This is a genomic window from Vibrio sp. Sgm 5 (assembly GCF_026241575.1).
Classification (GTDB): domain Bacteria; phylum Pseudomonadota; class Gammaproteobacteria; order Enterobacterales; family Vibrionaceae; genus Vibrio; species Vibrio jasicida.
Genome location: NZ_JAPHPY010000035.1, coordinates 1 through 57671, shown reverse-complemented (window position 1 = coordinate 57671; position 57671 = coordinate 1). Strand labels below are relative to the sequence as shown.

At 47.0% G+C, this 57671-nt stretch carries 53 protein-coding genes and 2 pseudogenes (1 of these 55 running past the window's edge); 37 read left to right on the top strand and 18 right to left on the bottom strand.

Annotated elements, in window-relative coordinates; translation table 11 throughout:
- Window positions 1-753 carry the 5' portion of an SGNH/GDSL hydrolase family protein gene (locus OQJ86_RS18060; RefSeq protein ID WP_323054541.1) on the bottom strand. 504 nt of this gene lie to the left of the window's left edge, so only the first 753 of its 1257 coding nucleotides appear in the window; it begins with the start codon at window positions 751-753; its stop codon lies beyond the left edge, outside the window.
- A gap of 437 nt (window positions 754-1190) precedes the next feature.
- Between OQJ86_RS18060 and OQJ86_RS18055 the strand changes: the two genes are divergently transcribed.
- On the top strand, window positions 1191-3566 hold the full coding sequence (locus tag OQJ86_RS18055; RefSeq protein ID WP_265988895.1) for a S8 family serine peptidase: 2376 nt from the start codon (window positions 1191-1193) through the stop codon (window positions 3564-3566).
- Between the two features lie 9 nt (window positions 3567-3575).
- On the top strand, window positions 3576-3938 hold the full coding sequence (locus OQJ86_RS18050; RefSeq protein ID WP_050938334.1) for a hypothetical protein: 363 nt from the start codon (window positions 3576-3578) through the stop codon (window positions 3936-3938).
- Window positions 3939-4023: 85 nt separating this feature from the next.
- Here the strand turns inward: OQJ86_RS18050 and phnX are convergent, their stop codons facing one another.
- From phnX to phnW, 3 genes are all read right to left on the bottom strand, one after another.
- Window positions 4024-4839: a phosphonoacetaldehyde hydrolase gene (gene phnX / locus OQJ86_RS18045; RefSeq protein ID WP_265988890.1), complete on the bottom strand. Its 816-nt coding sequence runs from the start codon at window positions 4837-4839 to the stop codon at window positions 4024-4026.
- A 90-nt stretch (window positions 4840-4929) separates the two neighbouring features.
- Window positions 4930-6309, bottom strand: coding sequence for an aspartate aminotransferase family protein (locus OQJ86_RS18040; RefSeq protein ID WP_265988888.1), 1380 nt, complete (start codon window positions 6307-6309; stop codon window positions 4930-4932).
- A 26-nt stretch (window positions 6310-6335) separates the two neighbouring features.
- Window positions 6336-7439, bottom strand: a complete 1104-nt coding sequence (phnW, locus tag OQJ86_RS18035) for a 2-aminoethylphosphonate--pyruvate transaminase (RefSeq protein WP_213866862.1) — start codon at window positions 7437-7439, stop codon at window positions 6336-6338.
- 266 nt (window positions 7440-7705) lie between these two features.
- Between phnW and OQJ86_RS18030 the strand changes: the two genes are divergently transcribed.
- From OQJ86_RS18030 to OQJ86_RS18010, 5 genes are all read left to right on the top strand, one after another.
- Window positions 7706-8716, top strand: coding sequence for a putative 2-aminoethylphosphonate ABC transporter substrate-binding protein (locus tag OQJ86_RS18030; protein WP_265988883.1), 1011 nt, complete (start codon window positions 7706-7708; stop codon window positions 8714-8716).
- Between the two features lie 487 nt (window positions 8717-9203).
- The gene (locus OQJ86_RS18025; protein ID WP_265988881.1) at window positions 9204-10310 is read left to right on the top strand and encodes a putative 2-aminoethylphosphonate ABC transporter ATP-binding protein; all 1107 of its coding nucleotides are present in this window, start codon (window positions 9204-9206) and stop codon (window positions 10308-10310) included.
- 8 nt (window positions 10311-10318) lie between these two features.
- Complete coding sequence (locus OQJ86_RS18020; RefSeq protein WP_265988879.1) at window positions 10319-12043, top strand: putative 2-aminoethylphosphonate ABC transporter permease subunit; 1725 nt, start codon at window positions 10319-10321, stop codon at window positions 12041-12043.
- Window positions 12044-12052: 9 nt separating this feature from the next.
- A complete protein-coding gene (gene phnR, locus OQJ86_RS18015) occupies window positions 12053-12757 on the top strand; it encodes a phosphonate utilization transcriptional regulator PhnR (RefSeq protein ID WP_265988877.1) in 705 nt (234 codons plus the stop codon).
- A gap of 66 nt (window positions 12758-12823) precedes the next feature.
- Window positions 12824-13729, top strand: a complete 906-nt coding sequence (locus tag OQJ86_RS18010) for an EamA family transporter (RefSeq protein ID WP_265988875.1) — start codon at window positions 12824-12826, stop codon at window positions 13727-13729.
- A 67-nt stretch (window positions 13730-13796) separates the two neighbouring features.
- On the opposite strand, the gene OQJ86_RS18005 is transcribed toward OQJ86_RS18010, so the two are convergent.
- Both OQJ86_RS18005 and OQJ86_RS18000 read right to left on the bottom strand, forming a co-directional pair.
- Window positions 13797-14348, bottom strand: coding sequence for an outer membrane beta-barrel protein (locus tag OQJ86_RS18005; RefSeq protein WP_265988873.1), 552 nt, complete (start codon window positions 14346-14348; stop codon window positions 13797-13799).
- A 60-nt stretch (window positions 14349-14408) separates the two neighbouring features.
- Complete coding sequence (locus tag OQJ86_RS18000) at window positions 14409-15314, bottom strand: VirK/YbjX family protein (RefSeq protein ID WP_265988871.1); 906 nt, start codon at window positions 15312-15314, stop codon at window positions 14409-14411.
- A 483-nt stretch (window positions 15315-15797) separates the two neighbouring features.
- Between OQJ86_RS18000 and OQJ86_RS17995 the strand changes: the two genes are divergently transcribed.
- The 6 genes from OQJ86_RS17995 (at window position 15798) to OQJ86_RS17970 (ending at window position 22525) form a co-directional block, all read left to right on the top strand.
- Window positions 15798-16157: a DUF3316 domain-containing protein gene (locus tag OQJ86_RS17995; RefSeq protein WP_038868241.1), complete on the top strand. Its 360-nt coding sequence runs from the start codon at window positions 15798-15800 to the stop codon at window positions 16155-16157.
- A 257-nt stretch (window positions 16158-16414) separates the two neighbouring features.
- A complete protein-coding gene (locus OQJ86_RS17990) occupies window positions 16415-17815 on the top strand; it encodes an FAD-dependent oxidoreductase (protein WP_265988868.1) in 1401 nt (466 codons plus the stop codon).
- Window positions 17816-17928: 113 nt separating this feature from the next.
- Entirely contained in the window at window positions 17929-19053 is a 1125-nt protein-coding gene (locus tag OQJ86_RS17985; protein ID WP_265988866.1) for a M14-type cytosolic carboxypeptidase, read from the top strand.
- Between the two features lie 612 nt (window positions 19054-19665).
- Window positions 19666-20631, top strand: a complete 966-nt coding sequence (locus OQJ86_RS17980; protein ID WP_038868247.1) for an outer membrane beta-barrel protein — start codon at window positions 19666-19668, stop codon at window positions 20629-20631.
- A 119-nt stretch (window positions 20632-20750) separates the two neighbouring features.
- A complete protein-coding gene (locus OQJ86_RS17975; protein WP_038868249.1) occupies window positions 20751-21620 on the top strand; it encodes a LysR substrate-binding domain-containing protein in 870 nt (289 codons plus the stop codon).
- Between the two features lie 119 nt (window positions 21621-21739).
- The gene (locus OQJ86_RS17970; RefSeq protein ID WP_265988863.1) at window positions 21740-22525 is read left to right on the top strand and encodes a phosphotransferase enzyme family protein; all 786 of its coding nucleotides are present in this window, start codon (window positions 21740-21742) and stop codon (window positions 22523-22525) included.
- On the opposite strand, the gene OQJ86_RS17965 is transcribed toward OQJ86_RS17970, so the two are convergent.
- Complete coding sequence (locus tag OQJ86_RS17965; RefSeq protein ID WP_265988861.1) at window positions 22522-23412, bottom strand: LysR family transcriptional regulator; 891 nt, start codon at window positions 23410-23412, stop codon at window positions 22522-22524. The two genes, OQJ86_RS17970 and OQJ86_RS17965, sit on opposite strands and share 4 nt — an antisense overlap.
- Before the next feature lie 209 nt (window positions 23413-23621).
- On the opposite strand from OQJ86_RS17965, the gene OQJ86_RS17960 reads away from it, so the two are divergent.
- Window positions 23622-23861 carry a hypothetical protein gene (locus OQJ86_RS17960; protein WP_265988859.1) on the top strand — a complete coding sequence of 80 codons (240 nt, stop codon included), beginning with the start codon at window positions 23622-23624 and terminating at the stop codon, window positions 23859-23861.
- A gap of 224 nt (window positions 23862-24085) precedes the next feature.
- Window positions 24086-25357: an Nramp family divalent metal transporter gene (locus OQJ86_RS17955; protein ID WP_265988857.1), complete on the top strand. Its 1272-nt coding sequence runs from the start codon at window positions 24086-24088 to the stop codon at window positions 25355-25357.
- Window positions 25358-25438: 81 nt separating this feature from the next.
- On the opposite strand, the gene OQJ86_RS17950 is transcribed toward OQJ86_RS17955, so the two are convergent.
- Entirely contained in the window at window positions 25439-26914 is a 1476-nt protein-coding gene (locus OQJ86_RS17950) for a peptide MFS transporter (RefSeq protein WP_038876517.1), read from the bottom strand.
- A gap of 373 nt (window positions 26915-27287) precedes the next feature.
- On the bottom strand, window positions 27288-28658 hold the full coding sequence (locus OQJ86_RS17945) for an L-serine ammonia-lyase (protein ID WP_265988854.1): 1371 nt from the start codon (window positions 28656-28658) through the stop codon (window positions 27288-27290).
- A gap of 144 nt (window positions 28659-28802) precedes the next feature.
- On the opposite strand from OQJ86_RS17945, the gene OQJ86_RS17940 reads away from it, so the two are divergent.
- Window positions 28803-29639 (top strand): YdcF family protein, encoded by an 837-nt coding sequence (locus tag OQJ86_RS17940; protein ID WP_265988852.1) that lies wholly within the window; start codon window positions 28803-28805, stop codon window positions 29637-29639.
- A gap of 15 nt (window positions 29640-29654) precedes the next feature.
- Here OQJ86_RS17940 and OQJ86_RS17935 read toward each other — a convergent pair whose 3' ends face one another.
- Together OQJ86_RS17935 and OQJ86_RS17930 are read right to left on the bottom strand one after the other, a co-directional pair.
- Complete coding sequence (locus tag OQJ86_RS17935) at window positions 29655-30314, bottom strand: hypothetical protein (RefSeq protein ID WP_038868264.1); 660 nt, start codon at window positions 30312-30314, stop codon at window positions 29655-29657.
- A 261-nt stretch (window positions 30315-30575) separates the two neighbouring features.
- Complete coding sequence (locus OQJ86_RS17930; RefSeq protein WP_038876511.1) at window positions 30576-30836, bottom strand: DUF333 domain-containing protein; 261 nt, start codon at window positions 30834-30836, stop codon at window positions 30576-30578.
- 228 nt (window positions 30837-31064) lie between these two features.
- Between OQJ86_RS17930 and OQJ86_RS17925 the strand changes: the two genes are divergently transcribed.
- Window positions 31065-31583 carry an NUDIX hydrolase gene (locus OQJ86_RS17925; RefSeq protein WP_102388651.1) on the top strand — a complete coding sequence of 173 codons (519 nt, stop codon included), beginning with the start codon at window positions 31065-31067 and terminating at the stop codon, window positions 31581-31583.
- Window positions 31584-31987: 404 nt separating this feature from the next.
- Here OQJ86_RS17925 and OQJ86_RS17920 read toward each other — a convergent pair whose 3' ends face one another.
- The 4 genes from OQJ86_RS17920 to flgA all read right to left on the bottom strand — a co-directional run bounded on the left by OQJ86_RS17920 (window position 31988) and on the right by flgA (window position 34389).
- Entirely contained in the window at window positions 31988-32665 is a 678-nt protein-coding gene (locus OQJ86_RS17920; protein WP_105068078.1) for a lytic transglycosylase domain-containing protein, read from the bottom strand.
- Window positions 32666-32711: 46 nt separating this feature from the next.
- Window positions 32712-33149 (bottom strand): flagellar export chaperone FlgN, encoded by a 438-nt coding sequence (gene flgN / locus OQJ86_RS17915; RefSeq protein WP_009705036.1) that lies wholly within the window; start codon window positions 33147-33149, stop codon window positions 32712-32714.
- Window positions 33150-33171: 22 nt separating this feature from the next.
- The gene (flgM, locus tag OQJ86_RS17910) at window positions 33172-33453 is read right to left on the bottom strand and encodes a flagellar biosynthesis anti-sigma factor FlgM (RefSeq protein WP_042599991.1); all 282 of its coding nucleotides are present in this window, start codon (window positions 33451-33453) and stop codon (window positions 33172-33174) included.
- Between the two features lie 138 nt (window positions 33454-33591).
- Window positions 33592-34389: a flagellar basal body P-ring formation chaperone FlgA gene (flgA, locus tag OQJ86_RS17905; protein ID WP_265988846.1), complete on the bottom strand. Its 798-nt coding sequence runs from the start codon at window positions 34387-34389 to the stop codon at window positions 33592-33594.
- A gap of 78 nt (window positions 34390-34467) precedes the next feature.
- On the opposite strand from flgA, the gene flgB reads away from it, so the two are divergent.
- The 12 genes from flgB to OQJ86_RS17845 are packed head-to-tail and all read left to right on the top strand — an operon-like array spanning window position 34468 to window position 44470.
- A complete protein-coding gene (gene flgB / locus OQJ86_RS17900; RefSeq protein WP_005432433.1) occupies window positions 34468-34830 on the top strand; it encodes a flagellar basal body rod protein FlgB in 363 nt (120 codons plus the stop codon).
- A 2-nt stretch (window positions 34831-34832) separates the two neighbouring features.
- Window positions 34833-35267 carry a flagellar basal body rod protein FlgC gene (flgC, locus tag OQJ86_RS17895; protein WP_005432431.1) on the top strand — a complete coding sequence of 145 codons (435 nt, stop codon included), beginning with the start codon at window positions 34833-34835 and terminating at the stop codon, window positions 35265-35267.
- The gene (gene flgD / locus OQJ86_RS17890) at window positions 35267-35953 is read left to right on the top strand and encodes a flagellar hook assembly protein FlgD (protein WP_265988843.1); all 687 of its coding nucleotides are present in this window, start codon (window positions 35267-35269) and stop codon (window positions 35951-35953) included. Before flgC ends, flgD begins: the two co-directional genes overlap by 1 nt.
- Window positions 35954-35979: 26 nt before the next feature.
- Complete coding sequence (gene flgE / locus OQJ86_RS17885; RefSeq protein WP_005432427.1) at window positions 35980-37179, top strand: flagellar hook protein FlgE; 1200 nt, start codon at window positions 35980-35982, stop codon at window positions 37177-37179.
- A gap of 12 nt (window positions 37180-37191) precedes the next feature.
- The gene (flgF, locus tag OQJ86_RS17880) at window positions 37192-37923 is read left to right on the top strand and encodes a flagellar basal-body rod protein FlgF (RefSeq protein ID WP_005432425.1); all 732 of its coding nucleotides are present in this window, start codon (window positions 37192-37194) and stop codon (window positions 37921-37923) included.
- Window positions 37924-37962: 39 nt separating this feature from the next.
- Window positions 37963-38748 carry a flagellar basal-body rod protein FlgG gene (flgG, locus tag OQJ86_RS17875; RefSeq protein WP_005432423.1) on the top strand — a complete coding sequence of 262 codons (786 nt, stop codon included), beginning with the start codon at window positions 37963-37965 and terminating at the stop codon, window positions 38746-38748.
- A 32-nt stretch (window positions 38749-38780) separates the two neighbouring features.
- Window positions 38781-39452, top strand: a complete 672-nt coding sequence (flgH, locus tag OQJ86_RS17870; protein WP_038868279.1) for a flagellar basal body L-ring protein FlgH — start codon at window positions 38781-38783, stop codon at window positions 39450-39452.
- Entirely contained in the window at window positions 39452-40573 is a 1122-nt protein-coding gene (locus OQJ86_RS17865; protein WP_265988828.1) for a flagellar basal body P-ring protein FlgI, read from the top strand. Before flgH ends, OQJ86_RS17865 begins: the two co-directional genes overlap by 1 nt.
- Window positions 40574-40583: 10 nt before the next feature.
- A complete protein-coding gene (locus OQJ86_RS17860) occupies window positions 40584-41132 on the top strand; it encodes a rod-binding protein (RefSeq protein WP_265988826.1) in 549 nt (182 codons plus the stop codon).
- A complete protein-coding gene (gene flgK / locus OQJ86_RS17855) occupies window positions 41133-42506 on the top strand; it encodes a flagellar hook-associated protein FlgK (RefSeq protein ID WP_265988824.1) in 1374 nt (457 codons plus the stop codon).
- Window positions 42507-42518: 12 nt separating this feature from the next.
- Window positions 42519-43418: a flagellar hook-associated protein FlgL gene (flgL, locus tag OQJ86_RS17850; protein WP_038895883.1), complete on the top strand. Its 900-nt coding sequence runs from the start codon at window positions 42519-42521 to the stop codon at window positions 43416-43418.
- An 11-nt stretch (window positions 43419-43429) separates the two neighbouring features.
- A complete protein-coding gene (locus OQJ86_RS17845; RefSeq protein WP_265988821.1) occupies window positions 43430-44470 on the top strand; it encodes a flagellin in 1041 nt (346 codons plus the stop codon).
- Between the two features lie 92 nt (window positions 44471-44562).
- Here the strand turns inward: OQJ86_RS17845 and OQJ86_RS17840 are convergent, their stop codons facing one another.
- A complete protein-coding gene (locus OQJ86_RS17840) occupies window positions 44563-47286 on the bottom strand; it encodes a DUF2339 domain-containing protein (RefSeq protein ID WP_265988819.1) in 2724 nt (907 codons plus the stop codon).
- A 234-nt stretch (window positions 47287-47520) separates the two neighbouring features.
- Here OQJ86_RS17840 and OQJ86_RS17835 point away from each other — a divergent pair, with 234 nt between their 5' ends.
- Window positions 47521-49314, top strand: coding sequence for a cation:proton antiporter (locus tag OQJ86_RS17835; protein WP_265988817.1), 1794 nt, complete (start codon window positions 47521-47523; stop codon window positions 49312-49314).
- Window positions 49315-49563: 249 nt separating this feature from the next.
- Window positions 49564-50583 carry a type 2 isopentenyl-diphosphate Delta-isomerase gene (gene fni, locus OQJ86_RS17830; protein WP_265988815.1) on the top strand — a complete coding sequence of 340 codons (1020 nt, stop codon included), beginning with the start codon at window positions 49564-49566 and terminating at the stop codon, window positions 50581-50583.
- Between the two features lie 71 nt (window positions 50584-50654).
- Here fni and OQJ86_RS17825 read toward each other — a convergent pair whose 3' ends face one another.
- Window positions 50655-51542, bottom strand: coding sequence for a LysR family transcriptional regulator (locus OQJ86_RS17825; protein WP_265988813.1), 888 nt, complete (start codon window positions 51540-51542; stop codon window positions 50655-50657).
- A gap of 151 nt (window positions 51543-51693) precedes the next feature.
- Between OQJ86_RS17825 and OQJ86_RS17820 the strand changes: the two are divergent.
- The 3 genes and pseudogenes from OQJ86_RS17820 to OQJ86_RS17810 all read left to right on the top strand — a co-directional run bounded on the left by OQJ86_RS17820 (window position 51694) and on the right by OQJ86_RS17810 (window position 53961).
- A pseudogene (locus OQJ86_RS17820) lies at window positions 51694-52130 on the top strand (PACE efflux transporter).
- Between the two features lie 117 nt (window positions 52131-52247).
- Window positions 52248-52511 carry a DUF3012 domain-containing protein gene (locus OQJ86_RS17815; protein ID WP_265988811.1) on the top strand — a complete coding sequence of 88 codons (264 nt, stop codon included), beginning with the start codon at window positions 52248-52250 and terminating at the stop codon, window positions 52509-52511.
- 268 nt (window positions 52512-52779) lie between these two features.
- Window positions 52780-53961: a diaminopropionate ammonia-lyase gene (locus OQJ86_RS17810; RefSeq protein WP_038868303.1), complete on the top strand. Its 1182-nt coding sequence runs from the start codon at window positions 52780-52782 to the stop codon at window positions 53959-53961.
- A gap of 106 nt (window positions 53962-54067) precedes the next feature.
- On the opposite strand, the gene OQJ86_RS17805 is transcribed toward OQJ86_RS17810, so the two are convergent.
- The gene (locus tag OQJ86_RS17805; protein ID WP_038868305.1) at window positions 54068-54553 is read right to left on the bottom strand and encodes an Lrp/AsnC family transcriptional regulator; all 486 of its coding nucleotides are present in this window, start codon (window positions 54551-54553) and stop codon (window positions 54068-54070) included.
- Window positions 54554-54863: 310 nt separating this feature from the next.
- Between OQJ86_RS17805 and OQJ86_RS17800 the strand changes: the two genes are divergently transcribed.
- From OQJ86_RS17800 to dctP, 3 genes and pseudogenes are all read left to right on the top strand, one after another.
- Window positions 54864-55631 carry an aspartate/glutamate racemase family protein gene (locus OQJ86_RS17800; RefSeq protein WP_038868307.1) on the top strand — a complete coding sequence of 256 codons (768 nt, stop codon included), beginning with the start codon at window positions 54864-54866 and terminating at the stop codon, window positions 55629-55631.
- Between the two features lie 39 nt (window positions 55632-55670).
- Window positions 55671-56864 carry a M20 aminoacylase family protein gene (locus OQJ86_RS17795; protein WP_265988807.1) on the top strand — a complete coding sequence of 398 codons (1194 nt, stop codon included), beginning with the start codon at window positions 55671-55673 and terminating at the stop codon, window positions 56862-56864.
- Window positions 56865-56977: 113 nt separating this feature from the next.
- Window positions 56978-57598 (top strand): annotated as a pseudogene (gene dctP / locus OQJ86_RS17790) (TRAP transporter substrate-binding protein DctP); the annotation flags it as partial.
- Window positions 57599-57671 lie beyond the last annotated feature (73 nt).

Below are 57671 nucleotides of genomic sequence, written 5' to 3'. Positions count from 1 at the left end.
CATAAAATCATTCAAACCGAATTCAAGGGTAAATAAGGTATTGGCTGGTTGGTAGTTTTTTGCCAATTTCGCATACGCCAAGTAAGAGGAAACTTGCTCACCCACTCCTGTCAGAGCGATGTATTGGTTTTCACCCGCAGCGCCACCTACAGCCCAGTTGTAGAGCGGTAGGTTCTTCGCTTGAGCGATGTACTCTGTCCATACAAACCCGTTAGAGAAATGCCCTAAGAACCAGCTATTTGGATTCGGGAAGCGCCATTGTGATGCGTTAAAGATGTTGCCCGTGTCCGACAAGCTATCGCCCAACGCGACCACTTTGTTGATCTGAACTGGCTGCATTACAGGATCGTTACTCCAGATCGAATGATTGTATGACCAACGATTATCAGCGGCAAAGAAAGTGATATCGGCGTTTTCATTCGCTAGATCGAGCGTTTCTTCACAACGTTGTTTGATAACATTTTGTGGCGTATCGGTATAGAACATGTTTTTGAATGAGAGTGCGTTCCACCAATAACCGTTAATAGTGAAGTAGCTGCCATCTGGGTTTTCTGCCCATTCCCAATCAGTTGCTGGGTCATCGTGTGAATAACTAGTTCGATACCAGCAGCGAACGTATGTGTAAGTTTGCTTGTCTTGTGTGCTTCTTACTTGTGAAGCACTGATCATCTCCGGAGACAGTGTTGATTCGGCAGCGTGAGCAAGATTGAGTGGTAGTAATAATGCACTAAGTAACGTAATGGTTTTGTTCATGATTCACTCTCTATAATGATTATCGTCATGATTTAGATGAGAAGTTATCTCATCAACTCTCCTCATTCTGGGTAAATACGCTATTCAGTCAAATATCTAATTATTCAAATTGTCAATTTTGGTACCGCAATCGTATTTCAATAGATTTGGTAAATAGAATAATTTTATAAAATCTAGAATAATTACTCACTAACATTAATTTAACATGCACTTTTCTTGTTAATAAGTAATTGCTTTATAAGTAAATTGGTTGATTTTGAATGTTCACTATTTCTGTTTATTAAATGATCTTTTATTAACAATTATGTATTCATAAAATGAATTATTTGGATTTTTTAACAAATAACCTATAGCTGAATAACTCATGTTAATGAGGTTTGAATGACTTTTCATGAGTAAAAAGTGAATAAAAATCAGCTCAACAAGGAATAGAGCAAATGCATCACACAACAACTAAATTAAATGGCTTGTTTTCATTGTCTGCCGTTGCAGTAGCAATGACATTTTCGATGTCAGCGCATGCGGCTCCTCTAACGGGGTTCGACGAATCTAACTTGCCGACCAAATACATCGTCAAATTTAAAGAAGATACGTCCAGTCCCTCAGCATTGGGTGGGAACTCATTCTGGGGGCCACGCATCGCGCAAGAGTCGGTATTAGATCAGCTCAAAGCGCGTAAAGTGGAAAAGCTAGGAAATCGCGCGATTTACAGCGTGGAGATGGAAGACTCGGAATTGGGGCAATTGCGTAACCGCAGCGATGTGGAATACGTTGAAATTGACCCACCGCGTTATCTGTTAAGTGAGACTATCCCTTGGGGCTATGAGGCGGTGAACGCTCAGCTTCTGGATGACTCGAATGCAGGGAATCGCACCGTGTGTATCATCGACTCGGGTTACGATCTGGCGCACAACGATTTGAGTGGTAACCGAGTGTCGGGTACAAACGACAGCGGTACCGGCTCTTGGAGTGTTCCGGGGAACAACAACGCTCACGGTACACACGTAGCAGGTACGATTGCCGCGATTGCCAACACGGAAGGCATCAAAGGCGTTATGCCAAACCAAAACGTGAATTTGCACATCGTTAAGGTGTTCAATGAAGCGGGGTGGGGCTACTCATCCAGCTTGGTGAAAGCGGTACAAACTTGTGCTGACAACGGCGCGGACGTGGTCAACATGAGCCTTGGTGGTGGCCAATCAAGTGTTACGGAGAAAAACGCGTTGCAAACCATTTATGATCAAGGCGTGCTGCTGATTGCCGCTGCGGGTAACGATGGTAATACTGCGCACAGCTACCCAGCATCTTACGATTCAGTAATGTCGGTTGCGGCAGTGGATGATAAGCGTGATCACGCGGCGTTCTCTCAAGCGACAGACCAAGTTGAAATCGCAGGTCCGGGCGTAGCAATTCTGTCTACGGTGACTGTGGGCGAGGGTAAGCTTTCAGACATTCGCTTGAATGGCGTTAGCCAGTTCGATCGTGGCATCGTTCCTCACAACCGCTTGATCCAATCGGGCGGCAGTTACGGTCCTGATCCAGTAGCCGGTTCTATCACGGCGACACTGGCAAGCTGTGATGTATCTGGTAGCAGTTTCAGCTGCGGTGATATGTCTGGCAAGATCTGTTTGACCGAGCGTGTGGGCAGCCAATCATCAGGCAACTACCCAGAAATCGATGCAGTTCAAGCGTGTTACAACGCAGGCGCAAGTGCGGCGATTGTGTACAGTAACTCTGAGCTACCGGGTTTGCAGAATCCTTTCCTTGTCGATCAAAACAACGCGGCGCGTATTGTGTCAGTAACCGTTGATCGTGCCTTCGGTCAGGAGCTGTTGGGCTACGTTGGTCAAGACATTACGGTATCGACCACCAAGGGTGAAGACTACGAGTACTACAACGGTACTTCGATGGCGACGCCGCACGTAACGGGTGTTGCGGGATTGGTGTGGAGTTACCATCCAACCTGTACCGCAGCACAAGTACGTAACGCACTGATCAAGACAGCTACGGACATCGACGTAATGGGTCGTGATAACCGCACTGGTCATGGTCTTGTGAATGCTGAAGCTGCGAAACAATACCTAGACGCTGGCTGTAATGGTCCGGATGGCGGTGGCTCTGGCAACGACAACGTTCTAGAAAACGGTGTGGCGAAAACGCAGCTTTCTGGTGGCAGCAAATCAAGCACTGTATTTGTGTTTGACGTCCCTGCGGATGCAACGCAAGCGACATTCAACATGAGTGGCGGCTCTGGTGATGCTGACCTTTACGTGCGTTTTAATGGCACACCAAGCACCAGCACTTACGACTGTCGTTCATGGGCGGGCGGTAATGGCGAAAGCTGTAGCTTGAACGTATCTGGTGCAGGGCAATATGAAGTATTGGTTTACGGCTACAGCGCGTACTCTGGTGTTTCTCTTGTTGCAGCGCATAACGGCTCGGGCGATTCATCAGGTGGCGGTTCTGCACCTTCTAGCTACACCAACTCGAATGCAGTAGCGATTCCTGACAACAGCTCTGCGGGTATCGTAAGCCCATTAGATGTGGCTCGCACTGGCGATGCAGGTTCAGTGACTATCGACTTGGATATCACTCACACCTACATTGGCGATCTTCGTGTCACGCTAACGTCACCTGACGGTGGTCAAGTAGTACTGCACGACAATGCGGGTGGTGGTGCAAACGACATTAAAACCAGTTTCCAAGCGGATTTCTCTGGTTTTGAATCACAAGGCACATGGGAACTTAAAGCGGTGGACAATGCCAGAAGAGACACAGGCACCATCAACAGTTGGACTCTGACCTTTCAATAAGGAGTGACTATGAAGAAGTTGACCTTACTTTCTTTGTCTGCGGTAGGTGCTACCGCACTATTGGCAATCGGACTGAGCTCAAGCAGCTTGGCAAACAATCAAGGATTTCCTCTCGTGGATGAACGCCAAGATCAAGCCGAGCAGCAACCTGCACGTTACTTTGTTAAGTATCATGAAGGAAAAGAGAGCGAAGTGAGAGCGCTTCTTCGTCAGCACAACATTGAAGTGGTCGACGCTCTGGTGAAACAACACGTGTTGATTGTGGTGGGTGAACAGGCGGAAGTCGATAAGCTCGCGGATCACGATGCGGTTGAATACACCGAGCAAGAGCCAACAAGAAAGCTGCTATCTAACGGAACTACGCTTCAATAAGCCAAACTTCCTTGAAATAGTGCCAAAAAGAAAAACGCCCCTCACGTGAGGGGCGTTTGTCTCATTTATTAGTGGAAGATGAAGACTAAGGACGCTCACCTTCCGCTAGGCGACGTTCGATATCTGCAACCACTTCTGGGAAGTTAGCAATGGTGTCGATGAGGTAATGCGGCGAGCTCTTGAGCAGTTTTGCACGTGCCTTTTCACGAGCGGCATTAAGCGTTGCTTCATCCGCAGTTTGGTACTCTTTAAACGTCAGACCGGCTTCGTTACCAGAAAGCAGCAGACCAACGGTCCACATACCGGCGTTGTGACCTTCATCAATGCCCGGTGCGGCGTCATCCACTTTGATACACGCGTTAACGTCGGTTACATTCAGCTCAATCACGTTCTTCAGTGCCATAAATGGTGCAGGGCGACCACCTTGAGGCAGGTCATCCGTTGCTACTACGTAATCTGGTTTGTAGCCGTAATCCGCTGCCACTGGAATCAGTACGTCCATCACTTCGCGAGGGTAACCAGAACAAGAGCCGATCTTGATGCCTTTGTCTTTCAGACCGTTCACAACTTCAATTGCATTGAGAATTGGCTCTGCGTGGTCAGCCACTTTTGCTTTTTGCAGAGGCATAAATGCTGCGTAGATAGCGTCGATGTCTTCGCTGGTCATTGAGCGACCGAACTTCTCATTCCAACGCTTATCAACGGCAGGAATACGACCCACAGCTTGGATGTGATCCCACTTACCAAGGCCCATTGGTTCGCGCGCTTCTTCTAGGTCGATTTCAAAGTCAAAGCCTTGTTTGAATGCTTCCACAAAGATGCTAGTTGGCGCAAAAGAGCCGAAATCGACGATAGTGCCAGCCCAGTCAAAGATCACTGCTTGAATTGGTGAGTTGCTCATGTTCAATCCTTTTTCTTGCTTGCTAGAGCGCTTGCCTACACGTTGGAACCGCGCTCTGGATAAATGGGTTTTTGTTGAGGTCTATTGACCCTAAACGTAGTTAAAGTCTTTACACACTTTGGCGATGGCTTCTTCGAAGATCGCCAACGCTTCAGTCAGTTGTTCGCGAGTGATGATCAGCGGTGGGCTGAGTTGAATCACATTGCCTTGCGACACCTTGAAGCTCACGCCATTGTTGAGGCATTGGTACAGCACTGCTTCCGCTTCGTCATACGCGCGTGCTTTGCTCTCGTGGTCGGTGACCAGTTCAATACCCCACAACATGCCGATGCCACGTACATCACCAATCACTGGGTACTTGGCTTTCATCTCTAGCAGCTTTTCACGCATGAACTGGCTGTCGGCTTTGGCTTTATCTAGCAAGCCGTCTTGCTCAATGGCTTCCATGGTTGCCAGTGCTGCAGCACAACCGATAGGACTTTTCTCATGAGTGTAATGACCCATGGAGATTTGCTCGGCGGTGTTGTATTTGTCTTTGGTTACCATGGCTGCTATGGGCACTAACCCTCCGCCCAAACCTTTACCGATGCAGAGCATATCTGGCTCGATGTCATAGGCTTGGTAGGTAAACCATTCACCACTGCGACCCATGCCGTTAGGGATGTCGTCGATGATCAGCATGACATTGTGTTTGTCACAGATTTCGCGGATGCGTTTCCAATAGGCTTTACTCGGCACTTGTACGTCGGTATTACGAACCGCTTCTGCGATAAACGCGCCCACGCCACCTTCTTTCTCAATCACGTACTCAAGGTAGTCGGCATAATGCACATCGCTACCGTCGGCAACTGGGAAAGCACCGCGGTAAGACACCGCTGGTGGAATGCGCTCAACACCTGCCATTAATGGTCCCATGCCTTGACGGAAACACGCTTCACCGCCCACTGAGATGGCATCCAACGATGCGCCGTGGAAGGAATCCCACAAAGACACCACCTTGTAGTTGCCCGTGATGTGGCGCGCTAGTTTAAGTGCCATGCCAACCGCAGATGTGCCACCCGGAGCAAACAGCACGCGATTCAATTCGCCGCCACAGATTTGGGTGAGTTTTTCGGCACATTCAATCGCGGTCTCGTTGGTAAAACGACGCGGTGAAAACGGCAGTTTGGCAATTTGCTCTTGCACACGTTTGATCACATGCGGATGACCGTAGCCCAACTGGTGAACGTTATTGCCATGGAAATCCATGTACTTTTTGCCGGTAGCATCTTGGATATAGATGCCTTCTGCTGCTTCCAATGTATCTAAGCAAGGCGTCGACATGGCTTGATGAAGAAAGACCTTCGAATCACGCTTTAGTAATGCTTGCGTGCGTTCGTCGTCCATCGATGCATTCCAAGCTTGGCGCGCTGGAGTCGTGTTGACATCACCTTCGCTGCGGAAATGGGTCGGTTTGATATTCTGAGTCATAACGCTTTCTCAATCAGAAGGCTGCTTTAAGCAACTTGCCAGTACATTGCTTTTTCAATTGCACCGATTAAGCGCTCGATATCTGCTGGGTAAACTTCGCCAATGTTGCCGATACGGAAGCAATCTGCGTTTGATACTTTACCCGGATAAATCACAAAACCTTGCTCTTTCAAACGCGTGTAGAACGCTTTGAATTGGTAATCACTGTGCGTCGGAGAGTAGAAAGAAGTGATGATTGGCGAGTGCAGATCATCACTCAGTAGCGGTTCGAAACCCAGAGAACGCATACCTGCAACCAGTGTTTTCTGGTTAGTTTGGTAACGGTTATGACGAGCCTCAATGCCGCCTTCTTGTTCCAGCTCTAACAATGCTTGGTAGAAAGCGCGAACCGTGTGCGTTGGAGACGTGAAACGCCATTTGCCGTGGTTCACTTCCATGCATTGCCACTGGTCGTAAAGATCAAGGCTCAAAGAACGTGCCTGACCTTGGCACTTTTCTAGCTCAGTTTGTTTCGCAATCACAAAGCCAAAGCCCGGTACGCCTTGAATACATTTGTTTGCAGAGCTGATCATAAAATCGATGCCTAGCTCTGCGATATCGATAGGAATGCCACCAAAGCTCGACATGGCATCGAGAATCACGACTTTACCGTGTGCTTTTGCCGCAGAAGCAAATGCCTCAATTGGGTTAAGCATGCCAGTGGTTGTCTCACAGTGAACAATCGCCACGTGTGTGATCGCAGGATCCGATGCCAATGCAGTTTCCACCTCGTTCAAGTGTGGCTGTGATGTTTCGCCTGGGGAAACTACATGGCATGGAATATTTAGGTAATCAGCGATCTGAGCGATACGCGCACCGTAAGCACCGTTGTCGACAACCAACAACTTTCCATCTTTGCCAATGGCACTGCCAATCGTTGCTTCTACTGATGCGGTGCCGCTACCTTGCATTAGTACGCTGGTGTAGCCGTCTTGTTGAGTCGCCAGTTTTACAAGCTTAGTGCGGATCACTTCTACGATGTCTTTATTGTATTCATCATCCCAAGTACACCAGTCTTTTAGCATGGCTTCACGTACCGTTTCAGAAGTAGATAGAGGACCTGGAGTCAGTAGTAGGTATTCGTTTTTCATCTCGATTTCCATCAGAATAGGCTAATTGGTCTACACCAAATTTCGAGTTCACTCTAGCGAGGAAGAAAAGGGCAGTAAATAGGCGAATACCCAATTTCATAAAACTTTAATATCCAGAAAATGGCGGATCAATTGAACGATTATTCATCGCAAATTTTCGTAAAACTGCCATTTAATGGTCATGATTTCGTCACAAAGGCTCAGTAGGGTGGTTATCGTCAACTGGTACAGACCAAATAAAAACTTAGCCAAATTAACTGGAGAAAATGATGAAAAACCGTTTGATGAAAGGATCGCTGGCTGCACTTGTCTCTCTGCTAGCTACGAATGCAATGGCAGCACAGGAAGTCACGGTTTACACCGCTTTCGAAACTGACATTCTTGCTAAATACAAGTCTGCGTTTGAGAAAGATAACCCAGATATCAAGATTAAGTGGGTTCGCGATTCCACCGGTATCATGACGGCGAAATTGCTGGCAGAAAAGAACAACCCTCAAGCGGAAGTGGTTTGGGGTCTTGCTGGCTCGTCAATGGCACTGCTTAAAGATGAAGGTCTTCTTAAGCCTTACAGACCAAAAGGTTTGGAAGAGCTGCACGCGAATCTAAACGACCCTCAATCAAACCAAGCTTGGTTCGGTAACGATGCGTTCTTTAACGCAGTTTGTTTCAACGAAGCGGTAGCGAAACAACTTAACCTACCGAAACCAACGTCTTGGGAAGACCTAACGAAGCCGGTTTACAAAGGTCACATTGCAATGCCGAACCCAGCGTCTTCAGGCACTGGCTACATGCAGGTTTCTGCTTGGCTACAAAACATGGGTGAAGATCAGGCATGGAAATACATGCGTGACTTAGACAAGAATATTGCACACTACACGCACTCTGGTTCTAAGCCATGTGTTCAAGCGGGTATGGGTGAAGTGGCTATCGGTATTTCGATGGCGAGCCGCGGCGCGAAGCTGAAAACACAAGGTGCACCACTAGCGGTTATCACACCAAAAGGCATCGGCTGGGAATCAGAAGCTGTTGGTCTAGTAAAAGAGTCTGATGCAGCGAAACGTGTTGTCGACTGGTCAATCTCTAAAGCAGCAAACGAGCTTTACGTAGAAATGTACCCAGAGGTTGCACATAAAGAAGTGAAAGCGACCGTGTCTAACTTCCCGAACGTTCAAGAGAACATGGCGAAGATGGACTTCGCGCAAATGGGCAGCAAGCGTGCAGAGATTCTAGCGGCATGGTCTGAGAAGTTCGACGCGAAATCAGAGCCAAAGTCTTAATCGAATTTGCTTTGAGTGGAATGCTGAAATCCACCTCGGTTGAGGTGGATTTTTTGTTTTTGGAAGAGGCGAGAGTCAAAAGCCTTAAAGCAGCAACCCCACCTAACCTCCCCTTGGCTTTAACTTCGGGGGACCACAGCAGTCATGCTAGTAAAGGGGAGGGACTGGTTCTGCATTCACAGATAATTTAATTCACAATGCAACATCCAACGGGCTTCAAGTAGATTCTGAATACTCGCCCAGGCTCTTTCAGAATGACGTTGGGAAAGCACGGAGCTCACCGCAGCAAAGAACAGCTCTCCCCCTTGATAACCACATTCAAATGCTTGGCAAACCATGCTGATAAAAGGGGGAGTTGGAGGGGGTTGCAAGCGCAGAAACAAACCTCATCGCTCTTCATCTATTTGTCATCTTCTGGCTATAAATTTGTCATTGGAACGTAACACTCCAAAACTAAAGTTGGTATATACCATTTGGAGCGTGTGTTATGTCAACTAACCAACATTACCTAAATATCGCAAATGTAGTGAAGCAATTCGGACAGTTCACTGCATTAAAGAAAATCTCGCTAGCGATTGAAAAGGGCGAGTTTGTTTGTTTTCTTGGTCCTTCTGGCTGCGGTAAAACCACTCTGCTACGTGCCATTGCAGGTTTAGACTTGCCAACGTCTGGTGCGATTTTTCAAAACGGTCAAGAGACCACATTCCTACCACCAGAGAAGCGCGATTTCGGCATCGTATTCCAATCTTACGCGCTGTTTCCGAACCTAACTGTGCAAGAGAACATTGCGGTGGGTTTGAAGAACCAAGGTATGTCGACCAAAGAAGCGTTAGAGAAGGTGGATTACTGGCTAGAAACCATTGGTCTTCCTACCTCTGGTGAGAAATTCCCTAACCAACTTTCTGGTGGTCAGCAGCAGCGTGTTGCTTTGGCTCGTGCATTGGCGTTGTCACCGGGTCTACTGTTACTTGACGAGCCGCTGTCAGCGCTGGATGCAAAAGTGCGTGTTCACTTACGTGACGAGATTTGTAAGCTGCAACGCAAGCTAGGCATCACCACCATCATGGTTACGCACGATCAGGACGAAGCGTTGTCGATGGCGGATCGTATCGTGGTAATGAACCATGGTGTGATTGAGCAAGTCGGCACTCCTCAAGAGATCTATCAACAACCAGCCACGCGCTTTGTTGCTGAGTTTGTCGGTAGCATGAACTTTATTGAAACCTCAGTCGCGACGGACTCCCAAGTGCGCATTGCTGAAACCCTGATGCCAGCGCCAAGCTTGACCAATCGTAAGATCCAACGTGGTGACCGCTTCGACCTTGCGGTGCGTCCTGAAAGCATCAAGTTCGTTGAAAACTACAACAACTCTTTACCTGTGCGAGTTACGGCAACCGAGTTTTTGGGGGCGTTTTTCCGCATTGATTGCGTATTGCAAAACGACAGCTCAACGAAAACCATCGTAGTGGATGTGCCTGTGGAAACGGTTCAAAAACTCAATATCAAAGCGGGCGATGTACGTTACATCCAGTTTGCTGAAGAAGGGCTGCATGGTTACGCCGTGCCCTCGGTTGATAAAGCGCTAGCGGCGTAGGTGTAAACATGGATGCGAAGACAATGACGATGAATAGCCTGACCACACAAGACAAAGCAAAATCCTTACTCGGACGTGTTAGCCGCGACAACCTTGTGTTGTTTGGTTTGCTTGCTGGCTTGTCGACCATGATGGTGCTGTTCATCTTAATGCCGCTTTGGGCAATGTTGACCAAGAGTGTGCAAAATGCCAATGGCGAATTTGTCGGATTGGCAAACTTTGCGACATACTTTTCCTCTTCAAGCTTGTGGGTGTTGGTGGGCAACACTTTTACTTTGGGCGTGATAGTGACCTCGGTAGTGGGTGTGCTTGCGTTTGGTTATGCCTATGCGCTGACTCGTTCATGCATGCCGTTTAAAGGTTTGTTTCAAATCCTAGGTACCGCGCCGATCCTCGCGCCTTCGTTACTGCCAGCGATCAGTTTGATCTTCCTTTTCGGTAATCAAGGCATTGCCAAAGAGATGCTGTTAGGAAACTCGATTTACGGCGTGATTGGTATCTCGATGGGTTTGATTTTCTGGACCTTCCCTCATGCATTGATGATTTTGACCACTTCGCTGCGTACTTCAGATGCCCGCTTGTATGAAGCAGCCCGCGCACTGAAAACTTCACCCATCAAAACCTTCTTTATGGTGACGTTACCTGCGGCGAAATACGGTTTGATCAGTACGCTTATCGTCGTCTTTACGCTGGTTATCACGGACTTTGGTGTGCCGAAAGTGATTGGTGGCAGCTATAACGTTCTGGCGACTGACATCTTCAAGCAAGTTGTGGGACAGCAAAACTTTGCCATGGGTGCAGTGACCAGCATCATGTTGTTATTCCCTGCGGTAATGGCGTTTGGCGCAGACCGCTGGGTTCAGAAAAAGCAAAAGAGCTTATTCGACACACGCTCGGTGCCTTATCAGCCAGAACCTAACAAAGCGCGCGACAGCATTTGTTTGGTTTACTGCAGTATCATTTCTATTGCAGTGTTGGCAGTGCTTGGTATGGCGGTGTATGGCTCGTTAGTTACGTTCTGGCCTTGGAACAAAGCTCTAACGTTAAACAATTACAACTTTGCTGAAATGAGCACTTACGGTTGGAGTCCATTCTTCAACTCGCTAACGCTGGCAGGTTGGACGGCAGTTATTGGTACAGCCATCATCTTTGTCGGTGCTTACTGCATTGAGAAAGGGCGTGCGTTTGGTCCAATTCGTCAGGTGATGCAAATGCTCAGCGTGGTGCCGATGGCGGTTCCCGGTATGGTGCTCGGCTTGGGTTACATCTTTTACTTCAACGATGCGAACAATCCTCTGAACGTGCTTTATGGCACCATGGCATTCTTGGTGATTAACACGGTAGTGCATTACTACACCGTGGGTCACATGACAGCACTGACTGCACTAAAGCAGTTGCCATCGGAGGTTGAAGCCACGGCGGCATCAGTGAAGCTTCCTCAATACAAGTTGTTCTTTAAAGTGACATTACCTGTGTGTTTACCTGCGATTTTGGACATTGCGACTTACTTGTTTGTTAATGCATTGACCACCACTTCTGCGGTAGTATTCCTTTACTCAACCGATACGATTCCGGCTTCGGTCTCGATTCTGAATATGGACGATGCAGGTCAAACTGGCGCTGCAGCAGCGATGGCTGTGATGATCATGATGGCTGCCGCAATTGCGAAGATTGTTCAGATGACTTCGGGTAAATTGTTAGAGAATCGCACACAAGCTTGGCGCAAAAGATAAGGACACTTCGTGCAATACGTAAAAATTAAAGATTCGATTGTTGAACAGATTGAAGCGGGCATGCTATCGCCGCGTCAAAAACTGCCAGCAGAGCGTAAGTTGGCGGAGTCGTTCGATACTACACGCGTCACTCTACGTGAAGCTTTATCATTGCTAGAAGCGGAAGGTCGAATCTATCGCGAAGATCGCCGAGGTTGGTTTATCTCACCTGAGCCATTGCGTTACGACCCAACCCAAACGCTGAACTTCCCGAACATGGCGAAAGCGCAAAATCGTGTGCCAAAAACGGAGTTGGTCGCAGCAAAAGAGACGTTGGCAAACAAACAAGCCGCGCGCTTGCTGGACTTGCAACCTTTCTCGGACGTGTATCGAGTCGACCGTGTGCGATACCTTGAAGACAGACCTGTGTTATTCGTAACAAACTACATTCGCCCAGAGCTGTTTCCGAACCTGCTGGACTACGATTTATCAAATTCATTGACGGACATTTATCGCGATCATTATGGCGTTACATATCAAAAGATTCGCTACCGCATTTCAACCAGCACTTTGTTGGGGGAAATGGCCCAAGCATTGCGCGCGACAGCCGGCACGCCAGCGATGGTGGTGGAGCGCATCAACTATAACCAACACGGTGAGTTAATTGATTGCGATATCGAGTATTGGCGACACGATGCCATCAGCATTGAATCTCTGGCGGAACTCAATCGTTAAGTGGACTTTCTCATTATCTAAGGCTCCATCTCGGGGCCTTTATTTTATTCAGACAGGAACATTGAAATGGATTTGTTGGCGATTGGTCTCGTCGTTTTTTCTGCTGTTCTCCATGCGGGTTGGAATATCCTTGGTAAAAGCAACTCAGGCTCAGGGCTCGCGTTTACCATGGCCGCCAGCTTTTCTGCATGTTTCATCCTTACCCCTTATTTGATTTGGTATTTGGTAACCATTGGCTGGGCATCATTACCGAGTGAATTTTGGGGATTGCTGTTCATTAGCGGCATTTCACAAATGGTTTATCTGGTCGGTTTGATTGTCGCTTATAAGCACGCAGATGTGGGTGTGGTTTATCCGATTGCTCGGGCGCTGCCTGTGATGATGGTCGGCGCAATCAGTGTGGCATTGGGGCATGAGTTATCCAGTCAGCAGTGGCTTGGATTCTTGCTGATAACCCTTGGTTGTATGCTGGTACCACTGACGAATTTTCGTCAGATGACATTGGGCTCTTATTTGAACGTTGGTGTGTTCTGGGCATTGATTGCCGCAATAGGCACAACGGGTTACTCGGTGGTCGACAAAGAAGCGCTGAGTTTACTCACAGGACAAGCATCAGAGATCTTGAATGATCAGTACAGTGCAATCTTCTACTTGGGCGTGCAGTTTTGGGCAATTGGTATTCCTGCTCTTGTGTGGTGCTTGGTTACGGGCAAGCCAGATGAGATTAAGACAGCTTGGCAGATCCGCAAAACCGCCAGCATGGCAGGGGTAATGATGGCTTCCACCTACGGCTTGGTGTTGTTTGCGATGACCATGACAGACAACGTCAGTTTGGTCGTGGCATTGCGTCAGGTCAGTATCGTGTTTGGCTTGTTTATGGGAATTTGGTTTCTGTCTGAGAAATGGTATCTCACCCGAGGCCTTGGCGTTACTTCTATCGTGGCGGGGATCATTCTCGCACTTACGCATTGACCTATATTGAAGAAAGAAAAAGGCAGCGACTCAGGCAATCGCTGCCTTTTTGTTTATTTGGGTGGTGTTAGAAGCGAACTTGAGCGCTAAACATCACGCCGCCAGAATCAAAATCGCGGTTTTTGGAATACGCGTATTCCGCATTTAAACCAAGGTGTTTGTAACTCCAGCCAATACCAGCCGCGGCTTCTCCGCCGATGCTCGACTCTTCGATATTTCGACTCTGCCCGTTTACTTTATAGGTGTACTCCAGTGTGTAGGCGGTGACGCCAGCTTTGCCGTACAACTCAAACCCTGCCCCAAGTGGATAGCTCGCATAGCCACTTAGCCTAGGCCCAGAAAAGCTGGTATCCGTGACCTCAGAAATTGGGCTGACAAGTATCGAGCCGATACCGTCAAAAGCGCCTTTAAAGCCCGCTTCGATACCAATGTTTTGCGTTAGCATGTATCGGTAGTAAACCTCACCGAGGAACATATCGCCGGACTCTTCGCTTGTTGGAGCATCGTAATTGACAACGCCGTAACCTAAATTTGTACCAACAATGTGTTTATTGGTTGTTGCGTGCGCTGACAAAGAAAGAGTCGACAACACCAAAGCCGTCACGAGTGAATAACGCATGTGACTTTCTCCTTAGTTCTTTGGCTTTTTAGCCTTTTAGCTTTTTAGCTTTTTAGCCTTTTAGCTTTTTAGTACTTGTTCGAATGTGGCTTTGGTGTTGTCTAGCCATTCATAACGACGACGATACATCGAGCGTTTTGAGCGAGACATATCTTCGATATCACGTCTTGGGGCATTCACCGCAAGGGAGTAGAAGTTCCGGTCGAACTCTATCCCGCCCAACTCTTGCCAGAGTGCGTCATAGTCGGTTTTGATTCGTCCTTTGCTGTAGCGTCGCGCGGCGTAAGTGTGGGAGTCGGTTTTGACCGCCAAAATTGTTTCTACCCCCCAGATTTGCGCCAGAATACTCAGTAAACTCACCATCAGGCTTTTTGGACGTTGACCGTAAAGTTTACGTGTTAGCTTTTTGATTTTTGCGCTGCTGGTTTCATTACTGCGTGGACCTTGTAAGCCGCCAATCATGATGCAACGAGCGCCATTCTCGTGCCCGAGCGTAAAAGAGATAGTGTAAAAGTTTCCGTCTTCTTCGCTGTGTAATACCAAGCTCATCTCACCTTCTTTTTGGTAGCGAGCTTCATAAACAAGTCGAACCGTATAGAGGATCTCATCAATCTCAAATGTCATCAGAGTTTGGCCTTTAGCATCGGTATAGATTTGTTCAATCAGCTCTGAAGAGAGCAGCTTCGACACCGTATTGTAGTGATCAACGACAAGTTCAGAGCGATCGATTGCTGGGCTATTTTTGATGATGTAAGGACGAAACGGCTTTTCTAAGAAACGATGCGTACGAGAACAAAGCATCTCTAGAAGTGACGCCTCAATATTGTCCGCCAGATAGTTGAATGACTTGCGATAGAACAGTGCACGCGCGATAAACTTAGCGCGGTATGTCCAAATAGGGTGATAGATCTCAGCGTACTCGTCTGAGTAAATGGTTTTGCTGTGATGAAGGATAGATTTATTCATGTCATTTCACTCCAGACTGGCTTTTCGGCGAGCCTAAGTTCGTTATCTGTGCAGTGCCTTGTTGGTCATGGTCGAAAAACACCAAAAGATAAAGAGGACGCCGAGGCATCAAAAGGTGGTGTTCTGGTGTCAGACGCAGTGCCATTACGATCGTTTTGAACGGTGTTCGTTTGTGCAGGATTCTAAGAGAAAAGGGGCAAGAGGTATTGTATGGCTTGGTAAGGGAGTGTCATGGCTGAGTGGCAAAGTAGCCATAAAGGTTTCTTTATAAGACAATAAAAGCTATTTAGTGACTGCTTTTTAAGATATTTTTATTATGAATAATAAATGGCAGTTTTATGCCTTACGTTTAATTAAAAATAACTTGAAAAATAATTGAATGTTTTTTGAAATTAATTTGACGAGCTAAAGGTCTCTATACGTAACCTACATTCATCGAGTATTTGGAACTCGATATTTTAAAAGGTAAGTAAGGAGCATATTATGAAACGTTTAATCTCTCTAGTCAGTCTTATCGTATTAACTGCCACTCCTGTCGCGGCATTCGCTGGTGGTTACCAATGGACGAATAACAGCAAAACGATCCAAGGTAATGTTGTGGATAGTAAGCAAGCTGCCTACGACATGGGCTTTGAAATGATTAAAAACTACCAAAGCAAGTCTTCTAAAGAGCTACGAGATGAGTTTAAGAGTGCATTTGATATGGTAGACCGTCAGTCGTTTTCCATTACTAATGCAAAAGTTACCGTTGATGAGTTTCTTCAAGATAACGGTCAGATTGCCTATCAACCAATATTGAATGTGAAATATGAATACCGCATGCGTGAGCCAGGTAATCGTTAATACATCTACTCGCTAGCAAAATATTTTGTTTTCAATATTATCGTTGCCATATATTTATTCTTATTGAGTTTGGGGAGTTTTGCTCCCCTTTTTTATTATTTAAATATACATAATTATGGTGAATGAAATAAATAACTAATTTAGGTTTAATATTTTCTAACGCTCAGCGTCAGTTTTTCTAGCTCGTTGATGATTTGGATCGTTTGTAAAGTGGCAACAAAGCAACATTGTATGCGCACACTTACAAAGGATACGTAATGACTCACCCTTCATATTGGTTTAAGCAAGCGCTTGAAGCCGAGCAACCAGAAACCGCCAAACCACTTCAACAAAATATCCAAGCTGATGTCGCCATTGTTGGTGGTGGATACACTGGGCTCTGGACGGCAATCATGATCAAGCAACAATCGCCGGAGAAACACATAATAGTGGTTGAAAAAGGCTTGTGCGGTAGCGGTGCTTCCGGGGCTAATGGCGGTTGCATGCTGACATGGTCGACTAAGTTCCCTACATTAAAGCGTTTATTTGGTGAAGAACACGCAGCGTGGTTGGTGAAGGAATCGGAGCAAGCGGTATTGGAGATTGACGAATTCTGTCAGCAGTACAATATCGATGCGCAATTGTCGTTAAAAGGCGTCTACTACACGGCAACCAATCAGTCTCAGACGGGGGGAATGCAGCCAGTGGTAGACGAGTTAAAGCGTCTAGATGTGAACAGCTGGCGCCGCTGTCAATCTGAGGAATTGCGTGCCAATGCAGGATCGCCGCGCAATATAGAAGGCTTTCACTCTCCGGTTGCAGCCAGTGTTCAGCCTGCTTTGTTGGCGAGAGGATTAAGACGCGTCGCAATGGAGTTGGGTGTTGAGATCTATGAGAACACGCCGATGACGCGTTTAGATTATGGAAAACCTGCTACTGTTTCTACGCCTAAAGGGAGTATTCAAGCTAAGCAAGTCGTGCTGGCATTAAACGCTTGGATGGTGGAGCAGTTTAAGCAATTCAAAAGCAGTATCGTGGTGGTTTCTTCCGACATGGTGATCACCAAACCGCTTGGTGACGCGCTGACTCAATCTGGTTGGCAGTCAGGTTCTAGCGTGTTGGATTCACGTATCTTCGTCCACTATTACCGAGATACGCCAGATGGCCGTTTGATGTTGGGGAAAGGCGGCAATCAGTTCTCTTTCAACAACCAAGTCAACGCGATGTTCAACAAGCCAACACGCTATCAAGAGCTACTGCGTAAGTCGTTCGATAAGCTGTTCCCGCGTTTGAAAGGATTAGAGTTCGCTTATTCATGGACGGGTGGTTCAGACCGCTCTGCTACTGGCTTTCCATTCTTCGGTGAGTTAGATAACCAAAGCAATATCTTTTATGGCTTTGGTTATTCGGGTAACGGGGTAGCGCAGACTCGAATGGGCGGAAAGATCTTATCTTCATTGGTATTGGGAATCGAGAATGAATGGACGAAAAGCGGTTTAGCCAAAGGGCCGTTGGGGCACTTCCCGCCAGAGCCATTCCGATGGACGGGAGCAATGATGGTACGCAACGCGGTACGTCGAAAAGAGGAAGCAGAAGATAACGAGCGGACGCCATTCATCTGGGATAAGTGGCTAGCAAAACTCGCGGGACCAGCAGGCAAAGCGGATAAGCTCGACTAAACTGAATATTTTGATCGCAAACGGATAGGGAAGAAGTGAAAGTGTTAGAGGCACCTCTTCCCTTTGTGTTAGCCTCAGTCTTTCAAGCTCAGATGCAAAAGGTGAGTAATAAAATGAAAGTATTCAGCAACTTTGACAGCGGCAGCATTCACGTAGTGAAAGCGGACGACAAAAACGACATCCAACTCAAAATTCCTAACGACAACATGTCGGAATTCTACCAGTGGTTCCACTTCCGTCTAGAGACAGAAGCCGAGCAATCACACACCATCAAACTTCTCGATCTTGCGAAATCGGCTTACCCAGAAGGCTGGCAGGGTTACGACGTGGTTGCGTCTTACGATCGTGAAGAGTGGTTCCGAGTACCGGCAGAGTTCGATGGCGACACGCTGACTTTCACTGTTATCCCTGAGCGCAGCTCAATTTACTTCGCGTACTTTGCACCTTACACGTACGACCGTCACCTAGACCTGTTACACATGGCACAAAGCGCGCATCACTGCCAACTTGAGACGCTGGGCCACACATTAGACGGCAATGATATGAGCTTGCTAACGTTTGGTGAGCCAGAAGAAGGCAAAAAGAAAATCTGGATGATTGCGCGCCAGCACCCAGGTGAGACGATGGCAGAATGGTTCATGGAAGGCATGATCCAACGTTTGCTCGATGAGAACGATACGGTTGCGCGTGCACTACTTGAAAAAGCAGTACTCTACGTTGTACCAAACATGAACCCAGACGGCGGTGTGCGTGGTCACCTACGTACTAACGCGGTTGGCGTAAACCTAAACCGTGAGTGGCAAACGCCATCAATGAAAAAGAGTCCTGAAGTGTTCTTGGTTCGTGAGCGCATGCTAGAAACTGGCGTGGATATGTTCCTAGATATTCATGGTGATGAAGCTATCCCTTACAACTTTGTGGCGGGCTCTGAAGGTATTCCTTCTTATGACGAAGGCATGGCTGAATTGGAAAGTGCGTTTAAACAAGCACTTCTGACAATTACACCAGAGTTCCAAGACGAGATTGGTTACGATAAAGATGAGCCGGGCAAAGCGAACCTAACCGTTGGTTCTAACTGGGTTGCTGAGCAATTTAAGTGCTTGTCTTACACCATCGAGATGCCATTCAAAGACAATAATAACCATCCCGACCCACTTTACGGCTGGTCTCCGGAACGTAGTGTGCTGTTTGGCCAAGATGTATTGGCGGCAACGTTGGCGGTTTCCGACAAGATTTAAAGCAATTAGTTCACAGCCTGCTTTTTGTAGGCTGTGTTTTTCGTGCGTTTTTTCCTACCTCAATGTCTGGTGACTGTAAATTTTTTCGCCAATAAAAACAAAAAACCTTCAGTTTCTGGTGCTTATGTGGCTATCGATAAAAAAAACTAATCGTCACGATAAGAAATCTAATTTATGAAAGCGAAGGTTGTTCTGTTAAAGTCTGTTTTGAGATTTATGTCACAAAAGTTATCTCATCTCAATCATTTAGCAATCTTATGCTTTAGCGCCCTTTGTAGGCACAGTAGCTAAAAATAAAATATAGCTGCTATGTACTATTGCGCCTAGCTTAGGATAATTCGCATTTTGGTGTTCTGTTTTTGGAACGATTTGTCCGTTTTGTTGTGCTCTGAATCATTCGGAATGCGCCAAACAATCGGAGGTTCGTTTCGGATCTGAGCTCTGAGAAAAATGCTTGAAGATAAGTGCTCATTCCAGATGTCTGATGACGTTTTGATTGAGACCAATGGCATAGTTTTTAATCACTCGAAACAGTGTAGGTTCTGACTTGCGTGATGGCAGCTGTATAGTTGTGGATAGTAGTCGGGTCGCCTTCGCATTAAAGGTAAAATAATGAAAAAAATCGCTCTTGCAGTGGCTACCATTCTAGCTGGTGGCGTAATGTCGAATGTTGCTCTTGCTGATACTTACGTTGGCGGTAAACTAGGTTACAACGCACTAAACGACGCTTGTCACCTTGACGCTCCATGTGATGACGATAGCTTCGCAGCTGGCATGCACATCGGTTACAACTTCAACGAATACGTTGCTGCTGAATACGGCGTTGATTACCTAGGTAACTTCACAGCTAACTTCAACAAAGCTGGTCTAAACACAGTAGATGGCGACCTATGGGCAATCACTCTTGCTCCTAAGTTCAACCTACCACTAACAGATTCTTGGAACCTATTTGCTAAAGTAGGTGCTGCATACATGATGGCTGGTGACGAGAAAGATTTCGTACCAACTGGCTCTCTAGGTGCTGAATACCAAATCAACTACAACTGGAGCCTACGTGCTGAGTACCAACGTTACCAAGATATGTCTGACGACATCATCAACGATATGGACGCAGACTTCTTCGGTATTGGCTTCAACTACAAGTTCGGTTCTGAGCCAGTAGTTCAAGAAGAAGTAGTTGAAACTCGTCCAGCGACTCGCATCGTTGAAAACGAGTACCCAGCTCAAACTACAACTCTACAGTTCGGCCTAGAAAGTGCAGAAGTACAAGATGCATCTTCTCTAAACGGCACTGTTGAGCTAATGAACACTTACCCACAAGCTCAAGTTGAAATCACTGGTTACAGTGACACAACAGGTTCTGAAGCTTACAACCAAGAGCTAACTGAGAAGCGTGCACAAGCAGTTGCTGACCAGTTCCAAGCTGAAGGTATCGCAGCAGACCGTATGACTGTTAAAGGTATGGGTGAAGCGAACCCAGTAGAAAGCAATGAAACTCGTCAAGGTCGTGAAGCGAACCGTCGTGTAGAAGTTGTTGTTCCTGCGTTCCAATACCAAACTGAAGAAGCTGCTCAATAATTCTTTATTGAATTAGCTACTTTGAAAGCCAGCGTCTAACGCTGGCTTTTTTGTATCCTTTCATTTATCTGTCACAGCCCCGTCATAGTATTTTCTTACTTGTTCGCGTGGAGCCTGACATGCAAAACTTACCACCTTTAAATTCCCTTAAAGCGTTCGAAGCCACAGCACGCTTGCAAAGCTTTACCAAAGCGGCAGAAGAACTCAATGTCACACGTGCTGCCGTCAGTCAGCAAGTGAAATCCTTGGAAGTTTATCTCGATGCGACCTTGTTTGAGCGCAATGGAGCTAAGCTACTTTTGACACAAGCCGCACACGATTATTTGCCTGTCGTTAGTCATGTATTTCAAAGTCTTTCTGTGGCGACTCTGCACTTGTTCTCACGTCAAAGGCACACTCAATTAACCTTACATGTTGCACACAGTTTTTGTGTCCAGTGGTTGATACCTCGCCTAGCCGATTTTCATCGTCAGTACCCTGACATTCGGTTTAAGATTTCGACGACGGCCAATGCTGTACCGAGTAGCAGCGATATTGCTGATGTCGAAATTATCAACGGGTATGGGAACTGGCAATCAAAACAAGCTGTAAAGTTGACGGATGAAAACTGGATTGTGGTAGCCAGTCCTGGCTTCTTACATCTCAACCCGATGTCGAATTTGTCTGAATTGGCACATACTGCCAAGCTGGCGACGGGTGGGTATCAGGAAACATGGCAATCTTGGTTTGCTTATCATGGTTATCAAGGGAGACTGGCTCCAATGGTCGCAGAATTCGAGCACTCTTTATTATCGATTGAAGCGGCGGTGAATCAGTTAGGGGTATTATTGGTGAGAGACTTCTTGGTTGACGAACATCTGCGACAAGGAAGCTTGGTTCGCATAGGAGAGTGGTCCATGCCGAGCCGTGGTGCGCATTATATGATGGTCAAACACGGAGAAAAACCACATGTTGACGCGTTTACCAAATGGTTATTGAACAGTTTATGATATGGGTTAACTCATTGACCTAAGCCGCTCGAGGTTACTTGGGTATAATGGTATAAAGCGAATACGTTTCAAGTCGTCGTTACTCATGAGCGGTTTGCTCGACTTTTCAAGGAGGGGTCATGGAAACGTTACAAGGTGGCCGAGAAGGGGCTATTTATCGTAAAGGAGACTTGGTCAGTCGACCTGCAAGTCTTTGGACCATAACCATTCATCAATTACTTCATCATCTTCATGCCAACGGTTTTCATGCTTGTCCTAAAGCGGTGTCAATTGAAGGTGGAAAAGAGTTGCTGACCTTCGTCGATGGAGAAAGCTATAACTATCCTTTGCAGGGAGAGATTGCTTCGCTCTCGGATCTTACTTCCGCAGCAAAACTGCTCCGACAACTGCATGATGCTTCTCAAGACTTCCTTTCCAGACATCAAGATGAAGTTTGCCACTGGATGCTGCCAACTCGCTTGCCACACGAAGTCATCTGCCATGGCGACTTTATGCCCTATAACGTTGCGTTAAAGGATGGCGCTGTCGTGGGCATTTTTGATTTTGATACGGCACACCCAGCTCCAAGAATTTGGGATGTGGCTTTTTCAGTCTATGGTTGGGCGCCATTTAAGACCGATGAAAATGACAAAATGGGCACGCTTGAAGAGCAGATTAAACGAGCAAAGCGTTTCTGTGACGCCTATGGTTGTTCAAGGTTAGAGCGAGAAGAACTGGTGGATACGATGACGCTGCGTTTGACTGCACTGGTAGACTTTATGCGTACGTCTGCTGCTACTGGCGATGCGCAATTTCAAGCGAACATGGATGATTGCCACCATACGGCTTATTTACAAGACATTGAGTATCTTAAGAAACATCACCAAGCGATCACACTCGGTGTGTTAGGTGAAGCACCGTTTTAATCGGGTTTTGAATGCTTCGCGATGATCGTTTGGATGACATTGAATAGCCATTGATTTTGCGGGTCATGCTGCTGAGAGCGACGGCAACTCATAACAAAGCTAACACCCAACTCCAACCCGTTTGGTAAATCTATACTACGGCAACGTTCTGGAACATTACCGCTCATGGTGATCCCAAAATGATCGGTTTGCATGATTATGCTATGAATCATTGCGGGGTGCTCCACTTCCACTTTGGGCGTGACATCGAAACCAATGTTCTTTAAACGATCGAGCAATGGGTATTTATGATCATTCCACCCCGGCGTTTTGAACAGTAGTAAGGCGTAGTCACTTAATGATTGGAAGTCTCGTGCTGGATGGTCGTTTCGCACAAAGAACACCGCTTTTCCTTTCCCCAATTCTTTCTGAGCGATTGACTGAGGTAAGTCTTCATCAAAGTAGTGAATTGCAATAGCGTTTTCACCATCGATGATTCGATTACGGGCATCTGCTCCCCACCTTAAAAACGCATATCTCGCGTTAGGTGCTTGCTTGATAAGTTCAATGTACAGTTTGTCGCCAAAGCGATCCCAGAACAGGGTATTGGCGTAAATGGATACTTCACCAGTAAAGTGAGTGGGTGAAAACTCTTGTGGTTTGATGGCATCCACGCTTGCTAGAATCTGCTCAAAATGAGGCATGTTGGCTTCGACAAACGAGGTCGGCTCAAAGCCATTTTTGGTTTGAATGAACAAAGGATCGTCCAGTTGCGCTTTCATCTTGGTTAAGTTCTTACTGATGGCACCTGAGGTTTTCCCCATTGATTCTGCCACTAAACGAACATTACGCAGCTCATACATGCGCTTTAATACCAAAACGTTTTGCATATTCAGATTCATTGTCATTCTTTTACTCCAGCCAACGTTGCCACGGCATCATAACTCCGCCTGTCATAAAAAAAGACAGGGGATGGTCAATTCTAAGTTTATGGCAGAAAAGCATTTTTTGACCGAGGATTTCCATTTGGTAAATTCGGGTTTTCCTCGTGCTACTTTGGAACTGTTGCTACAGTTTCTTCATCGAAACGATGTACCACAAATAATCGAGGTGACGTATGAAAAAACTAATCGCATTAGTAGGCTTAATGACTTGTTCAATGAATGTAGCATTCGCTGGCGATGGCTCATACACGGGTACCATTGATATGGCTACTAGCCAAACAAACCAAGTTAATGTGGAGCGTGCGGATTCTAACCTGACTCTTAAAGGTCGTAATGACGCTACTTACGGTGGTGTGATGATTCAAACAGACGCTTCCAACCAACCGATTCAATTACGCGGCCGTCGCGACTAAGTAATCGAAACCATCCTCCGCTTTCAATGCCGCGTCTAACGCGGCATTGTTGTTTTTGGTCGATGGCAAGCCAAATTCAACAGAAATTTTTGATAGTTTTTGTTTATCGATAATTAAAAATTAATTGTTGAAATCTTAATTACCGTTTTTGTGTACCCAAATGATATTGATTCTCATTTGGGTGGGCGTATGATTCTTCTCATCGACTAGAGAGGAATATCGTCATGAGTAATGTATCGATAAATAATGCATCCATACATTTAGATGCCGCCACAACATCAAAAGTTTCGGCATTCAACAAAATCAAACGCAAAATGCTAATGTTAGGCCCGGCGTTTATTGCCGCGATTGGTTACATCGACCCAGGCAACTTTGCGACAAATATTGAATCAGGATCTTCATTTGGTTACCAGCTACTTTGGGTAGTGCTATGGGCAAACCTAATGGCGATGTTGATTCAGTATTTATCCGCCAAGCTAGGTATCGTTACAGGCAAAAATCTAGCGGAGCATCTACGTGACCACTTACCAAATAAATGGGCGGTAGGCTTCTACTGGATCCAAGCTGAAATCATCGCGATAGCGACAGACCTTGCCGAGTTTATCGGTGCAGCAGTCGGCTTTCAGTTGGTGTTTGGAATTAGCTTAATGGAAGGAGCGATGATCACTGCGGTAGCAACCGTGATGATTTTGATGCTTAACCAGAAAGGTCAAAAACCGCTAGAAGTCGTGATCGGTTCACTTTTGATGTTGGTGGCGGTTATCTACATTGCTGAACTGTTTTTTGCGCACCCTGCAGGCGGTGAAATGGTGAAAGGTTTGCTGACTCCAATCTTTACTGATTCGCATCAAATCTACCTTGCTGCGGGTATTCTAGGCGCGACTGTGATGCCTCACGTGATCTATCTTCATTCTGCATTGTTCCAAAACAGTTATGGCGAAAGCACAAAAACTCGCCTTCGCACCACTCGCTTTGATGTGTTGATTGCGATGGTAATTGCAGGCTTTGTGAATATCGCAATTGTGGCGATGGCTGCTGCCGTGTTCCATTACTCAGGCAACCAACATGTGGCGGAAATTGAAACAGCGTACATGACGCTAACGCCATTGGTAGGTAAAGCCGCATCTGTGTTGTTTGGTGTTTCGTTGATTGCTTCAGGCTTGTCTTCTACCGTTGTTGGCACAATGGCAGGTCAGGTGGTGATGCAAGGCTTTGTCCGCTTCTCTATTCCAATGTGGGTACGACGCTTTATTACTATGGCACCTTCGTTTGTGGTGATTGGTTTAGGCATGAACACCACCGATATCTTGGTGATGAGCCAAGTGGTGTTGAGCTTTGGTATTGCGTTGGCGATTATCCCATTGCTTATCTTTACCAACAGCGAACGCTTGATGGGTGAGTTCAAAAATAACAAATGGGTCTCTTATGTCGGTATGGTTATTGTTACTTTAGTACTGGCACTCAACGGTTATCTGATGGTTACTTTAACCGCTTAATGATTTCTCTATCCTTCTTCTTTGTCGATAAAAAAACGGAAGCCGCTTGGCTTCCGTTTTTCGTTTGCTGCTGAGAGAGAATTAGTTTTGCTCAACCACTTCCAATTCAGCTTCACTTTGTTTTGCTGCTTCAAGCATCTTACGAATGATGAATGACGCGCCCAAGGCAATCGCAACCATCACAACCGCTAGGATAGTCAGCAGTTGGAAGTATTCGCCGTAAACGTGTTGTACGATCTCTTGGGTGATCTCTTGGCCTTTCTCTAGTGCGATAGACGTAGAGAACGCAGCACCAACGATACCACTTAGTGCGATTGCTACAGAGAACAAGCTTACTGAGAAGTTTTCGATGTGCTTAGGTGCCACAGATAGAATGAACGCAACTACCATTGAACCTACGATAACTTCCGCAATTGCTTGGAAGAAGTGAATCGCTAGGAAGATTTCAGGCATGATGATAACGTCTTCGCCAACAGTCGTTACCGCGAACGTTAGGATGCCGAATGCGATAGCGGTTAGCACGAATGCCAATGCAATCTTAGTCGCGGTTGATAGGTGAATATCACGTTTTTCTAGCATGCCAAAGAAGCCAGCAACGATAGGGCCACCAACCATACACCATAGTGGGTTCATTGCCATTGCTGCTTCAGGCTCTAGTGGGATGAAGCCAAATAGAGAACCTTTCAGAGTGTTGATCGCTACCATGTTCATTGAAGTCATCATTTGACCGTAGTAAACGAAGAAACACGTGGTTAGGAAGGTAACGATAAGGATAGTACCCATCTTCAATGATTCTGCTTTGCTTGCTTTCAACATCAAAGAAACAAAGTAAAGAATCGCTGCACCGCCGATGGCGTAAACGATGTTTTGACCGATATCCATGTTAGAGAACATGAAGAATACCAGTGCAATCATCGCCGCTGAGATAATGGCGAAGAAAATCCAGTTCTTCATGCTTACGCTTTGACGATCCAGATCAGAAGCAACGCCAACCAAGCCTTTGCGGAACACAAGTAGCATCACCAATGCTGCACCAGCCATCACTGCTGAAATAGTGAAACCACCATTAAAGCCGATGATAAGCACAATCATAGGGAACAAGTATTGGCCTAGGAAAGCGCCCACGTTGTTCACTGAGTAGTTAATTGGGTAGCCTTTCTCGAAGTCTTCTTGTGACTTAAAGGTACGTTTGTACAAGCTAGGGTAAGAAGGAGACATTAAACCACGGCCGTAACTTGCTAGCGCGATACCACACATTGAAAGCGGTACGTTGGTTGCCGAAGCACCAAGAACAAGCAGTACGTAGCCAGATGCGAATGCTAAGAAGGCAATCGATAGAGAGCGGTAAGCACCTAAAAATTTGTCAGCGATAAAGCCGCCAGCAATCGCAAATAGAGGGCCAATCGCCGAAAAGGCACCCACGATCATCATGGTATCAGCTTCGTTGTAATTCAGATCCTCTAAGAAGAAACGCGTCAGACTGACTAACACGCCGTAAAATGATAAGCCAAACATCATTTGGCAGAACATCATAGATTTATTTAGTTTATTCCACATAATTAAATACTCACTATTGCGAGAAAGGTAGTTATTATTTCTGTTAAATGTTACTTAAACGCTATGTTACATATTGAAACAATTGTCGCATAAACTGAATTTAATGCACTAAAATTTCTAATGCGAAACGTTTGCCTCACTAATGTGTTGTTCTAGATCAACTAGAAATTATGTGAATAAATGACCAAAAAGTAACAATTTATAAGATGATTGTTCTCATATGGTTTTTAAGGTTTTGAAAAGTCGTTGAAATAATAAACAGACGGGAGAGTTTGAGTAAATAAGGTGGTTTTTGATAAGAAAACAGGCGTTGGCGGAATTTTGTCCGCCAACAATGAAAAATATTAATTAGCAATAACTGATATAAAGTATGCTATTCGCATGGTGGGGCCATATGAATCACCGCGAGTCCACCAAGTGATGTCTCACGATATTTCTTATTCATGTCTTTGCCCGTTTGGTACATGGTTTCGATAACTTTATCTAATGAAATAAGGCATTTGCTGGTGCGTTTCAGTGCCATGCGTGATGCGTTAATGGCTTTCATCGCGCCCATCGCGTTTCGCTCGATACACGGCACCTGAACCAGACCACCAATTGGGTCACAAGTCATGCCAAGCGAATGCTCCATGGCGATTTCTGCGGCAATACAGATTTGCTCATTGCTGCCTCCACGCAGTGCGGTTAAGCCTGCGGCCGCCATCGAAGAAGATACGCCGACTTCGCCTTGGCATCCGACCTCTGCTCCTGAGATGGAAGCGTTGGTTTTGTACAAGATGCCAATTGCCCCCGCCACGGCTAAGAAGTCTTTCAGTTGCTTGTTATCGAGCTCTTTAATGAAGCGATGGTAGTACATAAGCACGGCAGGAATAACACCGGCAGCACCATTGGTTGGCGACGTCACTACCTGACCACCTGCAGCATTCTCTTCACTCACTGCGAAAGCAAACAGGTTAATCCAATCCATGATCTCCATTGGATCGTTCTCGACTGCCGCATTGGCTTCGAGTTTTTTGAGTAGGTTTGGCGCTCGGCGAGTTACGTTCAACCCGCCTTCGAGAATGCCTTCGGTATCAAAGCCTCGTTGCATGCACAGCGACATCACTTTCCAGATCTGCTCAGCTTTTTGATCGATCTCTTCCTGTTCACGGAAGGCGCGTTCGTTTTGCAGAATCATTCCACCTAAGCTGAATCCGTTTTGCTCGGCTTTTTCTAACATTTCATCGGCGGATTTGAATGGGTAAGATACCTGTACTTCCGCTTCGGAACTGCCATTTTCCAACTCGGCTGCGGTTGCAATAAAGCCACCACCGATAGAGTAGTAAGTTTCAAACGCCACCTGATCACCAGCAGCATCATAAGCCGTGATGGTCATGCCATTTTCATGAAGAGGAAGGTTATCACTGTGGAAGACAATATCGTGATCATAGCTAAACACGATCTCATGAACACCTGCAACCGAGAGTGTGCCATGTTCAATGGTATGTTGTAGCGCCGCTTTTGCACTGGTCATTTTAATGGTATCGGGTTTATTGCCCATTAAACCAAGGACGGTAGCGCGGTCTGTATGGTGGCCTTTGCCAGTCAGCGATAAAGAACCGTAAAGGTCAACTTGCACCTTGTGCACTTTCGCCATAGAGTCGCTAAGTAATTGAGTGAAATGGTAACCTGCGAGCATTGGGCCATTGGTGTGGGAGCTAGATGGACCGACACCGACCTTAAAAATATCGAAAATCGACAGCATAATTGACTTCCTTTCTCTACGGACCTTTATTCAGGTCTCTAAAATGACATTGTTAATTAGATGTTAATACCTGTGAGGGTATTGGCAAAGCAGATTTTTGTATACAAATTGTTCGCGAAAGTATGAGTAATTGAGATCTGGGTAATGAAGTTAAACAAGGTAGTGATCATTTTAGGTAAGCGGTTGGTGCACGATCAGTTAAGTGCTGAAGGTCGCTCACGCGTGGAAGCGCTGTTGAATGTTTTAAACGAATTTTGCTTTGAGACGACTGCCTTGGTTTTTTGTGGCGGTGTGACCCAAGGACAAACCGTCTCAGAAGCGGATGCGATGTACCGCTACTTTTACCAGTTAGCTAAGGCTAGGGAAATCGATTTTCCTGAGCAGCAGGTCATCATCGAGAATCGTTCACTCAATACGGTGCAGAACATGCAAAATGCCGCTGCGGAGTTATTGAGAAGTGGCCTTTGCGAGGCAGGGCAAACCATTGACGTCACTTTACTCTCCAATGACTACCATCTAGAGCGCATCATCGAGATTCAAACCTTAATGGATGAACAGGGTTTATTACGCGTATTGAAGTCGCGCTGTGCAGAAATGGGCGTAAAGCTCAACATTTCACTCGACCTCTCACACCATGTGAGTGTGCCTTACCCTAATACAGGCGTTTTAGCGGAAGCATTTTTGTTGTTTGATGAACTCACGACTTACCGCGTGTATCTAGAGGGAGTTAAGCGTGGCGCCTTTGAACGTGATCTCGCTGAGGTACGAGCAAAGCCTTTAGACATTGGCCTTAGTGCGATAGAAAAGCTTCAAGCGCTCGATTTAGAGCCTGAAGTGCGAGGGCAAATTGCAGAGATGAAAAAGGCCATCGAAATGACGGCCTTTGATGATTCAGTGGTTGCAGCAGAGCAAGCGTTAGCAGTGTTTCATCCGATATTAACGACGTTGAACCTGCAACTTGACCCCGAAGCTAATAGCTAGTTAAGCCACTTCAACTTACTGACGCTTAAGTTCGCGACGTGTGCGTACGGCACTTAGCGCGATTAGGCTATAACACAACAGCTCCATACCTTCTTCTGAGATGTTTTTCACATCGCGTACGTAGTGCTCGCCCATTACGTGTTGCCAGAAGCTACCCATGCCGTACAGGCGAGAGAACACCAACAACAAGATCACTGAGCCGATAAGTAGCTTCATGTAAGGTGATTGTAGAATGGTTGCCATTTCGTTCACGGTGCCTTTACCACCTTGGTAAGCTTTCGCACAAGCCAGTGCCGCTAACGCAAGGGCAGGAAAGACCCAAGAACCGTGGTGGATCATGTCAAACCAGTAATCCATTTCACGGATCATCAATACCGCAAAAAAGCCTGAAATAAGTATCGCGGCATGTGAGACATGAGTCTCTTGTTTAGACATGCGGAAGAAAGACCAAGATGCAACCGCCAGCATGATCAATTGCAGTGTTTCAGTAATAGAGGTTTCGCCCAATGAAGAACCTAATAAAACGTAGTCCACTCGGATACTTAGGTTGACTAAAATACTGATGGCAACAATGGTGAGTGCACTTAGCATCGACTTATAGATGATGCGTTTTGATTCTTCTGTAATCACATTGGTTTGTGCCGATTCGGCTTGCTTAACAGTATTTGTTTTCATCCTGACCACCCGCTCCGATAAAAATGTGGAAAAAACGTGAAATTTCGTGATGTGTGCAAGGGATTTTATTGACCACTTGGAAAGTAATGTCAGGGAAATGTCAGAATAAAACGCCGTTCGATATCGTATCGCTATGCGGTAAGGCTGGTGGATAAAGGGCTAAGTATCAGAATGTAGGGAAATTTACGGTAAACAAAAAGGAGCTTAACGCTCCTTTGTTGATAAAATTGTAATCTTAGATTGCGTAAATGTTAATGTTGTTTACGACTCGCCATCTTCTTTGTGGTTGTTGCGGTAGTATTCCCACTGCTCAAAGCGCTCGTTTTCAGACAGTTGGCAGTAAGTTACGCGTTCACCATTTTCCGTTACTGTATCTAGCTCGCCGCCTTGCTGTACGCAGTATACCGCTGCTGGGTTTGCTGCTGATGTGTATTCATTTGAGCGAGTCGCACCTTCATAAGTTGAACAACCTGCCAACACCATCGCTGCTGCCACTGCCGTTACTAAAGTTGTCTTTTTCATTCTTGATCTCCGCATGGGATTAACGAGTAGTGTGTTGATTATAGGAGAGTTTCAGAAAAATATTGTCTTATGTTTGTTAAAAGCACGACGCTTGTAAGGGAATTCTGTGCAATTTTAGAATTTGCTCACTGTTCGCCTATATTTGTTTCAGACGTGCTCAAATTGAAACTTGGGAATGCGCATGAATTTCGGTAGTATGCGCGCAAAACATTCACAGCGGATTCTGCGATGAGACATTTGAAAACCACCACGCACCCAGACATCGAACATCTGGATGACAAAATCATCTTCCAACGCAATGCGGCGCGCGCCATTGTATTAGATGGTGAAGATGTCCTGCTTCTTTACACAGAGCGTTACCATGACTACACCTTGCCTGGTGGTGGTATCGACGAGGGTGAAGATGTGATTGCTGGTCTGGTTCGTGAACTAGAAGAAGAAACGGGTGCGAAGAACATTCACAACATCAAGCCTTACGGTATCTTCGAAGAATTTCGTCCTTGGTACAAAGACGATGCCGATGTGATGCACATGACGTCCTACTGCTACACGTGCAAAATTGACCGTGAGCTAGGTGAAACGGCTTATGAAGATTACGAAGTGAAGAACGGCATGCGCCCAGTTTGGATGAATGTTCACGACGCGATCGCGCACAATGAAAAGACGATGGCAGAAAGTCCGAAGAAAGGCATGAGCATTGAACGCGAAACCTTCTTGCTACAACTTATCGCAAAAGAGTTGTTGTAACCCTCCTCAGATCAAAATTGTAACTTCCAAGCAATAAAAAAAGTCCGAGCTCCCCCCCGGAACCCGGACTTATTCCAGACGCGCAAGCGAAGCGTCATCTCGATATTCTGTTTTTTGTATCAATCTGTGAAAACAATAGCGGCTTTATATTTGTTGTGTAAATAATTAATAGGTCTAACTATTGGTTTTCACTTTATTTGCACACGTAATGTGATGGATATCTAGCCAATACACAAGTGCAAGTTGGTAAATTATCAGCAAACCACTGCTCTTTCTTATCTTTGAGATACATTACCGTAACTTTTATGCACGCGTTTGCATCGAGATCACGAGTTTGCAAATTGGCAGAACAGGATCTTGTAATTTTACGTGCTTCTGACATTGGTGAAATTTAGTGAGAGTGTTCACAATTCCACGAGTGGGGGCAATCGACTAAGGTCTATAAGCGGTTCGGCGTAGATGGTGGGATGGTTTGCAAACAAAAGTAATGGTTGGAAAGAATCGGTGCGCAATTGCTGTATGTTCACCAAACGTTCCAACGCGTAAAAGCGATTGACGTATTGCTGAGTCTCTTTGGGCAAAGTAAGTGCCGTGAAATCTTGGCTGCCTGCTTTTTTGATGGCACGTGCAACGCGACCTTCACCTGCGTTGTAAGCGGCCAGAGTGAGCGCAATATCTTGATCAAACTTGTTATACAGAAATTCTAAATATCTTATGGCGGCTTGAGTGCTGGCTTTGGTATCAAAGCGCTCGTCTTGCTTATCGCTCACTTGCAAGCCAAAGCGCGTCGCTGTAGCAGGAATCAGTTGCCATAAACCGGCGGCATTGGCGTGTGAGACTGCTTTCGGGTTGTAGGATGATTCCAGCATGGGCACTAACACCAAGTTGGCGGGCAAAGACTTTTGCTTAAGCTGTTTGAAAATATGTTCGAGAAGCGGGCTAACGGAATCGAGACGTTGGGTAATTTGCGTTTGATATGGCGCGAGCACTTGATATTGTTGATTGATAGTGACTTCATGCGGCTTGGCCATCGTCATTGGAGACAAGCACATCACGCACAAAACAAAAAAGCCCACAGCAATCGACCGGGATGGCGGTAGACTCTGCAGGCAAGGCGAGAATCGTTGTTTAGAACGAACGCTCTTCATAAGTGTGTTGCACAGGTTGTTTGAGTTGACTGACTAACTCTTGGAACGCTGCAGAGCTTTGGCCATTGCTCTGATTGTCCTGTTGGCATTGTTTCACCAAGGATTCCAACAGCGTCCATTGTTTTCTCGCTTGCGTACCAATCTTGGCTGGCAAGGCATTGAAAATACGATTCACACTGGTCTCATTACAAGGCAATCCGAGCTTACGCATTAACTGGCTTCTTTCACTTGCAGAACGACCAAGCTGATTCAAAATCGGCATTTGTTTTTGAATGTTCTCGCTTAGTGCCTCACCATCGAACTTCAAATACAGTGCTTTTTGCTGCTGAATCAGCCCCAACAATTGCTGGTAGAGTTTGATGTCTTCGGAAATAGAACGAACAAACTGCTGAATATGCTGTGATGCCGCCGTTGCCATGCATGACTCCTAATGCGCTGCGTTACTCGTGACCGGTGTGAAATTGCATTACTGCTTTGGATAATGCTTTGGTATCTAGACTCAGTTCACCACGTGCTAATGCATTACGAATTTGCTCAACCTTTGCCATGTCTATGTCTGGCAGGGACTTCATTTCTGCTTGAGCGCGATCGATCGCAGCAGTGTTCGCTTGGAATGCTGGCTCGTTAATTTTGCTCTGTGCGATGGTGTCGATTGGCTTTTTACTCGCCTGCTGGAATTTAGTTTGTGGGACATGACCGCCCGCGACTTTGTCGATTTTCATGCTGTTGTCCTCAATCATCATGTTCTAAATCAAATAGGCGACTAGGGTGTGATGAACATTAAATATTTATTTTTTGTACTCGAAGTTCACCTGCGCTGACGAGTGCCTAAATCGAAAAATGATAACCTGAGTCCAAAATCAAAATTGGGTATGCACCTGATTGAGCCCCGTTACGACAGCGCGTATCACCTTGCCAGAACTGATGTTTTCTACCTCAATCTGCTGACCTTTTTTACCTTGTTCTAAAGCGACCCCTTTGGTGCTGGCACTAAATCCATCTTTGCTGGCGATGATGATCACTTCGTTGCCTTTCTCGATCAGCGGCGGCGAACTTAGGTTGGTTGGGTCAATGATTTGACCTGCTCGAATGCGGCGGGTGGTTTCAAGGCCAATGGCTTGGTTTGTTTTCGTGTAGAAATCGTCTTGGCGTGAAATCGTGCGTGTTTCTGATTTTAAGTTTGAGGCTGAGAGGGTTTCGTTGCGGTCAATTGTGCTGGTGGCAACAAGCACAGGAAGCGTCACCGCCGATTTGATTGTGACATTGATGCGCCATGGAGAGCTCACCGCTTCACAACTGACAGCACGTTTTAAATTGCCAACAGGCAACGGGCGGTTATCACGTCCTGTGATTGCCAAAGGTACGTCACAAACCGGTAGATGATTGGCAGAACCTGGCACCCATATTTGATAATCGAGTTGGTAGTTTCCCCATTGGCGTGAGTGTGCTATTTGCGCCACTTCTTGCTCAAACTGCTCGCCGACAATGGCTTTTAACTCGTCTGCGGTTAGGTTTTTCTCATTCTCTAAAGCACTGACTGAGCTTGCACTCATAGCCAAACCGCAAAGCAGCATGATTGAGGAAAATCGACCTTTCCCCTTGGTTTGAATGGTTTCCGTAAACCGGAAGCGAGGCTTCCTTCCTTGTTTATAATTCATTGATATATATAACTAAATTTTATGGCATGCATCTTGTTTTGATCTTGGCGTATTCGAGCCGACTTTAAGGAAAGATGCATGGCGATCACATTCGAAAATGCGTTAGGTGTACATCCAGAGGCACTCAATTTTCGCGTTCAGCGTACCAAAGTCCTCGCCAGTAACCTAGCAAATGTTGATACCCCTGGGTACTTGGCAAAGGACCTGAGTTTCACCACCGTGATGAACCAAATGTCAGCGGGCAGTGTGAATAAACCGGTGCCGAAGTTTCAGGTTGAGGCGCAATATTCGGTGCCTTACCAAAACAGCAAAGACGGCAACACTGTGGAACTGGGCGTTGAACAAGCCAAGTTCACGCAAAACAACATGGACTTTCAAACCAGCCTGACGTTTCTCAACATGAAATTCAGTGGCTTGGCGAAAGTGATTGAGGGACGTTAAACATGTCATTTACTGATATCTATTCGATCACTGGCTCGGCGATGACGGCGCAAACCGTTCGCCTGAACACGGTAGCCAGTAACCTTGCCAACGCCGACGCGGTGTCTGCCAATCCGGATGATGCCTACAAAGCACTCAAACCTGTGTTCGCGACTGTGTATCAAAAAACGCAGATGGCGACGGAAAACGGTGTTTATCCGAATGCGGAAGTGCGCATTGTAGATGTGGTGCAAAACGCAGGTCAGGCAGAAAAACGCTTCGAACCTAACAACCCGTTAGCGAACGACGAGGGCTACGTGTACTACCCAGACATTGATGTGGTGTCAGAGATGGCCGACATGATGTCCGCAACGCGCAGCTTTGAAACCAATGTGGAAGTGCTGACGAATGTGAAAAGCATGCAGCAAGGTCTGCTTCGATTAGGGCAGGGTAATTAATGAGTCTTGCACAATACACTGCGCTCTCTTCTGACGCACCAGTCGCAACTACCGCTAGTGGTGATACCGGCGGCATTTCTGCGAACCTATCGGATATGAACAGCGCAACGTCACTGCAAAACGAGTTTATCTCGCTCATGGTGGCGCAAATTCAAAACCAAGATCCACTTAACCCGCTTGATGGTACTGAGTATGTCAGCCAGCTAGCGCAATTTTCGCAAGTTCAAAGTACTGAAAACATGTCGATGCTGATGCAAAACAGCATGGTATTGCTCGACAACATGCAGGTGCTTTCAACGGCGGGCTTGGTTGGTCAAACCGTGTACGTCTCTTCGAATGAATTTGAACTCGGTGAAGGCGTGCAAAGTGGCAAGGTCGAGCTAGAACACGGTTCGAACCAAGTGACGTTAGTCGTCAAAGATGAATTCGGCCAATCGACCAAAGTACCTTTAGGTGCGCACGGTGCAGGTGACGTTGAGTTCTCGATCAATCCCGAAGAGCTTGGTTTGAAACCGGGTAAATACACCGTTGCGGTGGAAGTTCAAGAAGGGCAAAAGAGCCCAAATGTATTGCTGGCGGGCACGGTTGAGCAGGTACGAATTCCTAGCTCAGGTGGCGCAGCACTGGTCAATGTTCAAGGCGTTGGCAACGTTCCTTTCTATCAAATCACTCAGTTTGGTGCTTAACCAAATAAGGAAATCAGAGGTTATTTATGAGTTTTAACATCGCACTAAGTGGTCTGGACGCGACCAACACAGAGTTAAACACCATCAGCCACAACATTGCCAACGCATCAACGTACGGCTTTAAAGGTGGCCGCACAGAATTTGCAGCGGTTTACAACGGCATGCAACCGGGCGGCGTAGAAGTTGCGTCGATTTCTCAGAACTTCGATAAGAATGGTTCGGTGACAGGCACAGGCCGTGCAATGGACTTGGCGATCAACGGCAGCGGCTTCTTCGTGACGAAAGATCACATGGGGCAGATGCTTTACACTCGCGCAGGTGTGTTTGGCACTGATAAGAACAACTTTGTGACCGCAAATAACGGTGCCAAGTTGCAAGGTTACAGCGTAGACAACAATGCGAACCTTCAAACTGGCTCTGTTGGCGACATCAAAGTATCTACTTCTTCACTTAACGCAAAAGCGACCGACAATCTGGACTTTGTGGCGAACTTCGACGCAAGCGCAACGGCAGTCGATCAAGCGGTTTACCCATTCGATTCTTCCGATCCAAACTCATTCAACTCTTCTTACACCACTAAGGTGTACGACTCACTTGGCAACTCGCACACGGTAACGCAGTACTTCACCAAGACATCAGATAACGAATGGCAAGTGAACGTGGAAGTCGACGGTGCACCAACGACGCCAGCAACGGCTCAAACGGTTCAATTCAATACTGACGGCACGCTAGCTTCTCCAACGGGGTCTTTCAATGTTGCATTCCCAGCAGCAGGTGCAAACGCAATGAGCATTGATATCAGCTTGAACGGCAGCACTCAGTTTGGCGCTGCGTTTGGCGTGAGTACCAACAACCCGAACGGTTACACCTCTGGTGAGCTTGCGGGCGTTCGAGTGGAAGACAACGGCATGGTTTACGCGACTTACACTAATGGTCAGTCTCAGCTGCAAGGTCAGGTTGTGCTTGCGGATTTTGCTAACACGCAAGGTCTATCGAAAGTGAGCGGCACGGCTTGGACACAAAGCTTTAGTTCAGGCGCACCAATTATGGGTGTTCCGGGTACGGGCACATTGGGTGACTTAACACCGGGTGCGCTAGAAGGCTCTAACGTTGACTTAACCAGCGAGTTGGTTGCGCTTATGACGGCGCAGCGTAATTACCAAGCGAATGCGAAAACCATTTCGACCAACGACAAGCTAACTCAAGCTCTGTTCAACGCGGTGTAATGGGAGAGTCGCATGGATAGCTTGTTATTTACTGCCACGTCGGGTGCGAGTCGAGTTCTCAAAGCTCAGCACGTACGTTCGAACAACTTATCGAACGCTGACACCGCAGGTTTCCGTGCAGATATGGAACGCGTGCGTAGCGTTGAGTTACAAGGTGCGGGCTTTGATGGTCGCACTATGGTGGTGACCAACTCAGCCGCAACGCGTTTTGATTCTGGCGACATCATGAAAACTGGTCGTCCTCTGGATGTGGCGATCATGGGCGAGGGCTACCTCACCGTTGAAACACCAATTGGCAATGAAGCTTACACCCGAGCGGGCAACATCAAAGTCGATACCTTTGGTGCAATGAGCATCAATGGTTTCCCTGTTGTCGGTGAAAACGGACCAATCGTTGTGCCTGATTTTCAGAAGATTGAAATCAGTGAACGTGGCCGCGTTTCTGTGATTCCTCCGGGTGGTGGTGCAGAAGTGGAAGTGGGCACCTTGAAGATGGTGAAACCAGCAATCAACCAACTACAGAAAGAGAGCGACAGCTTGCTACACAGCGTAGATGGTGTGCCTTTCCCAGCGGATGAAACGGTGCAGCTTTCTCCAGAGCACATTGAGGGCAGTAATGTGTCTGCCATTGATGAACTGCTGAGCGTGATGTCGCTGACACGTAACTTCGAAATGCAAGTCCGCATGATGAAAACCGCAGAAACCTTGGCGCAAGCCGGAAACAAATTGATGGCGGCGAGATAACCCTTTCACAAAGGGGTTCTCGTCCAAAGGAGATAACCAATGCATTCAGCATTATGGGTAAGTAAAACGGGCATGGCAGCTCAAGATACCAAAATGACTGCCATCTCCAATAACCTAGCGAACGTTAACACGGTCGGCTTTAAGCGTGACCGCGTGGTGTTTGAAGACTTGTTTTACAGCATTCAGCGTCAGCCGGGCGCGCAAGTCGACCAAGTGAATGAACTGCCAAGCGGTGTTCAGCTTGGTTCCGGTGTTCGCGTTGTGGGTACGCAGAAAGTCTTCACCCAAGGCAACACACAAAACACCACGCAAGAGTTGGATTTAGCGGTGATGGGGCAAGGCTTCTTCCAAATCGAAAATTCTGACGGCCAGATCATGTACACACGTAATGGTCAGTTCCACATCAACTCAGAGGGGTTGATGGTCAACAGCCAAGGTTTGCCACTAGAGCCACAGATCCAAATCCCAGACAACGCGATTTCGTTCTCTGTGGGTGTGGATGGCACGGTAACAACCACGTCGGCTGACGACCCAACGCCACAGCAGTTGGGTCAAATCACGCTGGCGAAGTTCATCAACCCAGCGGGTTTAGAAGCCGTTGGCGGTAACTTGTTCCGTGAGACAGAAGCAAGTGGCCCTGCGGATGAATTGATTGCAGGCGAAGACGGAGCGGGCAGCATCAAACAGGGCGCTTTAGAAGGCTCAAACGTGCAGGTAGTGGAAGAGATGGTCGACATGATCACTACTCAACGCGCGTACGAGATGAACGCCAAAGTAGTTTCTGCCGCAGACGACATGCTGAAGTTTGTCGCGCAATCGATGTAAGTAAGAAATTGGTGATGATGAAGGAAAATGCAATGAAATGGCTTTCGAAGAGTTGGGCAGTTGCCGTCGTGTTGCTGGTGGGATGTGCAGGTCGTGATGAGTTTATTCCGCCAGAGCCAAACACAGACGAATACGCGCCGCCAGTGTTGGATTACACCTTGCCAGAGGCCAAGTCCGGTAGCCTTTATCGTCACCAATACACCATGACGTTATTTCAAGATCGCCGAGCCTACCGAGTCGGTGACGTTTTGACCGTGCAGCTCTCTGAAGAAACCTCTTCAAGCAAGAAGGCGGGCACACAGTTTGGCAAAAGCTCAACGGTAGACTTTGCTACGCCAACCATTGGCACCAAAACCATTGATGAATTGGGCGTGAGTATTGATGGCAGCCGTAACTTCGATGGCAGCGCATCCAGCTCGCAAGGCAACAAGTTACAAGGGGCGATCACCGTAACGGTACATGAGGTACTGCCAAATGGTGTGCTTCGCATTAGCGGTGAAAAGTGGCTCCGACTCAACCAAGGCGACGAGTTTATTCGCCTAACGGGCATTGTGCGTGTTGATGACATCAACCGCAGTAACCAAGTGTCTTCTCAACGTATTGCGGATGCTCGCATTACTTACGCTGGTCGTGGCGCATTAGCCGACAGCAACGCAGCCGGGTGGCTGACTCAGTTCTTCAACAGCCCATGGGTACCATTCTAATGAAGCCAATTAATACATTCTTTACTTCTTTCCTATTGGCTCTGACCTTGGGACTTCCTGCCACTTCACAAGCCGAAGTGGAAATTCCGATCATGGACTTGGTGGATGTGCAGGGCATCCGAGAAAACCAATTGGTCGGTTATGGTTTAGTCGTGGGCTTGGCCGGTCAAGGCGACCGTAACCAAGTGAAATTCACCGCTCAATCGATTACCAACATGCTGCGCCAATTTGGTGTTCAGATTGATGACAGTATGAACCCGAAATTACGTAACGTGGCGTCCGTAAGTGTTACCGCATCCGTTGACCCAATGGCGGGTCCAGGTCAAACATTGGACGTAGTGGTTTCCTCTATCGGTGATGCGAAAAGCTTACGTGGCGGCACGTTACTGCTCACACCACTGCGCGGTATCGATGGCGAAGTGTATGCCATTGCTCAAGGTAGCGTGGTTGTTGGTGGTTTGTCAGCCGAAGGCAGAAGCGGCTCAAAGGTTGAAGTGAACACGCCAACTGCGGGTCGCATTCCCAATGGAGCAACGTTGGAGCGAGAAATCGAAACCGACTTCAACCAGCGTGACGAAATCACGTTGAATCTGCGCAAACCAAGCTTTACCACGGCGAAAAACATCGCCCGTGAAATCAACAATACCTTTGGTCCGAACGTTGCGAAGGCCATCAACAAAGCGCGCGTCGAAATGCGTGCACCGATGGACACCCAACAGCGTGTCACCATGATGTCGATGTTGGAAGAAATGAGCGTGGAAGAAGGTCGCAAACCAGCTCGAATTGTTTTCAACTCACGTACGGGTACGGTGGTAATTGGTAAGAACGTGAAGGTTGGTGAAGCGGCAGTAAGCCACGGCAACTTGACTGTTCGAATCTCTGAATCTCAACAAGTCAGCCAACCAAACGCGTTTGCTGATGGTGAAACCAAAGTCGTGGATCAAACCCAAATCGAAGTAAACGAAGAGCAAGCGCAAATGGTGATTTGGCCTCCGGGTACGGAACTGAACACCATCGTCAACGCCGTAAACAGTTTAGGCGCAACGCCAACGGATCTGATGTCGATTCTGCAAGCATTGAACGAAGCGGGCGCGCTGAATGCTGAGCTTGTGGTGATTTAAGGAGTTAGCGATGAAGTTAGATACAAGCGGCGATCAAGCACAAATCAATACCATGCTGTATCACGACAACAGCGCCCTAGCGAGCATCAAGAAAAGCCGCGATCAAGAAGGTGCTCTTGAAGTGGTTGCGGGTCAATTCGAGGCGATGTTCCTACAAATGGTGTTACGCCAAATGCGCAGCAGCAGTGATGTATTAGCCGACAAAGACAGCCCGTTTGCTAGCCAACAACAAGGCGTGTTTCGCGATATGTACGATGGGCAATTGGCGATGGAATTGGCGAAAAAACAGAACTCCGGCATCGCCAATATGCTGATCCAGCAACTGAGCCCTTCAATGCGCGAAGTGGCGTTCGACCAATCACGCAATGTCTCTCCGGCGAACGATGGAAAAGTGGTCAGCCTTAAACGCACGTCACAACTTGAAAACGATGAAATCGCGATGAAGACCGACGCAGTTAATCCCACGCTACAAGCGGTCGCCTCTGTTAAACAAGTGCTCGGTGAAGCCGGAATGACGACCGCATTTACTCAGCCGCTGATCAGGAAAATGGAGCTGTAAATGAACCTTGTTAATATCGCCCTTTCAGGCTTAAACGCGAACCGTGTGGCGTTGGATGTGACCGCGCAAAACGTGGCAAACATCAACACGCCGGGATACAGCCGACAACAAGCGCTAACCGCGTCTGTTGGTGACGGTAAGTACAACAAGCTCAGCCCTGGCATGGGTGTTGAAGTGACGAGTATTCGCCGTGTCACAGACCAGTTTTTGGTGAAGCAAACGTGGTCTACCAACAGTTTAGCGGCGTATTCGGCGGGTTATACCACCGCTATGAGCCAGCTTGAGAACACGCTTGGCGCGGATGGATTCAGTGTTTCTGCGGGGTTAGATTCCCTCAATGCTGCGCTGAATGATGCCACAGTAAAACCAGAATCGATCCCATACCGTCAGCAAATCATTAATGAATCAGAAGCGTTGGCGCGCCGATTCAATATGTTAACTGAGTCTCTTCACAATCAGCATAAAGACATGAGTGACCAACGCACAGCGGCACTGAACCATGCCAATAGCTTGATGGCGAACATTGCGGATGTGAACAAGCAGATTGTCGAAATGCAAGGTACAGGCGGTAACCCAGCTCAATTGATGGACACTCGCGATGTGCTGATTGGCGAGCTTTCTCAAATCGTTGAAATCAAAACTACCGACCAACCAGACGGCAGCATGCAGGTGACACTCGCTTCTGGTCAGCCTTTGGTAATGGGGTCGGATTATGGTCAGCTGACAGCGAAGCCAGACCCAAGCGACCCATACCTTGCGGATTTGAGTGTCGATTTCGCCTCGCAAAGCTTTGTCATTGACCATTCGGTAGGTGGCAAGTTAGGCGCGATTAACGATTATCAAACCGAAGTGCTTAAGCCAAACCAAGTCGCTTTGGATGACATGGCAAAAGCATTGGCGGATGAATACAACGCTGTGCTGGCGACAGGGCAAGATCTCAACGGTAATCCGGGCAAGCCATTGTTTAGTTACGATCCGGCAAACCCAGCAGCAAGCCTAACCATTACTGATATCAGTGCGGAGGAATTAGCGTTCTCCAGCGATGGCACTCCGGGCAATGCAGATGTGTTGAATGACCTAATTCAACTGAGCAATAAGCCGGTTTCCGTTACTGGTTATGGATCACTGAGCTTAAACGATGCGTTCACCGCAATGGTCGGTGAAACGGCGATCAACGCACGCCAAGCAGAAGCGGATTATGAAGCTAAGGCGGCAATGAACAAACAAGCGCATGCCGCGCGCGACAACGTCAGTGCGGTGAACAGCGATGAAGAAGCGGCGAATCTGATGACATTTGCTAACGCACACAACGCCAACATGAAAGTCATTAGCACCGCTAACCAGCTTTTCGACTCTGTATTGCAGTTATTCTAAAAGGAACCCGAGATGCGAATCAGTGACAGTCAATTTAGCCAAATGATGCTGCAAAGCTTGCAAACCAACAACGCAGGTTTGGGGCATGTTCTTCAACAAATGGCCACGGGTAACCGACTAACCAAGCTTTCTGACGATCCTATGGCGTCGATAAAGCTGCTGAACCTTGAGCGTGAAAACAGCGCAATTGGCCAGTATCAGAGTAATATCGCTAACCTGAAAACCACACTCTCTGCTCAAGAAACCCATCTGGATTCGGTCAACGAGAGCTTGAAGAGTGTGCGTGATTTGGTGCTTTGGGGCGCGAACGGCACATTAACCGATGAAGACCGTAGTGGCATGATCATCGAGCTTAAAAGCTACCGTGATTCCATTGAATCCTCATTCAACGCGCAAGACGAAGAAGGCCACTACCTGTTTTCAGGTACTCAGACGGACACGCCGGCAGTGAGCAATGCTGGTGGTGCGTACCAAGTTGATGGGAACAGCGACAAACGCGTGGTCACCGTCGCAAAGGGCGTGACCATGGATTCCAATATGACGGCGAAAGAGATTCTGGAGCTTGGCGGTGGCGATAACGTATTGAACCAAATCGATGCTTTGATTGCAGAATTTGAGAACCCGAGTCCGAATTTTCAAGCGGAAGTAGACGCTAGCTTATCTGCCATTGATGATACCTTAGCGAACGTACTGGGGGCGATGACAGAAATTGGTGGTCGCCATAACAACCTTGACCTAATGGACAGCGCGCACGGTGAAAACAAGTTGTTCGTTGATAAGGTGACCAGTGACTTATCGGCATTGGATTACGGTGAGGCGTCAGTACGTTTGAGCAACTACATGGCGGCGTTACAAGCAACGCAAGCTAGCTACGTGAAGATCAACGATCTCAACCTGTTTGATCGTATTTAAGGAAGTTTTGTATGGTGATGAGCACAGTAGAGGTAAGACCCCATAGCATACGCTTAGGTGCGCAAGAACAAGCCTCTATCATGCCAACCCGCTCAGCGGATTCGAGCAGTGCGATTAAGCCGCGTCCTACGCAAGTTCAGGCTGACACCGCGTCAGCCTATTCCGTTTCCGGTATTCAGCTTACTCAAGGCCAGCAACAAGCAACTGCGGTGCAAATCGCCTCTAAGTCGTTGCAAGTGATTGGTAAAGAGCTGACTCAAATTAAGCGAGGTTTGACCCAAGCAGTCAACCAAGGCGTGCAGAACGTTCCCGGTTTGCAAGAAGGGCTAGTACGTTCTAAAGCGTCGATTCAACAAGTGGTTGAACAGGCGCGCTTTGACGGGCAGAAAGTGATTGATAACGAACTGCACCTCAAACTGGATAAAGCGGATACTCGCCGTTTCTCCATCCCCGGTTTGAACGTGCATCGTTTGAGTGAGAAAGCCGAGCAAATCCGCTTAGATTTTCCCCAAGGTCAATCGGTGATGATCCAATTTGATGGTCAAGCCGATGGTGCGCGCACCGTGAAAATGCTCGACCGCAGTTTGATTGCGATGGGCATGCGAGCATCACTGGCAGAAGACGGCACCATTTTGTTTGAAGCGCGCGATACGGCATATCAACAAATGCAGCAAAAGGTGCTAGTGACGGGCGAAGGTCATCGTTTTCCTGCAGGGCAAGCGAATGTTCTGAACCTAAAATCAGAACCGGATGGCATCGCTGAGTTGAGCTTTGATTTAGGCTCTCGTGATGGCATTAAGCAAACCATCGCCAAAGTGAATCAGCATATAAGGCAAGTACAAACCAGCTTGGAAGAAGCCAAAGCGTTTCACGGAGAATTGAACTCCCAAATGCGTACAGTGCAGAGCCAATCCAAGCAGTTAAGTGCTGCTGATGTCAATGCGAAACTCAATGGCTTTATGGCCACTTCCGGTCAGTTTAGCTCGACGTTCCAAGCGCTGAATGCACAAGCGAATGTTCGTCGTCATACGGTTGTGGCGCTGTTGAAATAGCGCTTTAAGAACACTCCAAGATTCCCTTCTCAATTCACCAGTGGTTGCGTAACCCAGAAAAGAGTTGGGAATCACCTTTCTTATCTTGAACTTTATTCCGCTTGCTCGACAGGCTCTGCGACCGAGCGGTGGAGTTTTTGAAATAACCATCCCAATCCAATCAGTGATGCACCTAGGCCCAAGAAACTGATCGCGCGCCAGAAGCCATCCAATGAACGGACATCCCACAAGAACACCTTAAGTGCGACGCACGCCAGCACGGCTAAGCCGATGCGTTGAATCGTCATTGCTTTGCGTGTTGCGCCAACCCAAGTCAGTAAGCCGCCAACAATCAAACCAGCAATCGAGTAAGTAAACAGCTCTGCCATGCCAGTCGGTTGCGCTAGCGTCATAGAGATAGGTTGCCAGAACTGGCGAATCGACATACCTAGCCAAATGGCTGCCAAGATAAGACCAAAGCTGGCGACCACAGGGCGAGGGATCTGCAACGTGTTCCAACGCTTGTAAGTGGTTACTAGCAAAACAATCGCAGGCAACAACCAGCCAAGAGACAGCATGTTGAACACAGGCATGGATTCAGCGGAAACATTATTGACCATCAACGGTGATTCAAGGCTATTGAGCAACATCATCAGCACAACAAAAGCGCCCCAAAGTAGGTAGCTGTATGCTTGATAAACGCGCTCTAGTTGCTGCGCAAACTGGCTGCGATAGCTGTAAACCAACCCCATCACCAATGCTTGGTTAGCAAACACAATTGCCGAAGTGAAATCGATGTAGCCAAGGTAGCCGTATTGTCCTGTGAGCCAGTAGTTGGTTTGGGTGAACACCGCCATCAAGAAGACGTGTAAGAACGCTCCTTCAAACCAATTGGCGAGTTCCGTATCTGAGCGATGTAAAACAGTGCGAGCGTAAGCAAGAATCGCCAACGACGGCAGGTAACTGATCAGCACCCAAGCCCAGTGTCCCGCATTAACAGGCTGCCACTCTGGAATAAACGGTAACAGAGTTAGACGTACGACTAAGATGCCCATGGCGACTTTGACTGCCCAACTCGCTGGGCGGAAAACATTGGCTTGAGTCTGCAACGCCATAACCGCCACTTGAATCGAAATAGCTGTCGTGAGCCATGTGTCATTCAGCCAAACGAAAGCCGTTCCGGCAATGATGGCATGCATGATTGCAGAGCATTCCAGTGCCAACGCTTGGAACCTTTGTCCAAGTAAGGCGTAGTAAACCGCAATTGCAGCGGTGAAGAGCGTCCAACCTAGAACATGACCGCTCATGAACTCGTAAGTGTAGAGCAGGGCAATCAAGGTCATCGCAGGGGCGAGCACAAGGAAGAGGATGCCCGTTAGTTGAGAGCGATCTCCACCGAGTGTCTGGAATAATGTTCGCAGTGCAATCAACACGATACTAATGCCGAGCGCGAGCAGTACTGGCGTTTGTCCTTCAGCCATGTAGATCGATTCAAGCGCAATAGAAAGCAGCATGATCGCGGTAGAAGGCACCAATATTGATGGTAAATAGACTCTTAATGACCAAGTTTTACGAATGGCGGGTAGCCAAATCATGGCAGTAAAGAAGGCATAGAAGTAAATCATCTCAGCGGTATCAACGCTAGACATGCGAGCTAATGCCGACAGCACTAATAATGTCATCGCGAGAGCAATACCTGTCGGTGGATGCGTCCATCTGCCTTGGCAATGACGGTAACGCGGTTTGAGCATCCAACCCATTCTTGGCACCGTAAACAGCAGGTACAAGCTCAGAGAAAGAAAGATCGCAAGCCATGAGAAAAGTTGCTCTATCGGCATGCTCTCAATCAGCAACAACATCCACAAAATATGCGGCACGGTAATCGATGGTGAAATCCAAGCGTGACGGATCTTTTGCATCAGTAGCGTTGCGGCAACTGAAATTGCAGTGATGTAGCCAGCGAGTAAGTAATAGTTAGGTTCTGCACCGCCAATCCAAAGTGGTGCAGAATAACCACCGATTAAGCCGAGCACGGCCATCAAAGGCCCTTGGCGTAGAGAAAGTGCTAAGCTCGAGAATGCTGCGCCCGCCAAGATCACCAGTGATGCACTTGGCGATAAGAGTTGATAGAAGACAAACGCAAAGATCACCGTGCAGTAGATGCCAGTTAACCCTGTTCCGGTGATGGCGGCAGGGACGTATGTAAAGCCTTTCGCTCGTCCTGCTCGGTCTGGGGATTTCTGCTCGCGACGATGGAACCATTCACCTGCTATCACGGTAGCAAGAGAGATAGAGAATGCGATGGTCACGCGCATGATTGGTGAGAACTCAATGTGGCTGCCAATCACTTGTACGAGGTAACCACCACCAATCAACATGGCGAGCGCGCCAACCCACACCAACCAGTTTTCTTGGATGTTGGTCAGCAGTTTATTGGCTTGTTTCTCAAATACGGATTCACTACTTTGTGCCAGACCACCGATGTGCACTTCATCGAGTGACGGGAGGCTCGGTTCGACAATTGGCGGTGGTACTTCTTTAGCAGCTAGAGGCGCAGAGGTTGGCTCTGAAACCAATGTTGGACCTGATTCAAGCGTCGGAGCACTAGGTCGTGCGGGCTGTTCTGGCGACGCCTGTTGTGGTTGAGAAGCGTGTTGCTCGGGTTCTGGAGTCGGCGGTGTATGTCTCTCAAACCAACGCGCGCGCAGTTCTGCCAGTTCTTTATGAAGCTGAGATACTTCGTCTTCGAGCCTCGATATTCGACCGACTGCTTTCAATGTGATGAGTAAGGCGCAAACCGCCAAGATAACCGCCAATGAGATAAACAACTGCTGCACTCCCTGTCCTTGTTTCAGAATCCTTAACTTTGAGCAACTTAGCTAAGCTTAGTTCACTGTGTGACAAGCTAACGCGATATACAACCGAGAACGATAGTTTTGAGATGGAGTCGCATATTTGGACGAACACTGGCAGCTTGTCTGCTCTACACTATATTCATAATAGATTTCAGAGTCTTAAATTGTGTAGAGCGTGAGCTCACCAAAATGACCATAAATATTAGGTGATAATTGATGCAAGTGGGCAACGAAGCGCTGGTGCTGTCAGCGGTTGGGGTTATTGGCTTAGGGTGCCAATGGTTAGCGTGGCGGATGCGTTTGCCGGCCATCTTATTCTTATTGTTGGCAGGTTTGATCGTTGGGCCATTCTTACAGTGGCTCAAACCCGATGAAATTCTCGGGGATTTACTCTTCCCCTTAGTCTCTCTCGCGGTGGCGGTGATTCTGTTTGAGGGCAGTTTAACCCTTAACTTTAAAGAGATTCGTGGGGTGAGCGGCTCGGTGTGGAGCATTGTCTCTGTTGGCGCGATCATCTCTTGGGTCGCAACCAGTGTTGCGACGCACTATTTTCTTGATTTTACTTGGGAGCTTGCGATTTTGTTCGCCAGTTTAACCGTCGTGACTGGTCCAACGGTGATTGTGCCGTTGCTGAGAACCGTGCGCCCAAGTTCCAAGTTAGCCAATATTCTGCGCTGGGAAGGTATATTAATCGACCCATTAGGCGCGTTGTTTGTGGTGATGGTGTACGAATTCATCGTCTCGCACAATGCCGTTAACAGTGTCGAAGTGTTTGGCACTATCATTGCGGTGGGCTTGATCCTCGGTGTCGCTTCTGGCGCTGCGGTGTCTACCGTTTTGCGTAGAGCTTGGTTGCCAGAATACCTTCAGCCATTTGCGGTTTTGATGGTCGTGCTAGGGGTGTTCTCGATTTCTAACCAAATGGAATCGGAAGCAGGTCTACTGACCGTTACCGTGATGGGCATGTGGCTGGCGAACGCCAAGGGCATCAATATTCAGCAAATCCTGCACTTTAAAGAGCACTTAACCATCTTGTTGATCACAGGGTTGTTCATCTTCCTAGCAGCACGCATCAGTCTTGATGATTTCGCGGCGCTTGGTAGCGGTGCGGTGTTGCTGTTTGTTTTCATGCAGTTGGTGTCGCGTCCACTTTCGATTTTCGCTTCAACCATTCGCAGTAACTTAACCTTCAAAGATAAGCTTTTCCTCTCGTGGGTTGCGCCGCGCGGTATTGTTGCGGCGTCCATCTCATCTCTGTTTGCTATCAAGCTAACGGAATATGGTATTTCAGAAGCCATGCTGTTGGTGCCAATGACCTTCATGGTGATCATCGGCACGGTGGTACTACAAAGTGCGACGGCGCGTCCTATGGCTAAAGCGTTGGGTGTGGCTGAGCCTGCACCAAGAGGTTTCCTATTGATTGGTGCAAACCGAGTAGCGCAAGAGATAGGTAAAGCGTTGGCGAGATACGATCGCAAAGTTCTGCTCACCGATTCAAACTGGGATTACATTAGCCAAGTTCGTATGTTGGGTTTAGACCATTACTACGGTAACCCGATCTCTAGCCATGCTGATGACAACCTGAATCTGATTGGTATCGGGCAAGTGGTGGCACTAACGCCAGACCAACACTTCAATATCATGGCGTGTATGCAATTTGTCGGCGAGTTTGGCGAAGATAAAGTACATTGCCTGCAGAAAACCAAATCTAACGGCAATGAAAAACACTCGGTTGCCGAGGAGTATCACGGCAAATTGCTGATGGGCGGCAACGTCAGTTACACCCAAATGGCGAGTTTGCTGAGCCAAGGTGCAGAAATCAAACACACTAAGTTGAGTGAGAGCTTCACCTACCAAGATTACCTTGAGCACCACAAAGACAATTTGGTGATTCCGCTTTTCCATGTTGAAGAGAAAGGCAAAATTCAATTCTGTGATGATCAGGACCAGTTCACACCACCCACAACCAGCACGGTGGTGGCGCTTATTCAATCCGTTGAGACTCAATAGCCTAAATGACATAGAGAACTGCCACTCTTGGCACATCGGAGTGGCAACATTGCTAATCGTTACCCAAGCTTAATAGAGCAGTGGGGCGCAGTGTTTTAAACGCTGCTCCTTAATATGATTCCTTAGTCATAAGGCCAGAGCCCACAAGGCTCGATTCGGTAAATAAATTGTTCAATTTCCGAATTTTCGCATTGACGGCAATGACAAGGATCGCAATACTGCGCGACTGTTTTACTTTAGGGTGACATTATGGCTCCGCAATCTAATCGAAAAGACTTACATCTAGACGCTGTTTTACATCATGACATGAACATGAAAAGCAAAACTGCGGGCTTTGAGTATGTCGAATTTGAGCATTGCGCATTGCCTGAATGTGACTTTAACACCATCGATCTTTCGAGCGAGTTTCTTGGTCACTCATTGGCGCTGCCGTTTTTGATCAGTTCCATGACGGGTGGCGCAAAAGATGCAGAGATCATCAACTGTCGTTTGGCAGAAGCGGCCAGTGAAATGGGCATTGCGATGGGAGTTGGCTCGCAACGAGTGAGCCTAGAAGACAGCCTACACTCAGGTTTGGGCAAAACCATTCGTGATCTTGCTAAAGGCGTGCCTTTGTATTCCAACTTAGGGGCCGCTCAACTGAGAGACAAGCAACGCCTCGAAAACGCTCAACGTGCGGTCGACTTCATCCAAGCGGACGCTTTATTTGTGCATCTCAACCCTATGCAAGAAGCCTTTCAGCAGAATGGTGACCATGATTGGATTGGCGTGCTCAAATCGATTGAACAGTTAAAACAGCGCGTCGATGTTCCAATGATCATCAAAGAGGTTGGCTTTGGCATCAGTGGCGCAGTTGCCAAGCAGCTTGTGGACGCAGGTGTAGATGCGATTGATGTTGCTGGCGCTGGTGGCACGAGTTGGTCTGCGGTTGAAGGTTACTGCCAAACAGACAACAAGATGCAGCGCGCTGCGGAGCTGTTTCGTGACTGGGGCATTCCTACGGCTAAGTGTTTAGAGCAAATCCACGCTCAGTACCCTAACTTACCTTTAATTGCTTCTGGTGGCGTACATAATGGCTTAGAAGCGGCAAAAGCGATTCATCTAGGTGCTAGCCTTGTTGGGCAAGCTGGTGCGGTATTAAAAGCCGCGACGATCAGTACGCAATCTGTCGTCGACCACTTTGAACAAATGGCATTAGAGCTACGTTTAGCATGTTTTGGTACTGGCTCTGCGAATCTCCAAGCATTGACCCAAGCTCGTCGTCTTTAGCTTCAATTAGGCTTGGACTCTGTCTAGGTCTCTGAGCTGTTCTAAAACTTGAACCTAAAAAAAATGTTGGGCTATTCGTCCTGATAACGATAGTTCTGCAAGGTTTTTACTAGAGCTTGCAAAACCGGGCCCATACCTCGGGTTCGAGAAACTAAACATCCAACTGTCGTGAGCCAGCCATCAAATTCGTGCGCAACGGGCAGGGCAACTAGCTTACCACTCTCAATCTCATTGCTGACCACTCTTTCTGGCAATAATCCCCAACCAACGTTTTGACATGCTAAGTCGGTCAGCGTCTGATGCGAATTAGCAAACCATAACTGAGTGCTGATGGCGTAACTGAACCATAGCTCTTTCCTTTGTGCGCTGCGCAGTACCAGTTGGCGATGGGCTTTGAGCTCCGCATCATGAACCACCGATAGCTGTGCCAATGGGTGAGAAGGCGAAGCCACGGTGAGAAAACGAGTGTGCCCAAGGGTAAAGAAATCCATGTCCATTTTTAGCTCGCCATCAGCTAACACGATACCCACTTGCGCTTTGCCATTTCGAATCAACTCTTCTACATCAAATGTCGGTGCGGTAATGATATCGAACTGTGTGATAGGGAATTGGTCAGCCAAGCTTGCAAATTGCGCCAGCAACGATTGGTTGATAAGAGATTCATCCACCGCAATCACTAGCTCGTGTTCGTAGGCTTGCTCTAATGACTCGACTTTTTGGTCGAAGAATTTTTGTTGATGCAGAATGGACTGAGCGATAGGCAATAGAGCTTTACCGCTATCTGTGAGTGTCGGTGTGTTTTTCTCTCGATTGAACAACTCTTGGTTAATTGCTATCTCAAGGTTAGCGATAGATTGGCTAACGCCTGATTGCGCGCGCCTTAGCTTTCTTGCAGCTGCGGAGAAGGAGCCGGTTTCGCACACGGTGACAAAGATTTTGAGTTGTTCAAAGCTGTACATTTCAGTACCTAAAGAGAACTTGGATGAGACTCATCCGGAAAGCATAATCGTAAGCTATCACTATTCGTGATGGTTGTTAACTTTCTCTTCGTTATCACGCTGTCATAATCGCCGCCACTTAGCTTGTTCCATGTGAAGTTGTGAGGTTTTTATGGGAGCGTTAGAGCGTGTTTTTCACGCCGTATTATTTGAAGTATTGGCAATCAGTTTATCCATTATTGGTTTGGCACTGTTTACAGATCATGAAGTCAGTGCATTATCAGGAACCATGATAGTCGTCGCAACCATTGCGATGATTTGGAATTTCTCTTCAACTGGATATTTGATCGCTTTGCGACAGGGGCAAAAGAGAAACGCACGATCCGACTTCGAATCGTACACGTGGTGTTGTTTGAAGCGGGTTTGTTATTTGCCACCATTCCGGCTATGGCGTGGATGCTAGAAGTCAGCATGTGGGAAGCGTTTGTCATGGACGTGGGCGTGACGATCTTCATCACCTTGTATGCGTTTGCCTTCAATTACATCTATGATCATGTTCGAGCGTATTTGGTTAAACGCCGAGTAACGACTTCGATGCAGTTAGGTTGAGTTGGCAGAAATTCGTCTCTTTTACGGAGAGAGAGTCGATAAATTGTCGCGGGCTTAACACGAACAGTGATATTTTGGGTATAGTTCATTCATCAATTGAAAGTGGAACCTAAATTTATGAAAAAACTGGTAATGCTACTGTTAGCAGCAACAGCGCTAACAGCATGTTCTGACGAAGTGGGTACAGAAGCTTGGTGTAAAGACATGCTTGAAAAGCCAAAGACAGAATGGACAACAGACAACGCGGTTGATTTCGCGAAGCACTGTGTTCTGCAAGATGGCATCGGTAGCGAGCAGTGGTGTAAAGACTTAAAAGAGAAGCCGAAAGGTGAATGGACGGCAAACGAAGCAACAGGTTTCGCTAAACACTGTGTGTTTTAACGCTTTTCATAATTAAATTCTCGAAGCAAAAAGCAATAAACGAATCCATCGTATTCATTGAATACGGTGGATTTTTTGTAAGTGGCGTTAAGTCGCACTAGGTGAGGGTTTTCCTCGCTCTTCTCAGTATTAAGTATCAAAAAAAGCATTTTACCGAAGCATAAGGCACTAATACTGCATCGAGTCTCGTTAAACTTGAATGGTTGGCAATTTCATATCACATGAGCATATGAGGTTGAATATGAGAACAATTTAAGGACGAGCATCTATGCAGTTATTGACGGGTAAATTGAGCCACTTCTCCAATCCTTCCGCGCATTCTGGCCTTACGTATTCAGATGAACAAAAAGAGATTCTTAGTGTAGCGAGCGCTAGGTTAGCGATAGACACGATTTCTCAATGGCCAGGTTATGCGGTTACGCCTCTTCATTCTTTGCATTCCATCGCAGATGGCATCGGAGTGTCATGCCTTTGGTATAAAGATGAATCACAAAGGTTTGGACTCAAGAGTTTCAAAGCGTTAGGTGGTGCGTACGCTGTTGCTCGTCAGTTGCAGAGTGTCATTTTGCAGCGTTATGGCAAACAGCCAACAATAAAAGAGCTGCTCCAAGGTGACTGGAAGTCAGAGGCGGCTGAAATCGTAGTCAGTTGTGCCACAGATGGAAATCATGGACGCTCTGTTGCTTGGGGCGCACAAATGTTTGGTTGTGGGTGTGTGATTTATATTCACAAAGACGTTTCAGAAGGTCGAAAACACGCCATGGAATCTTTTGGTGCGCAAGTGGTTAGAATATCTGGCAACTATGATGAATCAGTGCGCTTAGCCGACAGTGAAGCAAAAGTACACGATCGTGTGATCGTTTCCGACACGTCTTATGAAGGCTATATGGAAATCCCCAAAGATGTTGCTCTTGGCTATACCGTAATGTTGTCTGAAGTTGTTGCGCAGCTTGACGGCGAAATCCCGACTCACGTGTTTGTGCAAGGCGGAGTTGGTGGGTTAGCGTCCGCAGTTTGTGGTTATTTCTGGGATCTGTGGGGAGCTCAGCGCCCAAGATTTATTATCGTAGAGCCAGAACAAGCGAATTGCCTTCAAAAAAGTGCGCAAGCAGGGAAACCTATTGTTGTTGAGGGGGACTTAGAGACCTTAATGGCAGGGTTGGCGTGTGGCGAAGTATCAGTATTAGCGTGGGACATTCTTCATAACGGCGCAGATGATTTTATGACGCTAAGCGAAGACGCAATCCCTCAGGCGATGCAAATACTGGCAAAAGGTGAAAATCATATTGAAGCTGGGGAGTCCGCTGTTCCTGGTTTTGCGGCTGCAGTGCTCGCTCGCCAAGATAGCGACTATGCAACAGCGCTTGGTTTGGGACCAGAAAGTAAGGTATTAGTGATAGGTACAGAAGGGGCAACGGACCCTGAACTCTATCGAGAACTGGTGAAATGAGACTCTGAGTCTGTTTAAAGGCATCTGATCAGTTGAAATCGTTAAACGGCGCTTGAAAGGAGGCGCCGTTTTTATGTCTACTAATGATGGACTTTTCTCAATTTTCTCATTGGTCATCGATGGGAATTGTTAAACCCACTTTCACGTTGTCCATTACCACGTTGGTTTGAAAGCTCTTAATATTGGCATTATCGAAGAAAGCTTCTCGCGTAAACTTGTCATAACCTTCCATGTCTGCCGCAGTGACAATAAGAATAAAGTCTGAACTTCCAGTCACATAGTAACACTGTTGTACCGAGCGATTTGTTGTCATCTCTTTCTTAAAGTTATGCATCAAGTCGACTCTTTCTCTTTCCAACGTTACTTGCACAACAAAAGTCATGGTTTGGCCTACAGCCTTGGGATTAACAACAGAGACATCGGCTTGTATTACCCCTTGCGCCCTCATGCGCTTTAATCGACGCTGTACCGCTGCTGGCGATAGCCCTACCTGATCAGCAATAGTGTCTGAAGTCGCTCTATTTGAATGCTGGACAATGTCGAGAATTTTGCGGTCGAAACTATCGACGGAAAGTGGTGGCGTTGACGTCATGACGATCGATTCCTTTCTGCCTGTAATGGATGGAAGCCATATGGTGAGCTAATCATGCTCTGGCTCCGAATTGTGACCTCACTCATGAGCGAATGTCTTGTTTTTACTAATTAAAGGAAAACCACTATAGCTCACCAAAAATGCAGAAAATCCGCACAATATTGGAGTCATTCGATGAAATTCCTTGTTGTCGTCAAGGCATTATTAATCTTGTAAACAAAATGTAAAGCAATAATAAATCGAAACGAAAGGCGAATTGGCATTACCAAAACGTCAGTTTCAGCAAGATATTGATGGATAGGATGCGAGCATGGAAGTGGGATCAATAGCGCTACAGAATGAACTGGATAATCTTGCGAGCGCAGGTCGTGTGGGTGTTATTTCGCTGGCGACAGACTTTAATATCGAGAACGATTTACGCCAACTATTCCCACAAAATGTCGCTTCATTTACCAGTCGAGTGCGTAACTACAACCCGCTAACCATAGATAATCTGCGTCGTATGGAGCCTAGAATCCAAGAGGTTGCGGATACGATTCTTCCTGGGACAACGCTAGATGTGGTTATCTATGCGTGTACATCGGGCACTATTGCGATCGGTGAACAGCGCATTGCCGACCTTATTCAGGCACATCACCCCGATACAAAAGTGACAAACCCAGTCACTGCAGCACTCGCTGCTTTTGAACGATTGAACATAAAGCGTGTATCTATTCTTACGCCCTATACGCAAGCAGTAAACCAAGACGTGGCCGCCTTTTTCTCAACGGTAGGTATCGAAGTACTTAACATCGTAGGCTTTGATTTTGAAGATGACACCGCGATGACGTTCATCTCTCCAAATGATATTACTCATGCGGCAATACAAGCCTGTCATCCCGATGCTGACGCCGTTTTCATTTCTTGTACCGCGCTACGAGCGACCACGGTTATTCACGATATTGAAGCTGCGATAAACAAGCCTGTGTTGTCTAGCAATCAAGTACTGGCTTGGCACACTTTAGCTTTACTCCACTATCCCAAAAACATTAAAGGTTTTGGTCTCCTTTTAGATCAGCACTTACCACTAAATCTTTAATTACCCCGCTTTGAAACTGATTTTAAAGGACTTTTTGTTATGCATTCATCTACGCCTATCGACCCTAACCAGCTCTCCTCTGAATTGATTCAAAACATGATGGAATGGCGACAGCATTTGCATCGATTTCCTGAATGCGGGTTTGATGTTGATATGACGGCAGATTTCATTGTAAGCAAGCTGCAAAGCTTTGGCATCGAAGTGGTTCGTAATATCGGGAAAACTGGGTTAGTTGGGATCCTGCGTCATGGACAAAGTAAAGCCAGCATTGGTCTTCGAGCCGATATGGATGCGCTTCATGTCCATGAGAAAAATACTTTTTCTTACTGCTCTCAGCATGACGGGAAGATGCATGCCTGTGGGCACGATGGGCATTCAGCAATGCTACTCGGTGCGGCTTGCTATCTTGCTAAGCATGGCGGCTTTGATGGAACCGTTTATTTCATATTCCAACCGGATGAGGAACATGGAAAAGGCGCGCAAGCCATGATTGATGATGGGCTCTTTGAACGTTTTTCTATTGATGAAGTTTACGGCATTCACAACTTCCCCGGATTAGCGGAAGGAAAACTGATGGTGAGGCCTGGTTCATTAATGGCGAGTGAGAGCAGCTTTGAAATTGTGATTAAAGGCGTTGGTGGGCATGCGGCTTTACCACATCAAGGGATTGACCCTTTAGTAGTGGGGGCTCAGGTTGTGTTGGGCCTACAAACCATTGTTTCGAGAAGTTTAAGTGCGATTCACGACTCTGCGGTGGTATCCGCAACCGAGTTTATCACCGATGGGACGGTGAATGTGATTCCTACGACAGTGACCATAAAAGGTGATTGTCGCTGTTTTACCGAGCAGAGCCTTGAGATCATCAGAACACGTATGGAGCGAATTGTGGCTGGGATCTGCCAATCTGCAGGCGCTGATTATACCTTCGAATTCATCAATACATTTTATCCGACGATCAACAGCGATGAGCAAACCGCTTATGCCATCACGACGGCTCAGCAAGTTTTGGGTGACGAAAACGTAAATGGTAAGTGTGACCCGATAACCATCTCAGAAGATTTTTCCAGCATGTTGCGTGTTAAACCGAGGTGTTATGTGTTGCTTGGAAACGGCATCAACTCTGTAGGTGGGTGTGCACTGCATAATCCGGAATACGATTTTAATGACCGAATCTTGAAGTTCGGGGCAAGTTACTGGATTCAATTGGTAAGCAATCGATTGAATTCATTGTAAGGAGAATAGCTGGCGGAGGTTTTGGAAAGAAGTTGTCCTCTGTGAGTTCAGGATAAGCGTGAAATGAAGGGGTTCATTTTACGTGTCACTTGGAAGGAAAAGGAAAGAAAAGGATGAAAAAATTAAGCGCGGCAATTTTAAGCTTAGGCGTTGTGTTTGGTGTTCATGCCGAAACATGGAAGTTTGCTTCAGAAGAGGACAAAACGGACGTTCAAGATATCTACGCTCAGAAGTTTGCGGAGGTGATTAAGAAAGAATCGGATGGTGATATTCGTGTTCGTATTTACTACTACGGACAACTGGGCACTGAAAACGACATCGTCGAATTAGCAGCAAAAGGAACCATTCAATTCGTATCTGTTGGCGCAGGTCACTTAGGTTCATACGTTCCTGAAGTTCAGGCAGTCAGTTTGCCTTACGTGCTGGGTACGGATGAAAAAGTAACGCATCAGGTCTTAACGGAAAGCCCGACGATTTATAACCAACTCGCCCCTAAGTTTGAGAGTGTAAACCTAAAATTATTGTCCATGATGTCTGAAGGCGAGATGGTATGGGGAGGTAATAAACCGATTCGTACACCAGAAGATTTCGCCAATCAAAAGATCCGCACTTTTACGTCAACGATTCCTGTCGAAACTTACAAAGCATTTGGTGCAACGCCGACACCTTTATCTTGGGGAGAGGTTTATGGTTCGCTTCAATTGAAGACTATCGACAGCATGGTGAACCCTATTTAACCTGAGATCGGTTTAAGCCATCGCCATCAGCCCAGACTTTTCAGCATTGGTGATGTTGAGTGATGGCTTC

What these genes read in the sequence shown, in the direction of transcription:
- OQJ86_RS18050 (WP_050938334.1), top strand. Translation starts at nt 3,576, where the DNA reads ATGAAGAAGTTGACCTTACTTTCTTTGTCTGCGGTAGGTGCTACCGCA.
- OQJ86_RS18020 (WP_265988879.1), top strand. Translation starts at nt 10,319, where the DNA reads ATGGATGCGAAGACAATGACGATGAATAGCCTGACCACACAAGACAAA.
- OQJ86_RS17940 (WP_265988852.1), top strand. Translation starts at nt 28,803, where the DNA reads ATGAAGTTAAACAAGGTAGTGATCATTTTAGGTAAGCGGTTGGTGCAC.
- OQJ86_RS18055 (WP_265988895.1), top strand. Translation starts at nt 1,191, where the DNA reads ATGCATCACACAACAACTAAATTAAATGGCTTGTTTTCATTGTCTGCC.
- OQJ86_RS17935 (WP_038868264.1), bottom strand. Translation starts at nt 30,314, where the DNA reads ATGAAAACAAATACTGTTAAGCAAGCCGAATCGGCACAAACCAATGTG.
- OQJ86_RS17995 (WP_038868241.1), top strand. Translation starts at nt 15,798, where the DNA reads ATGAAACGTTTAATCTCTCTAGTCAGTCTTATCGTATTAACTGCCACT.
- OQJ86_RS17925 (WP_102388651.1), top strand. Translation starts at nt 31,065, where the DNA reads ATGAGACATTTGAAAACCACCACGCACCCAGACATCGAACATCTGGAT.
- flgE (WP_005432427.1), top strand. Translation starts at nt 35,980, where the DNA reads ATGAGTTTTAACATCGCACTAAGTGGTCTGGACGCGACCAACACAGAG.
- flgG (WP_005432423.1), top strand. Translation starts at nt 37,963, where the DNA reads ATGCATTCAGCATTATGGGTAAGTAAAACGGGCATGGCAGCTCAAGAT.
- OQJ86_RS17950 (WP_038876517.1), bottom strand. Translation starts at nt 26,914, where the DNA reads ATGTGGAATAAACTAAATAAATCTATGATGTTCTGCCAAATGATGTTT.
- OQJ86_RS17800 (WP_038868307.1), top strand. Translation starts at nt 54,864, where the DNA reads ATGGAAGTGGGATCAATAGCGCTACAGAATGAACTGGATAATCTTGCG.
- flgA (WP_265988846.1), bottom strand. Translation starts at nt 34,389, where the DNA reads ATGAATTATAAACAAGGAAGGAAGCCTCGCTTCCGGTTTACGGAAACC.
- OQJ86_RS18000 (WP_265988871.1), bottom strand. Translation starts at nt 15,314, where the DNA reads ATGAATAAATCTATCCTTCATCACAGCAAAACCATTTACTCAGACGAG.
- OQJ86_RS17810 (WP_038868303.1), top strand. Translation starts at nt 52,780, where the DNA reads ATGCAGTTATTGACGGGTAAATTGAGCCACTTCTCCAATCCTTCCGCG.
- OQJ86_RS17860 (WP_265988826.1), top strand. Translation starts at nt 40,584, where the DNA reads ATGAAGTTAGATACAAGCGGCGATCAAGCACAAATCAATACCATGCTG.
- OQJ86_RS17985 (WP_265988866.1), top strand. Translation starts at nt 17,929, where the DNA reads ATGAAAGTATTCAGCAACTTTGACAGCGGCAGCATTCACGTAGTGAAA.
- flgD (WP_265988843.1), top strand. Translation starts at nt 35,267, where the DNA reads ATGAGTCTTGCACAATACACTGCGCTCTCTTCTGACGCACCAGTCGCA.
- OQJ86_RS17965 (WP_265988861.1), bottom strand. Translation starts at nt 23,412, where the DNA reads ATGACAATGAATCTGAATATGCAAAACGTTTTGGTATTAAAGCGCATG.
- OQJ86_RS17815 (WP_265988811.1), top strand. Translation starts at nt 52,248, where the DNA reads ATGAAAAAACTGGTAATGCTACTGTTAGCAGCAACAGCGCTAACAGCA.
- phnX (WP_265988890.1), bottom strand. Translation starts at nt 4,839, where the DNA reads ATGAGCAACTCACCAATTCAAGCAGTGATCTTTGACTGGGCTGGCACT.
- OQJ86_RS17980 (WP_038868247.1), top strand. Translation starts at nt 19,666, where the DNA reads ATGAAAAAAATCGCTCTTGCAGTGGCTACCATTCTAGCTGGTGGCGTA.
- flgL (WP_038895883.1), top strand. Translation starts at nt 42,519, where the DNA reads ATGCGAATCAGTGACAGTCAATTTAGCCAAATGATGCTGCAAAGCTTG.
- OQJ86_RS17945 (WP_265988854.1), bottom strand. Translation starts at nt 28,658, where the DNA reads ATGCTGTCGATTTTCGATATTTTTAAGGTCGGTGTCGGTCCATCTAGC.
- OQJ86_RS18010 (WP_265988875.1), top strand. Translation starts at nt 12,824, where the DNA reads ATGGATTTGTTGGCGATTGGTCTCGTCGTTTTTTCTGCTGTTCTCCAT.
- OQJ86_RS17975 (WP_038868249.1), top strand. Translation starts at nt 20,751, where the DNA reads ATGCAAAACTTACCACCTTTAAATTCCCTTAAAGCGTTCGAAGCCACA.
- OQJ86_RS17990 (WP_265988868.1), top strand. Translation starts at nt 16,415, where the DNA reads ATGACTCACCCTTCATATTGGTTTAAGCAAGCGCTTGAAGCCGAGCAA.
- OQJ86_RS18025 (WP_265988881.1), top strand. Translation starts at nt 9,204, where the DNA reads ATGTCAACTAACCAACATTACCTAAATATCGCAAATGTAGTGAAGCAA.
- OQJ86_RS17795 (WP_265988807.1), top strand. Translation starts at nt 55,671, where the DNA reads ATGCATTCATCTACGCCTATCGACCCTAACCAGCTCTCCTCTGAATTG.
- phnW (WP_213866862.1), bottom strand. Translation starts at nt 7,439, where the DNA reads ATGAAAAACGAATACCTACTACTGACTCCAGGTCCTCTATCTACTTCT.
- flgF (WP_005432425.1), top strand. Translation starts at nt 37,192, where the DNA reads ATGGATAGCTTGTTATTTACTGCCACGTCGGGTGCGAGTCGAGTTCTC.
- OQJ86_RS17825 (WP_265988813.1), bottom strand. Translation starts at nt 51,542, where the DNA reads ATGTACAGCTTTGAACAACTCAAAATCTTTGTCACCGTGTGCGAAACC.
- OQJ86_RS17930 (WP_038876511.1), bottom strand. Translation starts at nt 30,836, where the DNA reads ATGAAAAAGACAACTTTAGTAACGGCAGTGGCAGCAGCGATGGTGTTG.
- OQJ86_RS18030 (WP_265988883.1), top strand. Translation starts at nt 7,706, where the DNA reads ATGATGAAAAACCGTTTGATGAAAGGATCGCTGGCTGCACTTGTCTCT.
- OQJ86_RS17865 (WP_265988828.1), top strand. Translation starts at nt 39,452, where the DNA reads ATGAAGCCAATTAATACATTCTTTACTTCTTTCCTATTGGCTCTGACC.
- flgB (WP_005432433.1), top strand. Translation starts at nt 34,468, where the DNA reads ATGGCGATCACATTCGAAAATGCGTTAGGTGTACATCCAGAGGCACTC.
- fni (WP_265988815.1), top strand. Translation starts at nt 49,564, where the DNA reads ATGGCTCCGCAATCTAATCGAAAAGACTTACATCTAGACGCTGTTTTA.
- OQJ86_RS17960 (WP_265988859.1), top strand. Translation starts at nt 23,622, where the DNA reads ATGAAAAAACTAATCGCATTAGTAGGCTTAATGACTTGTTCAATGAAT.
- OQJ86_RS18005 (WP_265988873.1), bottom strand. Translation starts at nt 14,348, where the DNA reads ATGCGTTATTCACTCGTGACGGCTTTGGTGTTGTCGACTCTTTCTTTG.
- OQJ86_RS17835 (WP_265988817.1), top strand. Translation starts at nt 47,521, where the DNA reads ATGCAAGTGGGCAACGAAGCGCTGGTGCTGTCAGCGGTTGGGGTTATT.
- OQJ86_RS17970 (WP_265988863.1), top strand. Translation starts at nt 21,740, where the DNA reads ATGGAAACGTTACAAGGTGGCCGAGAAGGGGCTATTTATCGTAAAGGA.
- flgH (WP_038868279.1), top strand. Translation starts at nt 38,781, where the DNA reads ATGAAATGGCTTTCGAAGAGTTGGGCAGTTGCCGTCGTGTTGCTGGTG.
- OQJ86_RS18040 (WP_265988888.1), bottom strand. Translation starts at nt 6,309, where the DNA reads ATGACTCAGAATATCAAACCGACCCATTTCCGCAGCGAAGGTGATGTC.
- flgN (WP_009705036.1), bottom strand. Translation starts at nt 33,149, where the DNA reads ATGGCAACGGCGGCATCACAGCATATTCAGCAGTTTGTTCGTTCTATT.
- OQJ86_RS17805 (WP_038868305.1), bottom strand. Translation starts at nt 54,553, where the DNA reads ATGACGTCAACGCCACCACTTTCCGTCGATAGTTTCGACCGCAAAATT.
- flgM (WP_042599991.1), bottom strand. Translation starts at nt 33,453, where the DNA reads ATGAAAATCGACAAAGTCGCGGGCGGTCATGTCCCACAAACTAAATTC.
- flgK (WP_265988824.1), top strand. Translation starts at nt 41,133, where the DNA reads ATGAACCTTGTTAATATCGCCCTTTCAGGCTTAAACGCGAACCGTGTG.
- OQJ86_RS17955 (WP_265988857.1), top strand. Translation starts at nt 24,086, where the DNA reads ATGAGTAATGTATCGATAAATAATGCATCCATACATTTAGATGCCGCC.
- OQJ86_RS17845 (WP_265988821.1), top strand. Translation starts at nt 43,430, where the DNA reads ATGGTGATGAGCACAGTAGAGGTAAGACCCCATAGCATACGCTTAGGT.
- flgC (WP_005432431.1), top strand. Translation starts at nt 34,833, where the DNA reads ATGTCATTTACTGATATCTATTCGATCACTGGCTCGGCGATGACGGCG.